Genomic DNA, 56,989 nt, shown 5'->3' with positions numbered 1-56,989 from the left:
ACGGTGGGCCAGGACCCGCTCGCCCACTTCGTCACCGACACCGTCGAGGACGAGCTGGCATACGGCATGGAGTCGCTCGGCCTGGCCCCCGACGTGATGCGGCGCAGGGTCGAGGAGACGCTGGATCTGCTGGGCCTGGCGGAGCTGCGCGACCGGCCGATCGCGACGCTCTCGGGCGGGCAGCGCCAGCGGGTCGCGATCGGTTCGGTCCTGACCCCACACCCCAAGGTGCTCGTCCTCGACGAGCCGACCTCGGCGCTGGACCCGGCGGCGGCCGAGGAGGTGCTGGCGGTGCTGCAACGGCTGGTGCACGACCTCGGGACGACCGTACTGCTGGCCGAGCACCGGCTGGAGCGGGTGGTCCAGTACGCCGACCAGGTCATCCTCCTTCCCGGCCCCGGACGACCTCCGGTCGTCGGCGGTCCCGAGGAGGTCATGGCGGTGTCGCCGGTGTATCCGCCGGTGGTGGCGCTGGGCCGGCTGACCGGCTGGGAGCCGCTGCCCCTGTCCGTACGGGACGCCCGGCGCAGGGCGTCGGGGCTGCGGGAACGGCTGGCGGGGACGGAGCCCGTGGCGGTGGTTCCGGCGTTGGCCGAGGTGCCCGGACAGGCCCCGGTGAGGGCTTCTGCGACGGCGCGAACACCGGCCGCCGCCCGTCCATCCGCGCTCGCCAGGTTGCTGCGCCGCCGTCCGAAGACGGCGGCGCAGGATGAGGGCGCGGCGGACCGGACCGAACGGCAGTCCCGGCCTCTCACCCTCGCCGTCGTCACGGATCTCGACGTACGGCGCGACCGGATCGAGGCCCTGCGCCGGGTCTCGCTGACCGTCGCGCCGGGCGAGACCATCGCGCTGATGGGCCGTAACGGCGCGGGCAAGTCCACCCTGCTCGCCGCGCTGGTCGGCATGGTCGAACCGGCCTCCGGCAGCGTCCTCGTCGGTGGCCGCACCCCCCACCGCACGCGGCCGGGCGAGCTGATCCGCCAGGTCGCTCTGGTGCCGCAGGAGCCGCGCGATCTGCTGTACGCCGACACAGTCGCCGCCGAGTGCGCCGCGGCGGACGACGACGCGGGTGCCCCGCCGGGCAGATGCCGGGCGCTGGTCCGCGAGCTGCTGCCGGATGTGACGGACACGACCCACCCGCGTGACCTCTCCGAGGGGCAGCGGCTGGCGCTGGCCCTGGCCGTCGTCCTGACCGGCCGGCCTCCGCTGCTGCTCCTGGACGAACCGACACGCGGACTGGACTACGCGGCGAAGTCCCGTCTCGTCGGGATACTGCGCGCTCTGGCGGCCGACGGCCACGCGATCGTCCTGGCGACCCACGATGTCGAACTGGCCGCCGAACTGGCCCACCGCGTGGTGATCCTGGCCGACGGCGAGATCGTGGCGGACGGCCCGACACCCGAGGTGGTGGTGTCGTCCCCGGCGTTCGCGCCCCAGGTCGCGAAGGTCATGGCGCCGCGGGAGTGGCTGACGGTGACCCAGGTCCGTACGGCACTGGCGGCGACAGAGGGAGCACCGTGACACCCGCCGTGGCACCCGCGACGACGGCTGTCCCGCAGGCGCGCGCCGTACGGCTCGGGCCGCGTGCGGTCTGTGCCCTCGTCCTGATCAGCGCGGTCGGGGTGATCGCCTTCGGCTGGCCGCTGCTCGCCGACTCCGCGTCCGGACTCGCGCACTCCCGGGACGCGCCGTGGCTCTTCGCCGTGCTCCTGCCCCTCCTCGTGGCGGTCGTCGTCGCGACGATCGCCGACGCCGGTCTGGACGCCAAGGCGGTCGCGATGCTGGGGGTGCTGGCCGCCGTGGGCGCGGCGCTGCGTCCGCTGGGCGCGGGAACGGCGGGGCTGGAGCCCATGTTCTTCCTGATGGTGCTGAGCGGCCGGGTCCTCGGACCGGGCTTCGGGTTCGTCCTCGGGTCGGTCACGATGTTCGCGTCGGCGCTGCTGACGGGCGGGGTCGGGCCGTGGATGCCGTTTCAGATGCTGGCGATGGGCTGGTTCACGATGGGCGCCGGTCTGCTGCCGGGCCCGGACCGGCTGCGTGGCCGGGGTGAGCTGCTGATGCTCGCTGTGTACGGCGCCGGTGCGGCGTTCGCGTACGGCACGATCATGAACCTTCAAGGGTGGACGTACATCGGCGGGCTCTCCTCCGGCGTCTCCTTCCACCCCGGCGACCCGGTGCCGGACAACGTGGTGCGCTTCCTCGCGTACTGCGCGGCGACTTCGTTCGGCTGGGACCTGGGGCGGGCGGTACTCACCGTCGTACTGACCCTGACGATCGGTACGACGGTGCTCAAGGCGCTGCGGAGGGCGACGCGCCGGGCGGCGTTCGAGGCGGAGGGGACGTTCGAGACGGAGAGAGCCGGTCGAGGCGGAGGGGGCGGCTGAGGCGGAGGGGGCAGAAGAGGTCCGTCGCCCGGTCCCATCCCGCCCCGCGGGCCGCGACCTATCCCGGCTCGCGCGCGCCCTTCCCCGCCGGGACGGACGCACCGTCACCCGCGTCCGTCGCGGCCATACCATCACCCGCGTCCGTCGCGGCCGTACCGCCACCCGCGTCCACGGCGGCCGTACCGCCACCCGCGCCCTCCCCCGTCGGGAACGGGTCGTCCTTCGTCCCCTGCCGCGGCAGCAGCTTCCGCGGCCCCGCCAGCAGATACGTCAGCGCGAAGCCCGCCCCCACGACCGCCGCACCGCCCACCGCGTCCAGGACCCAGTGATTCGCGGTGCCGATGATCGCGCACACCGTGAACAGCGGGTGCAGCAGACCGAGCAGCTTCATCCACGGCTTGGGTGCCAGCACCACGATCACCACACCGAACCACAGCGACCAGCCGAAGTGCAGCGACGGCATCGCCGCGTACTGGTTGGTGAGCGCCGTCAGCGCCCCGTAGTCCGGGTTGGTGAGGTCCTGCGGACCGTGCACGGTGTCGATGAAGCCGAGGCCCGGCATCAGGCGCGGCGGGGCCAGCGGGTAGAACCAGAAGCCGATCAGCGCGAGGACCGTGGCGAAGGCGAGCGAGGTACGGGCCCAGCGGTAGTCGGCGGGACGGCGTGCGTACAGGACACCGAGGAGCGTCAGCGGCAGCACGAAGTGGAACGACGTGTAGTAGAAGTTGAGGAAGTCCTCGGCCCACTTCGCGTTCACGACCACGTGGTTGAACCAGTGCTCGATGTCGATCCCCAGCGCCTGTTCGACGGAGTGGATCCGGCGGGCGTTTGTCTCCGCCGCCTCACGGCCGCCCGTCGCGGCGAGGCGGATGTGGGAGTAGACCGAGTAACCGACGCGGATGGCCAGCAGTTCGAGCAGCAGGTTCGGGCGGTCGAGCAGCCGTCTCCAGAACGGTGCCAGCGGAACACGGCTCCACCGCGCGGGCGCGGCCTGCGCGTACTGGGTGGGAACGGGCTTGTCGAAGTACGGCGAGGTGCGCAGCAGGAACGGTACGCCGCAGGCCGCCGCCAGCGCCGCGATCAGCAGCACGTTCTCCCGCACGGGAGCCAGCGCCGCCATGGTCGGCAGCAGCATCTTGCCCGGCAGCGTCATCACCAGCACCACGAACGCCGGCCACACCAGCCGGTCCCTGGCCTTCGTGCCGACCCGGCCGACCACCGCCAGCAGCACCCACAGCAGTTGGTGCTGCCAGGCCGTCGGCGAGACCGCGACCGCGACGCAGCCGGTCAGCGCGACGGCGAGCAGCAGCTGACCGTCCTGGGCGTAGCGGACCGCGCGGCGCAGCCCGAGGAAGACGACGGCGGCGGCCAGGGCGGCGAAGAGCACGACTTCCAGGGGCCCTTCCAGGCCGATCCTGAGCAGCGCGCCGTGCAGGGACTGGTTGGCGAGGGAGTCCGGTCGTGCGCCCAGGCCCGCGCCCGCCACGTGGTGCACCCAGTACGCCCACGAGTCGCCGGGCAGCGCCGCCCAGGTGAGGGCCGTGCCGACGGCGAAGGTCCCGGCCGCCGTCACGGCGGCCTTCTTACGGCCCGTCAGCCACAGCAGCGGCGCGAAGAGCAGAACGGCGGGCTGAAGGGCGGCGCCGATGCCGATGAGGATTCCGGAGCCGCGTTCGCCGCGTACGACGAAGCAGCCGACCAGCACCAACAGGACGGGAATGATGCTGGTCTGGCCGAGCGAGAAGCTGTTGCGGACCGGCAGGGACAGCATGAGCAGGCTGATCGTGACCGGCGCGGCCAGCAGTCCCGTACGGCGCGAGACGCGGCCCGGCAGGGCGCGGGCCACGACCAGGCCGAGGGCGACGACCAGCAGCAGCGTCCCGAGGGTCCACGCGATCCCGAGGCTCTGCTCGGCCGAGCGGGCCAGGGGTTTGAGGACGAGTCCGGCGAACGGCGTTCCGGTGAACGTCCCCGTGTCGTACAGCGAACCGGCCACGTGCAGCACGCCGTTGTCGCCGATCCAGGTCTCCAGATCGGTCAGCCGCTCGCCGGGTGGCTGCCGGAGCACCGCCGCCGCCTGTCTTATCGCCAGCACCGCGGCGACCAGCCAGAGGAGCGCGCGGGCCGTACCGAACCCGCTTTCCGCCGTACCTGCCGCCGCACCGCCGTGCACGCTGTGCTCCGCATTCACCACGCCGCGCCGACCCTCCGTCCGAAATCGCCGTCCCTGGGGCATAGAGCCTCGCACTGTCCCGTCGGAAAGACTCAGGCAACCCCCACTTAGCCTGACTGTCATCCCGGTTTTGTCTCCATGCCCACACTCGGGTGACGGCGAACGAGGCGGGACGCACGGGGACTCGGGGAATGTCCGGTACGCGAGGGGTGCCCGGTGCGCGGGGCGCAACAGGCGTACGGAGCATAGCGGGGGCGACGACATCGCACCGAAACACGCAGGCGGCCGTGCGGGGGCCGGTGGAGCCGGTCCGCCTCCACGCATCAGCGGTGGTGTACGACGATCATCCGCTTCCGGAGCCCGCAGGAGGAGAAACTGTCCCCGGACCATTCCGGTACGAGCGAGAGGCGCCTCATGTCCCAGGAGCAGTGGAACGCGGTCGACCAGTACTTCACCGATCAGCTCGCCCCCGCCGACGAAGTGCTCTCGGCGGCCCTCGACGCGAGTACGGCGGCCGGCCTGCCCGCCATCAATGTCACCCCGAACCAGGGCAAGCTGCTGCACCTGCTCGCCCGTGTGCAGGGCGCCCGTACCGTCCTGGAGATCGGCACGCTCGGCGGCTACAGCACCATCTGGCTCGCGCGTGCGTTGCCCGAGGGCGGCCGGCTGGTCTCCCTGGAGTACAACCCCGTCCACGCCGACGTGGCCCGCGCCAATCTCGCGCACGCCGGACTCGACGCGATCGCCGAAGTCCGGACGGGGGCCGCGCTGGACTCACTCGCCGGCCTGGCGGCCGAGGACGCGGGCCCGTTCGACTTCGTCTTCATCGACGCGGACAAGCCCAACAACCCGCACTACCTGGAGTGGGCGGTGAAGCTGACCCGGCCGGGCAGTGTCATCGTCTGCGACAACGTCGTACGGGGCGGAGCGGTCATCGACGCGGAGAGCACCGACGCCACGGTACGCGGCACCCGGAACATGATCGAGCTGATGGCGGGGAATCCACGGTTGTCCGCGACCGCGGTCCAGACGGTGGGCAGCAAGGGATACGACGGCTTCGCGCTCGCCCGCGTACTGGGCTGACAGGCCCCGCACTACGCACGACACCGTCGCTCAGGGACGGACGGAGGCGGCGGGCCGTCCCTTGCCCGCCGCCTCCGGGTTCATGAGTCACACACCGGTCCCTTTGGGCCGCAGCGAAAGAGTCCCGTTCCGGCCGGCGCTCCTCCTGCCGCCCCGGGGGCGGCTCCGGCCGCTCTTCTCCGGGTGGCCCAGGACCAGTTGCTCGAAGAGTTCGCGCGCGCCGACCAGCGCCCGGCGCAGTTCCTCCGTGTCCGTGCCGCCGCTGTCCCCCGAGGCCGCGTGGTGCACCCTGCGAAAGCCGTCCACCTGATGGGCGTGGTGTACGGAGAGGGCGTCGAGCTGGTCTTCGTACCGCGCGCCGGCGGGGTAGCCGCACTCCTCCGCGAGCCGGGCCAGCAGCTGTTCCGCCTCGGCGATCGCCTCCCTCGGGGAGTCGACAAAGCGTTCCTGGAGTCCGGCCCAGTGGGCCACGTAGAGTTCGCGCTGCTCGGCGGAGAGGCGCTGCGGCCGCAGGTCGCCGTGGCGCTGGACCCGTTCGGCCAGTTCGCGCTCGGCGGCCTTGATGTCGCCGTCGTGCCGGGCGGCGACCCGGTCGTACTCCGGGCCGAACCGGCGCTTCAGTCCCATGCGCCCGCGGTCCCTGCCGGGTCCCGCGTACAGGAACACGGCCATGACGATCAGGAATGCCACGATCAGAGCGACAATGATCATAACTGGGGACATGTGGGCCTTCCTGGCTTCTCGGTTCGACTCGTCCGGTCACGTAACGCGTCGTTCTTCACAGCGGGTTGCCCCTAATCCGTTGGCCAAACAGTCCGGCGCCCGGATAGAGAGAAGCCATGAAGACCCTGAACTGGTCCGTGCGCCCGGAGCCCTTCGGCACCCCCGAAGCCACCCTCCTGCGCCGCGCGTACTACGCGGAGGTGGCCGGCCGCTATTGGGGACGGCCCGCGACCACGGTGGAGATCGACCAGGGGCTCGCGGACGATCCGCCCGACCGACTCACCCCGCCCACGGGTCAGTTCGTCGTCGGACGGTACGGCGGCGAGGCCGCGTGCTGCGGCGGGCTGCGGATGCTCGACGCGCGGACGGCGGAGCTGACGCGGGTGTACGTGAGCCCCACCGCACGCGGCACCGGAGGCGGCGGCGCACTGCTGGCAGCCCTGGAGCACGCCGCGCGCGGGCTCGGGGCGCGCGAACTCGTCCTCGACACCCGGCTGGATCTGGTCGAGGCGCGGGGGCTGTACGTGAAGCACGGCTTCCGGGAGATCCCGGCGTACAGCTCGGGACCGTACGCGGAGATCTGGTACGGCAAGGAACTCACGGCCCACGCGACGGACAAGAGCCAGGCCGTGTGGATCTTGCCGGTCTCGCGTGCCCTGCCGCCGCGCCTGAAGAGACGTGATCCCTAAGCCGCGTGGTCCCTCGGCGGCTCGGGCATGCGCGGCCGTTCGCTCTCCGAGCCGCACATCTCACCGCTCAACTCCTCCACCAGCCCCACCAGATCCGTCGGCCGGTCCGGCCCCCACCAGTCCCCCAGCAGTTCCGTCAGGGACTCCTCGCGCGCCTTCGCCAACGCCTCCGCCGCCTGCTCGCCCCGCTCCGTGAGCACCAGGTCGAGGCCCTCGCGGCGGGCCAGTCCGCGCTCCTCCACCTGCCGCGACGCGTCGGTGACGGAGGTGAGCGACACGGGCAGGGTCTCCACCAGCGCGGCCGGCCGGACCGAGCCGTGGCGCCGGATGCGCAGCAGCAGCCAACTGGCCGCCGGGAGCAGGTCGTACCCCGCCTTCGCCGTCATCGTCACGTAGATCTGGTGTCGTCCCTCGCGCGTGCCGAGGACCGACAGGGCGCGCGCGACCTCGTCGCGCGAGGAGCGCTCGACCGGGTTGGACGCGAGGGTCTCGGTGGCCTCCGGGGCGGTCACCGAGCCGCGCAGCGTGTCCTCCTTGAGGAACCAGGCGAAGAGGAAGGCGAGGCACACGACCGGTACGGCGTACAGGAAGACGTCGGTGATGGACGTCGCGTACGCGTGCAGTACGCCGGACCGCAGCGCGGGCGGCAGCTTGCCGACGGCCCGGGGGTCGGCGGACAGCGTGCTCGGTGCCATGCCGGGCGGCAGCGGTTTTCCGGCGAGGGCGTGGGTCAGTCTGCCGTTGAGCAGGTTGGTGAAGATCGTGCCGAAGATGGCGACGCCGAACGACGCGCCGATGGAGCGGAAGAAGGTGGCGCCCGAGGTGGCGACGCCGAGATCCTGGTAGCCGACGGAGTTCTGGACGACCAGCACCAGGACCTGCATGACCAGCCCCAGGCCCGCTCCGAAGACGAAGAAGTACGCGCTCATGACCCAGGTGCCGCTGAATTCCGTGAGCTGGTGGAGCAGCAGCAGGCCGACGGCGGTGATGCCGGTGCCGAGGATGGGGAAGACCTTCCAGCGGCCGGTACGGCTGACGATCTGCCCGGACAGGGTGGAGGTGATCAGCAGGCCGAGCACCATGGGCAGCAGATGCACGCCGGACAGGGTGGGCGTCACGCCCTGCACCACCTGGAGGAATGTCGGCAGGTAGGTCATCGCGCCGAACATCGCGAAGCCGACGATGAAGCTGATGACCGCGACCAGCGTGAAGGTCCGGAGCCGGAAGAGCCGTAGCGGCAGGACGGGTTCGGCCGCGCGCCGTTCGACCCGGATGAAGACGGCGAGCAGGATCACGGCGAGGACGGCGAGGCCGATGATCTCGCCCGAGCCCCAGGCCCAGGTGGTGCCGCCGAGGGAGGCGACCAGCACCAGGCAGGTGGCGACGGACGCGATCAGGAAGGTTCCGAGGTAGTCGATGGTGTGCTTGGTCGCGCGTACGGGGATGTGCAGGACGGCGGCGATGACGAGCAGCGCGACGATGCCGATGGGCAGGTTGATGTAGAAGACCCAGCGCCAGCTGAGGTGCTGGGTGAAGAAGCCGCCGAGCAGCGGGCCCAGGACGCTGGTCGCGCCGAAGACGGCGCCGAACAGCCCCTGGTACTTGCCGCGTTCGCGTGGCGAGACGATATCGCCGACGATCGCCATGGACAGCACGATCAGCCCGCCGCCGCCCAGTCCCTGGAGCGCGCGGAAGCCGATGAGCTGGGGCATGTTCCGCGCGATTCCGCAGAGGACGGAACCGATGAGGAAGATGACGATGGCCGTCTGGAAGAGCTTCTTGCGGCCGTACTGGTCACCGAGCTTGCCCCACAGCGGCGTGGCGGCGGTCGAGGCCAGCAGATAGGCGGTGACGACCCAGGACAGGTGCTCCAGTCCGCCGAGGTCGCTGACGATGGTCGGCAGGGCGGTGGAGACGATGGTCTGGTCGAGCGAGGCGAGCAGCAGGCCCATGAGCAGGGCGCCGATGGCGACCAGGACGGTACGCGGATTTCGGCCCTCGCCGGGAGTTGGACTGACCGTGGGGGTGCTCACTTCCTGGGTCATGGGGACATCTCCTCGGGATACGGGCCGCTTCTCTGGATACGGTCCGCCAAGACTCCATCCTGTCTGTTCTATTCCGTTCTGTCCCGTTGTGGCCTGCCGGGCGGTTACCGGGTGGGGGCCGGAGTCCCCGGGTGTCACCCGCCGTTCGAAAAGGGCCTGCATAATCGGCGGCAGTTCAGGGGGAGGCAGTTCAAGGGGAGGGAACCCACGTTGACCGGACAGCTCTGCCCCGCGTGCGGTGCGCCGCGAACCGCGACGGGCGAACCGGGCCGCGACGGCGGTGACAGTCGCGACGGCGGTGGCGGCTGCGATTGCGCCGCGCGGGCCGCGCGCGCCGTACAGGCCGGACGCTCCGAGGAGATCGCGGCGGAGGTCGCGGCGACGGAGGACTTCCATACGCTGCGCATGCGCCCGTACGTGACGCTCGACGCGCGGGGCGACACCCGGGGGACCTTCCGCACGGCGGGCCCGCTGCCACCCCTGGCCGTACCGAAGAACTCCGCCGGACCCCCACCCGTCGCGGACGTCACCCCGGAGCCGCGGCCGGCTCGCCGTAAGCCGCTCCGGGCGGTGGCGATCGGCGCGGCGGTGGTGGCGGTGATCGGTACGGCGGCGTTCGTCGGGGGCCTGTTCGAAGGGGACGACGGGGCGGCTCGCGCACTGCCGAAGGAGACGTATACGGGAGCGCCGGCACCGGACGCCGTGACACGGGAAGCGTCCGCGTCACCCACGCCGCCGGAGAAGCCGTCCGCGTCGCCGACACCGTCGGCCACGAGATCCGCCTCCCCGCCCCCTTCCACGTCGAGCCCGGCCACGCCACAGGCGCCTCCCCCGGCCCGTACGACGCCCAGGCCCTCGCCGAGGCCCACGACGCAGGCCCCGGAGCGGCCCGACCAGCCCCCGGCGGGCGCTTCACTGCGCCCCGGGGACTCGGGCCCGGAGGTCTTCGCGCTCCAGCGGCGCCTGGCCGAGATCCGGCTCTTCCGGGGACAGCCGGACGGAAAGTACGACCAACGTGTCGAGGGCGGGGTGCGCGTCTACCAGTCGTACCGGCAGATCGAGGGCGATCCGGCGGGCGTCTACGGACCGAACACCCGGAAGGCCCTGGAGGCGGAAACCCAGGGCAGGGGTGGCCATCGCTGATCTCGTTTGTATAATGCGGAAACAAAGTGGTTCCGCCCGTGCACCCTGACCGACGGGCGGAGCCACTCTGTATCGGGGCGAGTCACCTGCCTCGGCACGGGATCACCAGTCTTCGTACGGGCTCATCTGTCCCGCTCGTTCCGCTCCCGCCCTCTGGAGAGTCCGCCGATGCCGGCCACCGCGTCCACCCCGACGTCCGCACTGACCGCACGAGCCCTCCTCCTCGACATGGACGGCACCCTCGTGAACTCCGACGCCTCCGTGGAGCGCTGCTGGCGCCGGTGGGCGGGCGAGCACGGTCTGGACCCTGAGGAGATCCTGACCGTCGTCCATGGCCGCCAGGGGTACGCCACGATGGCCGTACTGCTTCCGGACCGCCCCATGGAGCTGAATTACGCCGACAACCGCAGGATGCTGGCCGAGGAGACCGCCGACACGGACGGCGTCGTCCCCATCCCCGGCGCCCCGGCCTTCCTGTCGGCCGTCGCCACCCTCCCGCACGCCCTGGTCACGTCGGCGAACGTGGCCCTGGCAGACGCCCGGATGACCGCGGCGGCCCTCCCGATGCCCAAGATCCGCGTCACGGCCGAGAACGTCACGGCCAGCAAGCCCGACCCCGAGGGCTTCCTGCTGGGGGCGGCCGAACTGGGCTTCGCCCCGGAGGACTGCGTGGTCTTCGAGGACTCGGAGGCGGGCATCACGGCGGCCCGGTCGGCGGGCATGCGGGTCGTGGGCGTGGGCCCGCGGGCGAAGGCGATGGCACCGGACGCGCACGTCGTGGACCTCACCCAACTGCGGGTGGAGGCGCTGCCGGCGGGCGAGATCGCGCTGCGCTTCGGCGCGTAGGAGCGCACGCCCGGCGCCTTCACGCTCCCTGCGCCCCGACGCGCCCGCCCGCGAACCTCAGCCGTCCCGGTCGATGCGGCCCCGCGCCACCAGTTCCAGCACCACGCTCACCGCCACCGCCTGCACCGCCATCAGCGCCACCAGCACGAACAGTTGCACCGCCCCCGCCAGCACCGGTGACGCGCCTCCCAGCAGCATCCCCACGAACGCGCCCGGCAACGTCACCAGCCCCACCGTCCTGGTCTGATCGAGCCCCGGCAGCAGCGCGTCGGCCGCCGCCGGCCTCGCCACCTCCATCCGGGCGTCCCGGTCCGGCAGACCGAGCGCGAGCCCCGCCTCGACCTCGCCCCGGCGCGCGTGCAGTTCGTCGAGCGCGCGCCGGCCGCCGAGCACCGTCGCGGTGAGCGCGCCCCCGATGAGGATGCCGGTGACGGGGATCAGCGCGATGCCCTTGGCCGGTACGACTCCGGTGAGCAACAGCAGGGCCATCACCGGGCCCACCGCCACCGCGATCGGCACGGCGGTCCACCACCACGTCCCGTTCGCGGTGACCCGGCGCCCGGCGGTCCGTACGGCGACCGCGAACATCAGCGCGACAAAACCGAGCAGCGGCGGTACGGAACCGATCACCCACCCGATGACGAAGGAGACCGCGCCGAGTTGCAGCGCGGCCCGCACCCCCGCGACGGCGATCTCGCGGGCCCGCCCGAGATGCGCGAGAGCCGCCACGGCCACGGCGACGATCAGCAGCAGGCCGAGGACGACCCCGAACGTGATATCGACCCGAAGCAGCACGCGGCCACCCTATGCCGCACCCCGGCGACGGCCCGCGCCGCGGCCACCGACCCGCGCCTGTCCGGCATCCCGGCGACCGGGCCCACGCACGTCCGGCACGCGCCACCGGCCCACGCCCATCCGGCATCCCGGCCACCGGCCCGCGCCCCGCGCCACGCGCCACGTCTGTCCCGCATCCCGGCGACCGGCCCACGCCCATCCGGCATCCCGGCCACCACCCGAGCGACGCACCGCCCCGCGCATGCACCGCCGCACGCAAGCACCCCCCGCACGCACGCATCACCTCGCGCACGCATCACCTCGCGCACGCACCGCCCCGGCACCTCGCCCACCGCCCCGCGCACACCTCACCCCGGCCCCCTCGCCCACCGCCCCACCCCGCGCCCCACGCACGCCCCGCCCCCGCGCCCCCGCGCATCAAGACCGCGCCAGGCCTCGCCGATACCGGCCGCCACCCGCTCCCACCTCGCCAACCTTGCCCCGATAGACCCCAATTGCCGCTCCATCAGAACAACCTCGGCGCCTCAGCCCCCTTGATGTGACGTGCCCATGTCGCCACCCTGTTACCTGGCGCCCACCCCACGGAAACCCGGCGCCGCCACGATGGCGGCCGGGCCCACCGCGCCGCACGGCCCGAGCCAAAGCCCCGCCACGCACGGACAGGTCAGGTTCGTCCCCCACCCCCCAAGGGAGTTCGCATGTCAGCCATCTACGCGCGTCGCATGCCTCGTATCGCCGTCCTCGCCGCATCGGCGGCCCTCGCCACCGCCACCACCCTGCTCACCGCCCCCACGGCGCAGGCCGCCATGCCCACCCCGATCAGCGCCTCCACGGCCCGTACCTACCTGGGCCAGCTGACCGTGCAGGCGGAAGGTTCCTCCAGCGGTTACAGCCGCGAGATGTTCCCGCACTGGATCACCCAGTCCGGCGCCTGCAACACCCGCGAGGTCGTGCTCAAGCGCGACGGTTCGAACGTCCAGCAGGACTCCGCCTGCGCCGCCACCAGCGGCAGCTGGTACTCGGAGTACGACGGCGACACCTGGACCGCCGCGTCCGACGTGGACATCGACCACATGGTGCCGCTCTCCGAGGCCTGGAAGTCGGGCGCCAGCAGCTGGAGCACCTCGCAGCGGCAGGCGTTCGCCAACGACCTGACCCGCCCGCAGCTCATCGCCGTCACGGACAACGTGAACCAGTCGAAGGGCGACCAGGACCCGGCGGAGTGGATGCCGCCGCGCACCGCCTACAAGTGCACCTACGTCCGCGCGTGGGTGCAGGTCAAGCAGTACTACGGCATGACGGTCGACTCCGCCGAGAAGACCGCGCTCAGCAGCGCCCTGAGCGGCTGCTGAGCGTCCGCGCACGGGCTCCGGCCAGGCGCTGAGCGGTTTCTGAACGACTCCTGAGCGCCGACGGCCGCCCCCCTGCCCGCCCTCCTCCGTCGTTCCGTACCGTACGGAACGACGGAGGAGGCACATATGACCGGACTGCGCCTGGGACCACTACTGCGCTACGTCGACTGGGACGGCGACGGTACGGCGACCATCTGGGTCGAGGCGGACCGGCCGTCCACGGCGGAGGTCCGCTGCGAGGACGGCGCGTACGGCACATCCCGTACGTTCCACATCGCCGGCCACCACTACGCGCTGATCCCGGTGACCGGCCTGACCCCCGGCACCGCGACCCCGTACGACGTGCTCCTCGACGGCCGCCGCGTCTGGCCGCCCGAGGACTCCCCGTATCCGCCGAGCACGATCCACACCCCCGCCGCCCTCCCGTCCCCAGGCCCCGGACCGGACACCGCCCCGGATTCCGGGACGGTCCCCGGCGAGCTGCGCGTCTCCTTCGGCTCCTGCCGCTGGGCCTCCCCGCCCCACGGCGAACCGGACCCCGTCGGCCCCGACGCGCTGGACACCCTCGCGACCCACCTCGCGGCCCACCCCGACGCGACACGCCCCGATGTCCTGCTGCTCCTCGGCGACCAGGTGTACGCGGACGAGACGTCGAAGACGACCCAGCGCCGGATGGCCGGGCGCCGGGACCTGAGCGAGCCGCCGGGCGCGGAGGTCGCGGACTACGAGGAGTACACCCACCTCTACGACGAGTCCTGGAGCGACCCCGACGTACGCTGGCTGCTCTCCACCGTCCCCAGCTGCATGATCTTCGACGACCACGATCTGGTCGACGACTGGAACACCAGCGCCGCCTGGCTGGCGGACATGCGCGCCGAGCCCTGGTGGCAGGAGCGGGTTCTCAGCGGGCTGATGTCGTACTGGGTCTACCAGCACCTCGGCAATCTCACCCCCGCCGAACTGGCGGGGGACGAGCTGTACGCGGCCGTACGCGCGGAGCCCGACGGCACCGACCTGCTGCGGCGGTTCGCCTCCGAGGCCGACCGCGACCCGGCGTACACGCGGTGGAGTTACCGGCGCGACTTCGGGCGCACCCGGCTGCTGATGGTCGACTCCCGCGCCGCCCGCGTACTGGACGAGCAGCACCGCGCGATGCTCAACGAGGGCGAGGCGCGGTGGGTTCGGGACCAGGTGCTGGACGGCCGGGACCGGGTGCTGGACGGCCGGGGCCCGGCGGCGGACGGGCGAGCCCCGGCGGAGGGGCCGTACGATCATCTCCTCATCGGCACCTCACTGCCCTGGCTGCTCCCGCCCTTCATCCATGACGTGGAGTCCTGGAACTCCGCGCTCTGCCACGGCGAACGCGGCCCGCGCTGGGCGCGCTTCGGCGAACGGCTGCGCCGAGCGGCCGATCTGGAGCACTGGGCCGCCTTCCCCGACTCCTTCCAGGAGCTGGCGGCTCTCATCGCGGAGGCGGGCAGCGGCCCCAGGGCCCCGGCGACCGTGTGCGTCCTGTCCGGCGATGTGCACCACGCGTATATCGCCGAACCGTCGTGGCCGGCCGGCGATCCGGACGCGCGGGTCCTCCAGTTGACCTGCTCCCCGGTGCACAACTCCGTCCCCGCCTATATGAAACTCGGTTTCCGCTTCGGCTGGAGCCGGCTGGGCAGACGCCTGGGACATGCCCTGATCCGGCACGGACGGGTCGGGCCGTCCTCGGTCAACTGGGGCAGAACGGGCGGGCCATGGTTCGGGAATCAGCTGATGACACTGACGATGCGGGGCCGTTCGGCCGGCCTCCGGCTGGACCACGCCCGCACCGGGGACGGCGGTGCGGAGCTGGTGACCGTACAGGAGCGGCCCCTGACATCCGCCTGACGAACTGACGGCACAGCACCCCCCGAGGCCGCCCATATCACCTGATTCCGAACGCCCTTACCCGGAGTCGTGACGCTTCCCACACGGGGTCATCCTTCACCCAAGGGTTCGAACTCATGGCACACCAACGGCATGATGATCGGACCATCCGCTTCCAGCACCCCAGATGCCCCGGGAGTCACTGCTTTGTCCGCTGTACGGCAGCCCCTGCCCCGCTCTCTCGCCGTCGTCGGCGCCGGTCCTCGCGGCACCTCGGTCCTGGAAAGACTCTGCGCGTCCGTGCCCGAACTGGCCCCGGACACCCCGTTGACCGTGCATGTCATCGACCCCGAGCCGCCGGGCGCGGGCCGTGTCTGGCGTACCGACCAGTCGGCCGAGCTGCTGATGAACACGGTGGCCTCGCAGGTGACCGTCTTCACCGACGACAGTGTCGAGTGCGAGGGGCCGATATGTCCGGGGCCGAGCCTGTACGAGTGGGCCGCGAACCGCCCCGGCGAACGGCTCGGCCCCGACGACTATCCGAGCCGAGCCGCGTACGGCCGCTATCTGGAGTGGGCCTTCCGCATGACCGTGGAGGGCGCCCCGGCGAATGTGACGGTCGAGGTCCACCGGGCCCGCGCGGTCCGTCTGGATGACGACATCAACACCCCCACCCCCTCCCGCCCCTTCACCCCGTCCGGCGCCTCCGCCTCACCGCGCACCCACACCCCGTCTCCCGCTTCGGCCGATATGTGCGGCATGTCCGCACCGTACCGCCCCACCCAGACGCTCACCCTGGACAACGGCACGACGCTTTCCGGCCTCTGTGCCGTGGTCCTCGCGCAGGGCCATCTGCCGGTGGTTTCCGGCCAGACCCAGGTGACCCTCGCGGAGTACGCGGCCCGGCACCGGCTTCGCTATCTGCCACCTGCCAACCCCGCCGATGTCGATCTCTCCTCGGTGGCCCCCGGCGAACCGGTGCTGCTGCGCGGACTCGGGCTGAATTTCTTCGACCACATGGCGCTGCTGACGGCCGGTCGCGGCGGTATTTTCAGCCGCGACGCCGACGGCGTACTCGTATACCACCCGTCCGGCCGGGAGCCGCAGTTGTACGCGGGGTCGCGGCGCGGGGTCCCGTACCAGGCGCGCGGGGACAACGCGAAGGGCCCGTCCGGCCGGCATCTGCCGCTCCTGCTGACCCCGGGCGTGATCGCGGTGTTCCGCAAGCGCGCGGACGAGGGCGACCCGCCGGACTTCCTCGCGGAGATATGGCCGCTCATCGCCAAGGAGGTGGAGGCGGTCTTCTACCGGACGACATGGACGGCGGAAGGCCGCCCTCCGGCCGACTGGGCGCGCGTGCTCGACCGCTTCCTCGCGGCGCCCCACGGCAGCCCGCAGGAGGCCGCCGTTCTCGACGACGCGGGGATCGCACCGGCGGACCGCTGGTCCTGGGACGGGATCGCGCGGCCGTACGACGGGGCGGACTTCCGCGATCCGGCGGATCATCGTGCCTGGTTGCTGGCCCATCTGCGCAGGGACGCGGCGCAGGCCGAACTCGGCAATGTCGCGGGTCCGGTCAAGGCCGCGCTGGACGTACTGCGCGATCTGCGCAACGAGGTGCGGCTGATCGTGGACCACGCGGGCATCTCCGGCACCTCTCGTCGCGACCACCTCGACCGCTGGTACACCCCCCTCAACGCCTTCCTCTCCATCGGTCCGCCGCGCCGCCGCATCGAGGAGATGGCGGCCCTGGTCGAGGCGGGCGTGCTGGATGTGATCGGCCCGCGGACGTCGGTACAGGCGCGGGACGGCGCCTTTGTCGCCGAGTCGCTCGACGTGCCGGGTTCGGTGATCCGCGCGACCACTCTCGTGGAGGCACGACTGCCCGAACCGGACCTTCGGCGCAGTAGCGATCCTTTGCTGTCGCGACTGCTGAAGACCGGCCAGTGCCGACCGCACCATATCGGTGGTTACGAGACCGGTGGACTGGATGTAACACGGCGGCCATATCTGCTGATTGACCGTCAAGGGGAGCCCCACTCAAGGAGGTTCGTCCTCGGAGTGCCCACGGAAGGGGTGCACTGGGTAACCGCGGCGGGAGCCCGGCCGGGGGTCGGCTCCGTGATGCTCTCGGACTCCGACGCGGTGGCACGTGCCATCTTGCGAAGGCCGGTCGCCGACGAAGTGGAATATCCGGCGAAAATTGGCCCTCGACAGAATGTTGAACTTGCAAGCATAGATTAGGCCTGCCTAACGTATGGGGGGAGCTTCCTCGTCGGTCCAGACCAATGATCGAAGGAGTACAACCCCCCATGTACACACGTCTCAATCACGCCCAGCCCTACGCGCTCGGACTCTTCCGCATCGTCGTCGGGCTGCTCTTCGCCTGCCATGGAGCGGCTTCACTCTTCGGCGTCTTCGAGAAGGAGACCGTGCCGACCGGCACGTGGCCCGGCTGGTTCGCCGCCGTCATCCAACTCGTCGGCGGCGTCCTGGTGATGCTGGGCCTCGGCACACGCATAGCGGCCCTGGTGGCCTCCGGTTCCATGGCGTACGCGTATTTCAAGGTCCATCAGCCGGACGGCCTCTTCCCCATGGAGAACAACGGCGAGCCCGCCGCCATGTTCTGCTGGGCCTTCCTGCTGATCGTCTTCACCGGCCCAGGGGCGATGGCCCTGGACCAGCTGTTCGCCTCCCGCTCCGGCGGCTCCGAGGCGAAGCGGGAGGAACAGCGCACAGCGGTGGCGGCCTGACGCCCGAGCAGAAGTAGCACCCGAGCAGAAGTAGCAGTGGAAACAGACGGCGCCCGGACCCGAGTCGAGGGTCCGGGCGCCGTTTTCGACCGCCCCGGACGATCTCCGCGCACCGCACAGGCGTACGCTGTACGGCGACACCCGCCCCTGCCGCTCCCGCGACGCCGCGGCTGTCACAGGACCGGGCCGGGGGAGTCGCAGAAGTGCTGGAGAGTGTGGGGCTGCTGACCGGCAGCCCATGGATCTACGCCGTCGTGGCCGTCTCCGTACTGCTCGATGTGTTTCTCCCCGTACTGCCCAGCGGGGTCCTGGTGATCACGACCGCCACGGCGGCCGCCGCCGGATCGACCAGCGTCGCGGGCGCGGCGGCCGGAGCCGCGGGCAAGGTCGCACAGGTACCGCAGGAGGTGCCGTCCCTGCTGATCCTGATGGTGTGCGCGGCGGTCGCCTCCGTACTCGGCGACCTGGTCGCCTTCCGGCTCGCCCGGCGCGACGGCGGCCGGCTCACCCGCGCCATCGCCCGCTCACGCCGGCTGACCACCGCGCAGGAACGCCTCGGCGGCGCGCTCAGCCGTGGCGGCGGCATCCTGGTCGTCATCGCCCGTTTCGCACCGGCCGGCCGCTCGGTGGTCTCACTGAGCGCGGGCGCGGCCCACCGCAAGGTGAAGGACTTCCTGCCCTGGTCGGTGCTGGCGGGTGTGGCATGGACGGGCTACAGCGCGGGTCTCGGCTACTTCGGCGGCCAGTGGCTCGGCGCGAGCTGGGTCGGCGCGGCCGTCTCCGTACTGGCCCTGTTCGCGGCGGGCGCGCTGGCGGCGTACGTCATACGCCGTCCGTCGGCGGCGACCGCACAGCCGACGACGGTGACGGCGGCTCCCGCCGCGTAGGCGCTTACGCCCGCTCATACGCTCAGGTGCCCTGGCTCACCGGAGAGTCGGACTTCACCGAGCGGACCGATCCCCGGACCTCGATGTCCTGGAGAAGCTTCGCGGTCGACGCCGCGATCTCGTCGACGGCCCGCTGGAAGACCTCGCGATTGTGCGCGGCCGGCTCACGGAAGCCGGAGACCTTGCGTACGTACTGGAGAGCGGCGGCCCGGATGTCCTCCTCGGTGGCCTCTTCGGGGAGGACGGGCGGACGGAGGGTCTTGATGCTGCGGCACATGTTTCCAGTGTGGCCCATGACTCGTACGCGCGGCCCGGCCCGGAACACCTCCCCCATCCGCTCTGCCGTACGGCCGGGCTCCCTCCGTACGAAATGATCAACGTCGAGTTTCGTGACGGACAGCGCTTCGCCCCCGGATTCCAGGCGATCGCTCAGGTGCCGGAGAGCGCCAACAGCGCGGGCACCAGCACGCTTATCCCGTTGTTGGCCACGTGGACGCACACGCCGGGCCACACCGATCCGGTCTTGCGCAGCAGAAGCGCGGCGGCGACACCGACCACAAAGGCGATGGGCAGGATGACGTTCACGCCGTGCACGAGGGCGAAGACCGCGGAACTGGCGAGGACGCCGGCCCAGGGGCCGTAGCGCCCGAGCGCGTTGGCCAGTACGCCGCGGAAGGCGAGTTCTTCCCCGATCGGGGTGGCGATCGCGCCGAAGAGGAACGTGAGGACGAGCGAGAGCCCTCCCCCGCTCGCGGCGGCACGGTAATCGCCCTGGGGGTTGCTGGTGTCGCCGGAGATCTGGGCGTAGGCGATCGCCACCACGATGTTCAGCAGGAAGGCGCCGGCCCCGAGCGCGGCCCCGAGCACGAGCCACTTCCCGGCCACTCGTCGCAGGCCGAACGCCTTCAGGTCCCGGACGCGGAGGACGACGGCGATCCCGAACGCGCCGAGTCCGGCCAGCGCGGACACCGCGTAGCTCACGATCCCGCGGGCGACGGCCTGCTCGTCGGACATCGAGACGATCACGGCGATACCCGCGCCGACGAGGGCGGCGTACGTCACCGTCGCTCCGGCGATCTCGGGCCATCCGGGCCGCTTCGTGGTGCGCTCCGGCAGTGCGTCAGCAGACGCCGCCGCGGGGGCAGGGCTCAGGTAGTCGTTCGACATGGTGCTTCCCGTTCCGTGGTCCGGCTGTGATGAGTGAGAGGTGCCGGTGCGGGGGTCAGTGCGCGGGCACCACCCCTGGCACGCTGTGCCAGCACACCGTACCAGTACAGCGTACCGGTACGGTGTGCTGGCACGACGTACTAGGATGCGCACATGTCTAGACGGGACGAGATCATCGAAGCGGCCCTACGGCTGACGCAGGCCGGGGGCATCGGCGCCCTGAGCGTGCGGGCGGTCGCGAACGCGGCAGGTATCGGGCCGACGACGTTGCGCCACTACTTCCCCTCGCAGGCCGACCTGCACCAGGCCGTCGCGGTCGCGCTCGTCAGCGGGTCACTCGACGACCTGGACATCGCGGACGACACACGCGATCCGGTCCAACGGCTGTACGAGTGCCTTGTGCAGTTCCTTCCTCCGGCCGAGCATCAGGAGGCGGTGCTGGGCGGCTGGTTCGAGTTGTACCGGCTCGCCCTGGGCCCGGAGCCCCTGCCTGCGGTACGGGGGCTGCTGGAGAGCGGGCACCACTCGTCCGCGCAGGTGCTCCAGCGGTGGCTCGGAACGCTCGCCGACCAGGGACACGTGGTGCCAGGCGAGGTCGACGCGCACATCACCCGCGTTCTGGCGCTGATCGACGGGCTCCATCTGAACCTCCTGACCGGCCCGGAGCGCTTCGACCTCGATGTGGCGAGAGAAGCCCTCCGATGGTTCGCCGAACGTGTGATCAGGCAAGAGACCCTGCTGGATGCTGAGTGATCGCAGTCGGTCAGTAATATGCCCGGCCATGGCGATGTTCGTGCACTTGACGTCGGCGGCGAACGCGCAGCGCATCCGACGGTCCGGTATCCGGGCAGCGAGCCGGGGACAAGGCGGTGCGCGCGGGGTGTACTGCTTTCCGGTGCTGCCGTCGTACACCCTCACCCACCAATGGCTGCGCGAACTGGCCCGTTTCGGTAGCCGGGGCGGGCTTGTGGCCGTCCACGTACGGCTGGACGACGATCAGCCCGTGCTGGCCGGGCGCTATACGGACCGGACCCGGGACGCCCGGTCCACCGTTCCCGCGGCCGAGGCGGTGCGGCGGATCGCCTCACTGGGCGACCCGCGAGGGTGGGAGGTGTTCGTACCTCGGGCGATCCGGCCGCGCGAAGTGCACCGGATCCGCACCGCGCCCCAGGTCGTGGGCTGGCGGTACCGGCCGGACGCGCACGGCGTCCGCCCCTGCACCTGCTACGGATGCCGGGTGAGGGGAGGGTACGGGGCGCGGCGCCTGCGCGAGCGGCTGCCGCATCCGCTTGACGGGCCGCCGCCACCGGCCGAAGTACTGCTCGCCAGGGTCGCGGCAGCCGGCGACCCCGGAGACCCGGCCGAGCCGCGTGAGGCACTGCATTGGCTCGGCATGCGTCGACGGGGCCCGCTTGTCCAACTGACCCGCCTTGCCGCCCACCCGGACCCCGGCGTGCGCGAGGACCTGGTGTGGGCGGTCGCCGGCTGGTCCACTCCCGGGATCGCCGAACTGCTGGACGGTCTCGCCGGCGACTCGCACCCCGACGTCCGGGAGGCGGTGGAGGCCGTCCGTGAGTCGCGGTGATCACTGAACCCTTGGAATTGATCATCCAAGGGCTGTCCCGTGATCCCTGGCGCCCTCCGGGGATCACGGGAGAGCCTCAGGCCGTGTCCACCGGCTCCAGCCGCGCCGTACTGTCCCGTACGACCAGCCGCGTACCGAACTCGATACGCGCGTCGGCCTGGTCGGAGCGCCGCAGGCGCAGCAGCATCCGTGCCGCCTCCTCCGCCATCTCCACGAGCGGCTGGTGCACGGTGGTCAGGGCGGGGCTGGACCACTGGGCGAACGGGATGTCGTCGTACCCCACGACCGACAGGTCCTCCGGGATACGGAGCCCCAGCACCCGGGCCGCCTCCAGCACGCCCAGTGCCTGAAGGTCGCTGCCCGCGAAGACGGCGGTCGGCCGGTCGGGGCCCTGGAGCAGTTCCATGGCGTGCGCGTTCCCCGACCGGACGTGGAAGTCGCCGAACCGTACGAGCGCCGGGTCCACTTCAAGACCGGCCATACCCATGGCCGAGCGGAAGCCGTCGAGGCGCGCCAGTGAGCACAGCATGTCCTGGGGGCCGGTGATGACGGCGATCCTGCGGTGGCCGAGTTCGGTGAGGTGCCGGGTGGCGGCGAGTCCGCCGGCCCAGTTGGCGGACCCGACAGAGGGCACATCGGGTTCCGGATCGCCGGCCGGGTCGATGATGACGAAGGGGATCGCCCGGGACCACAGCTTCTTCTTGAGGTCGTCCGGGAGCGTCGAGAAGACCAGGACGACACCGAGCGGGCGCCGTCGCAGCACGCCCTCCACCCAGTCGGCGCCCGGTGAGTGACGGGTGCCGGTCTCGGTGAGCACCACGCTCACGCCGGTCTCCTTGGCGACGTTCTGGACCCCTCTGATCAGCTCCATCGCCCAGGTGCTGTCCAGCTCGTGGAAGACGATCTCGATGAGCGGCGCCTCGGGAGCGCTGGGGGTGGAGCGCCGGTAGCCGTGTTCCTCCAGCAGCTCCTCCACCTTGACCCGGGTGGGGGCAGAGACATCGGGGCGCCCGTTGAGGACCTTCGAAACTGTCGAAAGAGATACCCCGGCTTGCGAGGCCACCTGGGCCAGAGTGACCCGGCCCGCACTCCTGTCATCACGCATGGGCTGAAGGATAGGCCACCTGCCCTCGGTAACGGTTTGGTCGCGCGACGACCGCACTGTTGACCGCTCCGGGGCGGAGTCCTACGGTCACTCGCCATAATACTTTCGGCGAAGTCGCCGATACTTTCGATACGTCGAGAGGTCGAACGATGACAACACGCGCACGGTTTTCCCGGACCGTCGCCGGTGGCGTGGCGCTCGTCCTGGGACTGAGTCTGGCGGCCTGCGGCGGTGGCGGCAGCGCCTCCGGTGGCTCCGAGGAGTTCCATGTGCTCGTCTACGGCGACGCCGCGAACAAGGTGGAGAAGCGGATCGTCGCGACGTTCAACAAGGCCTCGAAGGTCAAAGCGGTGCTGGACACCGTCCCCGGCGCGGACTACCAGCAGAAGCTCCAGACCATCATCAACACCCCGCAGGCTCCGGACGTCTTCTTCAACTGGGGCGGCGGCAGCATCCAGCCGTTCGTGAAGGCGGATCTGCTGCTGCCGCTCGACGAACTGGGCCCGGACGGCCAGGGGCTCAAGCCGAGATTCCTGCCGTCGGTCTTCGACACGGCGGTGGTCGACGGCAAGGCGTACGGCGTCCCCATGCGCGGCACCCAGCCGGTCCTGCTCTTCAACAACAGCGAGGTGCTCGCGGACGCGGGCGTCCGGCCGCCGAAGACCTGGGACGAACTGCTCGACGCCGTAAGGAAGTTGAAGGACAAGGACATCACGCCGATCGCCCTCGGCGGCGGCGACCGGTGGCCCACCCTGATGTGGTTCGAGTATCTCTACGACCGTATCGCCGGTCCCGGGCTGATCGAGAAGGCCCTGGCGGGCGACACCGGCGTGTGGGAGAGCGCCGACAGCAAGAAGGCGCTGAGCATGCTCAAGGAACTGGTGGACGCGGGCGCGTTCGGCACCAACTACGACTCCGTGAAGTTCACCGACGGCGGCTCCCCCGCGCTGCTGGCCGGCGGAAAGGCGGGCTTCGAGCTGATGGGCTCGTGGGAGTACTCCACCGTCCAGGACGCGAATCCCGACTTCGCCGAGAACGGCCTGGGCTACAGCGCCTTCCCCAGCGTCGAGGGCGGCAAGGGCGACCCGGCCGCCGTCGTCGGCAACACCAACAACTTCTACTCGGTGCTGAAGAAGACCGAGCACGCCGAAGACATCGCGAAATTCCTCACGTTGATGTATTCGGACGAATTCGTGAAGGAGCAGCTGGCCATCGGCAATCTGCCCACCACCACGAACACCTCGAAGTTCTTGGACTCCGCCGAGAACCCGGGCTATCTGAAGTACCAGTTCGACCTGGTCGACAAGGCGTCCTCGTTCCAGCTGTCGTGGGACCAGGCCTACCTCCAGACGAACGCCACGCCACTGCACCAGGCCGTCCAGCAGTTCTTCAACGGGCAGACCGACGCCGACGGATTCATCAAGGCCATGCAGGCCCTGACCACCGGCTGAGGGCGATGTCCGACATGGTGACGTCCGACATGGCTCCCCTCGCACCACCGGCGAAGGAAAAGGAGGGGCGGCAGCGGTCGCCCGGCGCGCGCCCGGCAACGGCCCACCAGGGCGTCGCCCGCCCCGGCATCGGCTGGGCGCTGCCCGCCACCCTGTTCTTCGCCCTGTTCGCGATCGTGCCGCTGGTGCTGGTCGCCGTCCTGTCCTTCACCAGCTGGAGCGGGCTCGGATCGCCTCAGTTCGCGGGCCTCGACAACTGGGCCGCGCTGGCCCACGACCCGGTGATGATCAAGAGCCTCTGGCTGAGTGTGCTGCTCACGGCGTTGGGCGTGGCGACCCAGACACCGCTGTCCCTCCTGCTGGGCGTCTGGGCAGCGGGCCCGCAGCGCAACCGGGCCGTGCTCTCGGCGGTCTTCTTCGTACCGCTGCTGCTGTCCGCCACGGCGGTGTCCGTGCTCTGGCGGGCGCTGCTCGACCCCAACTTCGGCGTACCGGCGCAGGCACGCTGGCTGTTCGGGGACGGCAACCTCCTGGGCTCGCGCACGGGGGCGATCGGCGTACTCGTGCTGGTGAGCACCTGGCAGTTCACCCCGCTGCACGCGCTGATCTACCAGGGCGCGACGCGCGCGATCCCCGCCGTGCTCTACCAGGCGGCGGCGATCGACGGCGCCGGGACCGTACGGCAGTTCTTCCACATCACCCTGCCGCAGCTGCGCAACTCCATCATCACGTCGGTGATCCTCATGGTGGTCGGCGGGCTCACGACCTTCGACACCGTACTGATCATGACCCAGGGCGGCCCCGGCACGGACACCACCATCAGCGCCTTCTACATGTACCAAAAGGCCTTCAAGGGCTTCGAGTTCGGCGCGGGGGCCGCGATCGCGCTGATGCTGGTGCTCGTCGCGACGGCCATCTCGCTGATCGTGGTGCGGGTTTCGGGCTACGACAAGATGGCCGGCACGAGGGAAGGCCTGTGATGGGGCGCGGAGGGCCTGTGATGAGGCGCGGAGGGCCTGTGATGAGGCGCGGTCCGATGGCGGGACACCACCCGGGGACGAGGCAGCAATCGGGGCCGCGCCCCAACTACCTCGCGGGCGTTGGTGTGTTGCTGTGGCTGTGCCTCGTCGCACTGCCGCTGTACGTGATGCTCGGCGCGACCGTCCGGACCCGGCCGGACTACAGCGCGGGCGGCCCGCTCTCGTTCCCCGAGAACGTCACCTTGTCCAACTACACACAGGACTTCTCCAACGGCTTCGGCCGCTACTTCCTCAACACCATGGTCGTCACGACGAGCGTCGTGGTGATCGTGCTGCTGCTCGTACCGCCGCTGGCCTTCTCGATCGTACGGAACCGGGGCCGCGCCACCGGCCGTGTCTTCCGCCTCTTCCTGCTGGGGCTGGCGATCCCCGCCCAGGCGGTGATCGTCCCGATGTTCTACGTGATCAGCACGGCGGGTCTGTACGACAACCTCATCGGCGTCATCCTGCCCACCGCCGCCTTCTGTCTGCCCGTCTGCGCGCTCATCCTCACCGGCACCATGCGTGACATCACCGACGAACTCTTCGAGGCGATGGCCATCGACGGGGCGACCACCCGGCGGGTCTTCTTCCAGCTCGTCGTACCGCTGTCCAGGAGCGGGCTCGCGACGATCGTGGTGTTCTCGGCGCTCCAGGCGTGGAACGGCTTCCTCTTCCCGCTCGTCCTGACACAGTCCGAGGAGACCAAGGTGCTCACCCTGGGGCTGTACAACTTCCAGACCCAGTACGGCATCAACATCCCCGGCCTGCTGGCGGCCGTGGTCCTGTCCACCCTGCCCGTCCTGCTCGTCTACCTGTTCGCCCGCCGCGCCCTGGTCCAGGGGCTGATGGGCGTCGGAGGAAAGTGATCGACAACGTGACGACCGCTGATACCCACTCCGGCTCCAGAAGCAGTGCCGGAAACAGCACCGGCACCGACCCCGGCGCGTCCACTCCGGAGGACCGCGCGAAACGGATCGAGTACCTGATCACCACCATGACGCTGGAGGAGAAACTCGCCCAGCTGTACGGCCTGTGGGCCGGAGCCTCCGAAGACGGAGCCGAAGTCGCCCCGCACCAGCACGACATGGACTGCCCGCCGTCGCTGGACGAGCTACTGCCTTCTGGTCTGGGCCAGTTGACCAGGCCGTTCGGCACGGTCCCGGTGGACCCCGCGCTCGGCGCCCTGTCGCTGATGCGCACCCAGGAACGTATCGTCGTGGCCAACCGGTTCGGCATCCCCGCCATGGCCCACGACGAGTGCCTCGCGGGCTTCGCCGCGTGGGGAGCCACCACCTACCCCGTCCCGCTGTCCTGGGGCGCGGCCTTCGACCCGGATCTCGTACGGGAGATGGCGGCCGCGATCGGCCGCGACATGCGGTCGGTGGGCCTGCACCAGGGGCTCGCCCCCGTACTCGACGTGGTGCGCGACGCCCGCTGGGGCCGGGTCGAGGAGACCATCGGCGAGGACCCCTACCTGGTCGGCACGGTCGGCACGGCCTACGTCCAGGGCCTGGAGTCCGCCGGAATCGTGGCCACCCTCAAACACTTCGCGGGCTACTCCGCCTCGCGCGGCGGCCGCAATCTCGCACCGGTGGGCATGGGCGCGAGGGAGCGGGCCGATGTCATCCTCCCGCCGTTCGAGATGGCGGTACGGGAGAGCGGCGTACGGTCCGTGATGCACGCGTACACCGACACCGACGGGGTGCCCTCCGCCGCCGACGAGGACCTGCTGACCGGTCTGCTCCGGGACACCTGGGGCTTCGACGGCACGGTGGTGGCCGACTACTTCGGCATCGCCTTCCTCAAGACACTGCACCGGGTCGCCCCCGACTGGGGCGCGGCCGCCTCGGCGGCCCTCATCGCGGGCGTCGACATCGAACTGCCCACGGTGAAGACCTTCGGAGCGCCGTTGCGGGACGCGGTCGCCGCCGGGAAGCTGCCCGAGTCCATGATCGACCGCGCGCTGCGCCGCGTACTGACGCAGAAGGCGGAGCTGGGGCTGCTGGACCCGGGCTGGACGCCGGTACCGACGGCGCTGGCGGGGGTGTCCACGCGGGTCGGCGGGCCGGCCGACGGTCAGGGACTGCGCGGCACCGTGGACCTCAACTCCCCCGCACACCGGGACATCTCACGCCGTCTGGCGGAACGCTCGGTGATCCTCCTGCACAACGACGGAACTCTCCCACTCGACCGCCCGGCCCGTATCGCGCTCATCGGCCCACAGGCCGACACGCCCACGGCGGTCCTGGGGTGCTACTCCTTCCCCGTACACGTGGGAACGCAGCACCCCGACACCCCGGCGGGCATCGAACTGCCCACTCTGCGGGAGGCGTTGACGGCGGAGTTCCCCGAGGCCGAGATCGTCACCGTGCCGGGCGCGGGCATCGACTCGCCCGACACGGCCGGTTTCGCCCAGGCGGTACGGGCGGCCCGCGACGCGGACGTGGTGGTCGCCGCGCTGGGCGACCGGGCGGGACTGTTCGGTCGCGGTACGAGCGGCGAGGGCTGCGACGCGGAGGACCTGGCCCTGCCCGGTGTACAGGGACAGCTGCTCGACGCGCTGCTCGACACCGGTACGCCGGTGGTGGTGACACTGCTGGCGGGGCGCCCGTACGCACTGGGCCGCGCGGCGGGGGCAGCGGGGACAACGGCGTTGTCGGGAGCTGCCGGAGCGATTGTGCAGTCCTTCTTCCCCGGCCAGGAGGGCGCACCGGCCGTGGCGGGCGTACTCAGCGGCCGGATCAACCCCTCGGGCCGGCTGCCCGTGAGCGTCCCCCGGCTGCCCGGGGCCCAGCCGTCCACGTACCTCGCGGCCCCGTTGGCGCAGGTCAGCGAGGTCTCCAGCATCGACCCCAGCCCGGCCTTCGCCTTCGGGCACGGTCTGACGTACACCTCGTTCGCCTGGTCGGGCCTGTCAGGCCCATCAGGCCTGGAGCCGGGCGAGCCGCTGGAGATCGGTACGGACGGTTCCGTACGGCTGTCCTTCACGGTCCACAACACGGGCGACCGGGCGGGCACCGAGGTGGTGCAGCTGTATCTGCACGATCCGGTCGCCTCGGTCGTCCAGCCGGTCCAGCGGCTGATCGGCTATCTGCGGGTCCCCCTGGGGCCGGACGAACGGGCCGAGATCGGCGTACGCGTGCCCGCCGACCTGGCCTCCTTCACCGGCCGCGACGGACACCGCAGGGTCGAGCCGGGCGACCTGGAGCTGCGTCTGGGCGCCTCCAGCGCCGATGTCCGGCTGACGGCCCGGGTACGGCTGACGGGTCCGGTACGGCGGGTCGACCACACCCGCGCGCTGCACGCCGCGTTCACTCTCACGCCGGGATGCGAAAACCCGGGGGCGGCCTAGGGTGGCGCTCAGGGCGCCCAGCACCACCGGTCGCCCCGCCCGGCGAAAGACCGGTCGCCCGGTCCGGCGAAGGGAGCACCGTGCGGGACATCGCCGAATCCCTCGCGGCCTGGCACACGGCCGGGGTGCGGTTCGCGGTGGCCACGGTCGTACGGACCTGGAGGTCGGCGCCCCGCCGGCCCGGGGCCGCGATGGCCGTCGCGGAGAGCGGCGAGGTGTGCGGCAGTGTGTCCGGAGGATGCGTCGAGGGCGCGGTGTACGAGCTGGCCCGCGAGGTGCTCACCTCGGGCGAACCGGCGCTGGCGACCTACGGGGTGAGTGATGACGACGCGCTGGAGGCGGGGCTGACCTGCGGCGGAACGATCGAGATCCTGGTACGCCCGGCCGACGACGAGCACTTCCCCGAACTGCCGGCCGTCCTGGACCGCATCGCGTCGGGCCGCCCGGTGGCGGTGGCATCCGTACTCCCCGAAAACACACCCCCGGCCACACCTCCGGCCCCGGCCCCGCCGCCACCTCCGCCCCCGGCCGGAAACCTCGTCATCACCCCGGACGCGGCCGGGCCGTCGGGCACCCTGGGCGGCGAACGTCTGGACGCGGCGATCACCGACCAGGCCCGGGGCATGCTCGCGCAGGGCCGTACCGGAGTCGTACGCGTCGGCTACGACGGTGAGCGGCGCATGGACCAACTCGCCGTATTCGTCCAGTCCTTCGCCCCGCCGCCGAGGATGCTGGTGTTCGGCGCGATCGACTTCGCGAGCGCGGTAGCGCGGATGGGGAAGTTCCTCGGCTACCACGTCACGGTCTGCGACGCCCGCCCCACCTTCGCGACGCGCAAGCGGTTCCCCGACGCGGACGAGCTGGTGGTCCAGTGGCCGCACCGTTTCCTGGAGGACCACCCGGTGGACGAGAACACGGTCATCTGCGTCCTCACGCACGACCCGAAGTTCGACGTCCCCCTCCTCGAACGCGCCCTGCTCACCCCGGCCCGCTACATCGGCGCGATGGGCAGCCGCCGCACCCACGACACCCGCCTGACCCGACTCCGCGAGGCGGGCCTCCCGGAATCCGCCCTCGCCCGCCTCTCCTCCCCCATCGGCCTCGATCTGGGCGCCCGTACTCCGGAGGAAACGGCGGTGGCGATCATGGCGGAGATCATCGCGCTGCGCTGGGGCGGCACGGGCGACCGCCTCACGCACACGCACCGCCCGATCCACCACTGACCGCGTGCCCACCAGGGCAGCCGCTCACGGTAGCCAGGGCCGACCTCAGGCCCGCCGCGCGGCCCCCTCCGGCCACACCACATCCAACGGTCAGCGCCAGGCACGGGCGGACGCCGGTCAACCTGAGCACTTCGATGAGACCGACCTGTACCGCGATGTCCGGCCGGCCCTCGCCCAACTGCGCGCCGATGGGCTGTGGCTCGGCATCGCGGGCAACCAGACCGTCCGTGCCGGCGGGATCTTGCGCGAACTGTTCGCCAACGACGTCGACCTCATCGGCACCTCGGACGACTGGGGTGCGTCGAAGCCGGACCCTGAGTTCTTCGTCCGGGTCGCCGAGGCCGTGCCCTTCGCTCCGAGTGAGATCCTCTACGTCGGCGACCGAATCGACAACGACATCCGCCCCGCCCTCACGGCGGGCATGGCCACCGCGCTGATCCGCCGTGGCCCGTGGGCCACCATCCAATGGGGCACCGACGATGCGCAGCGGCTGCCGACCATGCGGGTCGACAGCCTCACCGAACTCTCCGAGAAGACCGTCAAGTTCAACGCGCAAGGGAACTGAGCGTCGTGCCCCACCGGTACAGACGGTCTTCGAGGTTCCGCACGCACTGCTCGTGCTGCTATACCCCCCAGCGCCTTCCGCACCTCCTGCACTCATTCCCTGGCCTGAGACTAAACGGCCCGGCATGAGAAACGCCTCGTCCCCCGGGTGATCGGGGGACGAGGCGATGCCGCTCGGAGTCGTCCGGGCGTACCGTTCTGATTGTCTACGTCAGAACGGAGTTCAGTATGCACGCTCTGCCCCATGACCACACCGGCAGTCGCATCAAACGGCTGCGTCTGGAGCGCCACCTCACTCAGCGGGCACTGTCCGACCTGTCCCAGGTTTCGTACAGCGCGCTCACCAAGACCGAGCAGGGCGTTCTGCCTGCCACTCCGCACGTCATCGCCAGCATCGCCCGCGCCCTGCGCGTCGATGTCGCCAGCATCACCGGCCAGCCTTACGCCACCGAGCTGCGAGCTGATGAGCTGGACGTGCTGATCAGGCCCATCCGCGAAGCTCTCGACGTGTACGACCTCGGCGTCGACCCTGAGATCCGGCCAAGGCCCCACCAGCTCCTCACCGATGACGCCGAGGAACTTCTCGTCATCGTCCGCGCGGGTGAGATCAAGCGGGCGGCCGGCCAGGTGGCCGGCCTGATTCAGGAAGCGACGACAGCCGCGCATACGGCCGACTCCAGGGAGGGCTGGCTGCTGCTGGCCAGCACCTACCGCACGGCGTACGACGTCGCCTCGAAACTCGGATACGCAGACCTCGCGGGGACGGCGCTCTCGCGAATGGACTGGGCCGCGCAGCGCGGCTCGGACGCGGTGGTCGGCGGCATGTACCGGTACATGCGGGCGTTGATCTATCTCCGTGAGGGCCAGTACCGCACCGGTGAGCGCCTGGTGGCCCTCGGATTGTCGACGCTGGAGCAGGCCGATGCCGGCCGTGAACGCGACGTTGTGACCGGGCAGCTTCACCTGGGCGCGGCGGTCATGGCGGGCCGCGCGCAGGACAAGGCCCGCGCTGACGGCCATCTCGACCGGGCGGAGGAGATCGCCCGGGGCACCGGCGAGGCGGCCGATGTCCACTGGCTGTCGTTCGGACCGACCAATGTGTCCGTACACAGGGTCTCGGTGGCCGCCGAGCTGGACCAATACGAGGATGCCGCACGAACCGGGCAAGGGATCTCCCTGCCGAAGGACTGGCCGGCCTCACGCCGCAGCCACCATCATGCCGAGCTGGCGCGCGCGCAGATGTGGACCGGCGATATCGACGGCGCCTTCAAGAATCTGCTGTCGGCGCGTAAGGCAGCGCCACAGCAAGCGCGTTACCACCAGACCGTACGCGAGACGTACTCGGGCCTCGAAGCAGCCAAGCGTCAACTCCCTGATTCTTTCCTCTCATTCGGCTCCTGGCTCGGAGCCTGACGCACCGCAAAGCCTTGGCCCCGGCTATCACCATGTCGTGATAACCGGGGCCTTTCCGTGCGCTCACCATGGCACTCACTTGCCCCGAATGCATGGAGCCGACCATGACGTACACCGCCCCCGATACCGATACGGCCATCTCCCGCTGGCTGACGTCCACCACCCGCCATCCCGAAATCGCCGAACAGGACTGGCGCGACGGACGCCCGGCGATCCTCCGGACCGGCATCATCTACGACGCCGTCCGCATGCCCATGGAACTGGTGCACGCCGCCGTCCAGAGCACCGTCCCGGACGAGGTGGCCACAGCCCTGGCCGAGGCCCTCGACGGTCCTGTGGTGTGCCACCCGGGTCAGTGGCACTACGCCCTCGTGTCACCCGGGACCTGCGAAATCTGGATGTCCCCGTGCGCCGCCGTCCGTGGCCGGGGCGGATGGCTCGGCATCCCCAGAGTGGACCGTACGAAACCCACCCCCGTGGCCCCCTACTGGGCCGTCCCCATCGAGCGGATCAACCGGCTCTGCCCGCTGGCGGCGGTTGCCGAACTGCTGCACACCGGCCGCGAACGGTGCGAAGGACGGGAGCACTCGGCGGCGTACATCGCGGTCCTGGAGCACGCCGAGGAATGCACCGCGTGCGCCACGGCCACCACCGCCGCACCCTCCACCTGCACCGTCGGCACCCGGCTGCGCGAAGCGGAACGTACGGCCCGGCCGTGAACAGCATCCGGCCCACCGCCCCGGCCGGCCACCGTCCCCCGCCCGCGCCGGCCGGGGCGTCCCGCAGCAACCGACCTCGCGAATGGTCCCGTCACGTCAGGACCCGGAGCGCGTGATCATCAGTTGTCGGTGTCGAGTCGGATGTGCTCGATGTCCGCGTCCAGGAAGGCCGCCAGATCCTGGGCTTCGGTGTGGACAGCTTCCTGTTCCGGGGCGGTGAGGGGGCGCAGGGAGTTGATGTGGAGTTGGCGGTCGCGCACGGTCCAGGTGGCGGTGACGCGCCCGTCGACGAGGACGGTGCGGTGGCCCGCGACGGAGAGACCGAGGTGAGGTGCGTCGATGATGCGGCTGCGGTCGTGGTAGCCGAGGATGACGTTGTCGAAGGCCGGGAGGAACCGGACGGGGGCCGGGGTGTCCGGGTGGGGGCGGGGTGCGTCGGGCAGGTCGAGCAGTTCACGGCCGCGTTCGTCGCGGAAGACGACGAATTCCTCTCGGGCTCGGGCGGTTTTGACGGCGTCGGGAAGTCCGGCGAGGCCGCACCAGGCGCGTAGGTCCGCGCCTGCGGCGGGTCCGTAGGCGGCGAGGTAGCGGCGCAGCAGCTGCTCCCCGACGGGATCGCTGTCATCGGTGGGCAGGGGGTCGATGTCCCGTTCCAGCCAGGTGGCCATCGGCAGGTTGCGTACGCCGGCACTCCGGTGCCACAGGCCACGGGGCGGGAGTTGGGCCATGGGGATGAGGGCCGCGACGAGCAATTCACCCAGGGCACGGCGCGGTGGGCCGGGCCAGCGGTCTTCGAGGGCTTGTACGAGTTCGCTCATGGTGCGGGGCCGCTGGTCGGCCATGACCGCGCGGCCGGCGGCGGCGACCTCGTCCAGGTCGATGCCTGCCAGTTCGCGCCGGTAGGTTCCCAGCACTCGCCGGCGCAGCATGGTGTCGTGGCGGGCTCGCCAGGCGAGCGCGTCGTCGGCGGTGACGAGGTGGACGGTGCGGCGCATCAGGTGGGTGCGCACCACCGTACGGCCGGTCAGCGCGTCGTCCAGCTGCGCGGGCCGGAAGCCGGACAGGCGGGACCACAGCCCGGTGAAGGGTTCCTGAGGCTCCTGCGCCTGTAGGCCGCACAGGTGGGCCACTGCCTCGGGCGCGGATGTGTCGCTGCGCGCGAGCAGGTGCTGGCGGGCGAGGGTGGCGCGGTTGAGGGCGCGGGCATCAAGGACAGTCATGGCGTTCTCAGGCCGCCGCTCGCCCGTGCGGCGGGCGGCTGCGCAGGCCGACGGGCTGGTAGAAGTCCAGCGCCTCATGTGCGGTGCCCCGGAGGTTCAGGTGAGTGGTGGTCGTGACGGACAAGACCCGCTCCTTGCCTCGATGTGACGAATGCGCTGCCGGCCGTCCAACCCCGGCGGCTGCCGTGACCAGGAGCCATCCCTGCCGAACGACTCGTACGCCACCTTGGCGCAGGTAGCGGACAGCTTGTGTCCTGTACCGCGGGAGAAAGAAGGAAACGACTGTCCGAAGTGTGAAGCCCCGGGCGGGAGTTCCTCGTACAGGGACAGCAAGGGCAGCAGCGACAGCAGGGACAGGCTTTCGGAGCTGCGCACCGGCTCCCGAGCGGGAGTACCCGCAGAATCACGACAGGCGCGTCTCGGCCACATCTGGGCAGCCGCGCCCACCTCGCCCATGGACAGCGGTCCACGGCGTCACGCGACCGCCCAGCCTCCTCGAACGGTGAGCCGAACACTGCCCGGTGGTGACGTGAATTCCATCCGGCCCTGCTCACAAAACGGCCGTGCAGCGGGTGCCGATCGGGGCCGAATACGGCCTTTCGCCTGCTGGTTGTCCTTGACAGGGGGGCGGTTTCACACCGTCGGCATCCGCTGCGCGAGCGCGCCCGGACCTTACCCGTACACGGCCCACCGAGGCCGGCGTGACCGCGCCAAGCCGCCCAAGGCCGCCGTGGCACCCCGTCGGCGCCGGGGTACCCGCGGTGGACACAGACTTGAACAGACCTGTATCCAGGGCTGGTTTGATCCCGGCTTCGCCGATCCGCACCGTACGCGCGCATTCACGTAACGCGGACGCCACTCCCTTCGGCCACCGTGTGTCGCACCCGGCCAGACGGCTGAACAGGCCCCTGATCAGCGGTCAAACGTTGTTCCAGGCCCGGTGACACCACATCCGCCAAGTCGTCAGCTCCTCCTGGATGGCAGGGGGAAGCCATGCCGAAACGCCAGGCCGTTGACCTCACAACGGGGCCTGCAAAAAAGGCAACGATGTGCTCTTTTCATGTACATGATTCTTATTGTTCAGAGAATCGACCCTCAACACCTGGCATGGTCTCGTTCTGTTCGCAGTGCCCCGACACTCACTTGATGAGAGGGAACGCCCATGTCTGGACGCACTACCTCCTCGCCCCACTCTGGCAGACGACGCTTCCTTGCCACCGGAGCCGGCGCTCTCGGCGCCGCCGCCGTCAGCCAGTTCGTCGTGACCGGTACCGCCCGCGCCGCCGCCGATCCACTGCCCGACGGCGTGTTCGCCCTCGGCGTCGCCTCGGGTGATCCGCTGCCCGACGGCGTGGTGCTGTGGACCCGGCTCGCACCGGATCCGCTGAACGGCGGCGGCATGCCGGACCGTACGGTCGACGTCGAGTGGCAGGTGGCCAAGGACAAGGGCTTCCGGAGCATCGTGAGGCGGGGTACCGCCCAGGCAACGCCCGCGCTCGGACACAGCGTTCACGTGGACGTACGAGGACTGCACGCGCACCGCGACTACTGGTACCGCTTCCGCGTCGAGGGCCAGATCTCCCCGCTCGGCCGCACCCGCACCGCTCCCTCGCCGAGCTCGACGGGGCGACTGCGGCTGGCACTGGCCTCCTGCCAGAACTGGCAGCACGGGTACTTCACCCCCTACGCCGACATGGCCGAACAGGACCCGGACGCCGTGCTGTTCGTCGGGGACTACATCTACGAGAGCGTTCCGGCGTCCACGGGCGTACGGCGTCACGAGGGCAAGGGTGAGCCGGTCTCGCTCGTCCAGTACCGCAACCGCTACGCCCAGTACCACACCGACCCCGACCTGATGCGGATGCGCGCCTCAGCGCCCTGGATCGTCACCTTCGACGACCACGAAGTGGACAACGACTGGGCGGGCGAGATCCCGCAGGACCCGGACAAGCAGCCGCACGACGCATTCGTGGCCCGACTGACCGCCGCGTACCAGGCGTTCTACGAGAACATGCCGGTACGGGCCACCGCCGTACCGAACGGGCCGCACATCAGGATGTACCGCCGTCTCGACTTCGGCCGTCTGGCCCGGCTCCAGATCCTGGACACCCGGCAGTTCCGCAGCGACCAGGCGACCACTCAACAGGGCGCGCAGGACCCGGCGTTGACGATGCTGGGCGCCGACCAGAAGGCGTGGCTGCTGGACGGCCTGCGCCGTTCGCCCGCCCGGTGGAACCTGATCGGCTCCCAGATCATGATGGCCGAGACCGACATGCTCGCGGGCCCCGGGAAGTTGTGGTTCTACGACGCCTGGGACGGCTACCAGGTGGAACGCAACGCGCTGCTCAAGGAACTGGCCGCCGTCCGTAACCCCGTAATCCTGTCCGGCGACCGCCACCTGACGATGATCAGCGACCTGAAGCGCGACTTCGCGAACCCCTCGTCACAGGTGATCGGGGCGGAGTTCGTCGGCACGTCGATCAGCTCCAACGGCGACCAGGACCAGGCCGCCTTCCACGCCCAGTTCGACCCGCTCGTCCCGGACAACCCGCACTGGAAGATCATCGACGCCCACCGCGGCTACCACCTCTTCGACATCGATCGCGGAGGCATCGACGCCCAGGTACGGATCGTGGACACCGTGACCAGCCCCACGTCGGCGGCCCGGACACTGGCACGACTGCGGGTGGAGAACGGCCGGCCGGGCGTCGACCTGGTCTGACCGGAAGGGTGTGATCCGGGGCCGGTCCGACTGCCGGGGCCGGGTCCACGCCTCGTCGGTTCGACGGGGAACAGCAGCCCGTGATAAATGGGCGCGTCGGCCAGGTTCTCCTGGCCGACGCTCTCGCGGACCGACCTTCGCATCTGGCATCTGGCCCGCGACGATCCAAGAACGGGGCAGCCCGTGACACTTGCAGAGCGGGCGACATGCGTGAAGTCGTCAGTCTTCGTACGGAGTCTCCAGCTCCTGAAGCCGCTCCCCGATGTCGTCGGCCCATGTCTGTGCCCACTGCCGTAGCTCGGTGATTGCATGCTCGTCGAGTCCATATGCGGCGAATTCCGTGTCGTCGATCCAGTCGGCTCCGCCCAGCCGCGCCTGAGGCTCGCTGAGGTCGAAGGAGTCGCGGGCATGGCGCCGACCGAGTTCTTCGAGTTCGACGGGGCTCCAGCGGGCCGAAGCGGCCTGTACGTCGATCAGGTCCCTGGCGAGGCCGCGGTCGGCCAGCGCGCGAACCTTGGTGCCGACGACATCTTCGAGGGACAGCGCCAAGCCGTGCTCGGTGTGTACGGGTGGTCGCCAGAGTGCTTCTTTGAGGATATCGACCTCGCACTCCATACGGCTGACCGGATCGGTGACGATCAGACGCGCGGACAGCGGGTCTGTCTCCAGAGCTCTTACGCGCCAACCGCGTTGCTCCAGGCCGCTACGCACGGCAGTAGCGATGTCTCCATCCGTTCTGGGTTTTCGGTCGCGACATCAAGGTCCTGGCTGAGCCGGTCGACCAGTCCGTGTGCCTGGACCGCGTAGCCACCGGTGAGCGCCAGAGGGTAAGCACCGCCCACAGCAAGTACGTCGGCGAGCAGGCGGCGGTGCAGGTCGGTGAGGTTCACGCAGCGGCCTGGACGCTGTGAGCGAGCTCGCCGAAGGCACTCTCCCAGACCTCACGGACATCGCGGCTGACCAGTGTGCGCAGCGTAGGCCACAGGCCAAGGAGCAGGTCGTGATCGAGGTACTGGACCAGGTCATCGTGCTGGCCCTCGGCCAGCACGATGCGGTAATAGCTCATCCGCAGGCGGGGCCGGTCAAGGTCGAACGTGGTCAGCCCCGACCACGCAAGGTGGAGCGGCAGACTCACCGTGCCGTGCTCGGGGCCGACAAGCTCGGAGAGCGCTGCGGGCAGGCGCCGAGCGAACTTGGCACGGCGGAGATCGGTAAGTCCGGGCTGTGATGCCATACGTCGACTATCCAGGAAGAAGCCGCGGCAAGTTCGCCAAGGCCGCCACCCGTGTGGCTCGTGATGGCGAGGAGATGATCGCCCTACCGCCCGACGAGGAACTGGCCTACCGCTCCAACCCGTCCACCGGCCGGCTGATCATCGTCGGCTGCCGGGCCGAACCGGTGGCACTCGCTGCCGCCCGGCTCGCGCGCGAAAGCATCCGTGGGCAACATATAGGTGCGGGTCTTCCCCGACCAGTTCCCGGGCTGGTTCGGCGTGCGGCTGGCGACCGGTGGCGAGGCCGCCAACCTGTTGTTCCCAGAGATCACGCCCAGCGCAGTATCAGGCGTCATCGACGGAGGCCGCACGCTCAGTGAACGTGACTCCATGGGCGGAAAGACCGAGGACCGCTACCCCGACATCTTCGGCCTGGCCCACAGCATCGACGGCGGCGGACGAACCGATGTCCGTGCCACCGTCGCCGACCGGCTCGCCGCCCTTCCGCGCCATTCCGTGATCCTCAACCACGACGTCGAGGCCGGCGCCGAGTTCCTGCACACGCTCACCGCCGGCTGACACGGTAAGGGCATCCGCTCCCCGCCCAGCACGGCCCCAGCGGCATCATGGCGGCCGAGGACAGTCCGGAGGTTGGACCTTGGGTGGGCACTCCGGGACAGCGGAGTTCATGGGCACCGCGGGCTTCCGGCGATGTCGAAGTTGCGGGGGAGCAGAACGCTGCGCAAGGTGGACAAGACGGGGATTCGACTCACAATCCACGTTCGTCCGACGGTTTACCGGGTCAGCCCAGCTGGGCCAGCGACCGCGCTGTCGAGCGGAGGGCCACCATCATGTCAACGACGGAAACCTCCCGGGCCGGGGCGGCGTGGCCGCGGTTGCGCGTCGACGATTGGACCGAGACCCGCGAAACGCTGCATATGTGGGTCCAGATCGTGGGCAAGGTCCGGCTGGCACACGCCCCCTTGCTCAACCACTGGTGGCAGGTGACCTTTTACGTCAGTCCCCGGGGGCTGACCACCTCCGCCGTTCCCAACGGTGCCGGAGTCTTCGACATCGAGTTCGACTTCGTCGACCACCTGCTGCGTCTGCGCACCAGTGACGGCGGTGCCGGCAGCATCGCCCTGGAGTCCATGCCGGTGGCCGACTTCCACGGCCGTGTCGGCCAAACGCTGGAGGAGCTGGGCGTACCCACAACCATCCAGGACCATCCGAACGAGGTCGAGCCGGCGGTCCCGTTCTCGTTGGACTACCAGCACCACACCTACGACCCGCGTGCGGCGCACCTGTTCTGGCGCCAACTCCTCCAGGCAGAGCGTGTGCTGGGGGAATTTCGCGCACAATTCGTCGGCAAGGTAAGCCCGGTGCACTTCTTCTGGGGGGCCATGGACCTGGCGTGCACCCGGTTCTCCGGGCGCCGTGCCCCCAGACATCCCGGGGGTGCGCCGAACTGCGGTGACTGGGTCATGGTGGAGGGCTACTCGCACGAGTTGAGCAGTTGCGGGTTCTGGCCGGGCGGCGGGGACGAAGGGGCCTTCTACTCGTACGCCTACCCCGAGCCGGCCGGGTTCGCCGACAGCCCGGTCAGCCCGTCGGATGCCTTCTACAGCCGGCAGAACGGACAGTTCCTGCTGCCGTACGAGGCGGTACGCACCGCCGAGGATCCGGACCGCACAGTCGCCGGCTTCCTGCACAGCACCTACGTGGCAGCCGCGAACGCGGCCGGATGGGACCGGGCGGCACTGGAGACCGATCCGGACCGCTGGGCCGACCGGTAGGCAGGCTCATCCTTATCACCACTGGGTCGGTGCGACTCCCCTCCACAGGCCATCAGGCACACGATCGCTGTCCTCGAATTCTCGGCCAGGCCGGTACGTTCGCTGTGATTGACTGCCGAGATGTTGCACGAGTCGGTATTCCGCACCATGGATCTGCCTACGGAGGACCGCTTCGAGGCGTGGACACAGCGCGTGGGCCGGACACACGCTCCCCTGGATCTGTCCAGTGACCGTGCGGCGGACTACCACGCTCACCAGCGCCTGATCGAGCTCGGCGATGTGGTGGTGTGGCCGGCGACCTTCGATTCCCTGGTCTTCCGCCGGACACCGAAGCTCGTTCGCCAGTCCGATCCCGAGATGTACCACCTCTCCCTGCTCCTGCAAGGTGAAGCCGGCGCGACCTGGGACAAGCAGGAGGCCACCTACCGGAACAGCGACATCCACATCAACAGCTCGTCACGGTCGTACGAGATATTCACCGGATCCAACCCGGTCACCATTGTCGGAGTCGAGATCCCCCGGGCGTTGGTGGCTCTGCCCGACCGCCGGGCCGACCAGGCGGTCGGGCGGCCTGTGTCGGGCCGAGGGGGAGTCGGCGCGCTGTTGTCGCAGTTCCTCGCCCAGTTCGTCTCGGACACCGGCACGTATCAGCCACAGGAAGCGTCACTGCTGGGAACCGTCGTCGCCGATCTGGTGACCGCGGTCTTCGCGCATGTTCTGGACGCCGATCTCCTGATGCCTCCGGAGACCCACAGCCGGACCCTGGTCCTGCGTATCAAGGCATTCATCCGCCGGCATCTGGGAGACCCGGAGCTGACACCCGACCAGATCGCCGCAGCACACCACATCTCGCGCAGCCATCTGTACCGCCTCTTCCAAGCCGATGGCCTCAGTGTGGGCGCGTACATCCGGGAGCAACGGCTCAAGAACGCCCGGCGCGACCTGGCCGACCCCGCTCTGCGCACCATGCCGATCCATGCCGTCGCCGCTCGCTGGGGTTTCCCCCGCCCGGCCGACTTCACGCGCGCGTTCCGCACCCTCTACGGCATTCCGCCGAGCGAGCTCCGCCGGACAGGAGCCGTCGGCGACGCGGTCAGGGCTGGGACGCTGCGCTAAGGAGGCGTGGACTGTCCGCCAACGACAGGCCGAGGAGCGCCCGGCACTCTTGTGAGCGCCGCAGCGATAGCGATGTAAGGGATCCACCACGGGGGTGGGATCCAGACATCGGGACAGACATGCGGCTGGCTCAGCCAATCGATTCGACCTAGCCGGGGGTATCACTCGATGGGAAGCACTCTGCGCGACCGCGGGAACAGCGGCTTGATGAGAAACACGCCTGTACGAGTCGCCCTTACGGGGTCCGCGATACTCGGCCTCATGTTCACTGCGTCCGCCACGGCGTCGGCGGCCGCTACGGGACGGCCGACGGGATGTACCTACCAGGTCGCCGACACCAAGATGACCGTGGCGAAGTGCAGCAGCGCGAACGGTGGCCACTACCGCGCCGTCGCGAACTGCACGGACCCGGACACCGGAGACATCGTGACCTTCGTCGGCGACTGGCGGAACAACGGATCGTGGTCCAAGTCCTACTGCCAGGGCGCGAGCAGGACCATGTCCGCCGGAATCGAAACCAAGGTGACCTGACCCGCGAAGCCCCCGCTTCCGCACACGGCATTCCGCTCGACGACCGCACAGCGAAAGGATCCACTCCAGTGAAGAAATGGCCGGTTCTCGTCATGGGCGGCGCGCTCGCCGCCTTCTCCCTCGGCTTCGGGGGCACCGCCTCCGCGGCACCCGCCGGGGCGACCGCCTGGCCGACGGGCTGCACCTACCAGAGCAACTTCAACAACGGTGCAATGGCCCGCTGCGACCACAGCAACGGCGGCCACTACAAGGCCGGCGTCAACTGCCTGCGCCAGGACGGGGGCGGCATGGTCGTCCTCGACGCCGTCGCCTGGCGCACCAGCGGCTGGTCGAACGTGTACTGTCCGGCGCTGACCGTGTTCCACTCGGCGAGCATCATCACCAAGTCCACGTGACAACCGCTCTTTAGGGAACGTGGGTCGCGCCTTCCCAGAACCGCCTCCGCATCAGCGGAGGCGGTTCTTCGGCGTACGTGTCAGACGCAGTCATGGACGTCATCATGCCAGCACCCACAGCCACAGCCACAGCAATGGGGCAGCAATGGGGCAGCCCTTGAGGCTTGCGGAAATCAACCTGCGGTCGAACAAACCTTCCGACCAACGTGTCAAGAAGGAAAGCGCGCACCTTATTGTGCGGCCAAGCCCCGACTCCGACGTCTTCGCACTCTGCCGGCTGTCAGCCGCCCCGATAGATCGTCCCGCAGAGCAGTGTCTTGCCGTCGTTCACCAACCAGGTCAGGTATTGCGTCTGGTCGTACGCCCCCTGAACACAGTTGCGGGGACCGGCATTCGACGGGGCCTGATAGACGCCGATGATGTGGATGATCCGGTTGTACGCGGCGGGAATCTGCTGCGCCTTGCAGTCCACGGCCGTCATCGATCCCAGCTGGGTCTTGTCGCCAACCTGCTTCCCGAGTATGCAGTAGTACGCGAAGTAGATGCGGGTGACACAGAGTGTCGCGGTCTCGCCCGAAACGGCAGACCTGTAGATCCAGGACGCCTTCCCCGCATCGTTGGGACAGGTGGCGTCCGTGGTGCTTGTGACTTGGACGAGGCCCGATCCCTGCCTGTCGCAGGGCACGGCGGCCGGCGGAACGGCGGCGCTCCAGTCGAGGCTGTCGACACTGCGGCCGGTGTCGTAGATCTCCAGGCAGTCACCGACCGAGACAGTCTTGAACGACTCTTCCGTGGGATCCGGAGTGGGCGACGGTGTCTCGGATTCGGGCTCGTCCGATCCGCCGCTGAAATCGTCGTCCGGATCCGGATCGGCGGTGCCCACATCGCTGGTCTCAGTGCCGTCGGGGATGTCGACGGTCTCCGAAGGCTTATACGGCGTTGAGCTGGAACCAGACGAGGACGGGTCGGCTATCAGCTCTCTGAGCTCCTGGGCGTTGCTCACACCCAACCAGGCCAGAATCGCCAGCGCGGATGCGATTCCTCCGAGTAATGCCCAGACCTTGCTGGTGGAATCGTCCTCGGATGCACCTGGCATGAACCCCTCCCCCGTCAATTCCCCCGTCAATGTCCAGACGATATCGGCTTCCACAGATCAGCCCAAGAGCCTTCGCAATTGCCTCCTGGGCCAGGACAGGAGGCAGGGGCCGACTTGGTATTCGGCCGCACCTCGCGGCCGGAGAGGATCACGCGCTCATTCGTGTCCCGCCGGGAGGCGCCAGATGTCCGCACGAGGGCGTCCCGCCGGCGGGCACGGCGCCACCTTTGACGAGCACGGCGACGGGGCGAACCTTGCCGGGACAGCCCTTAGGTACTACCGGTGGGCACGGAGGCTTTCGAACCGCCGACATCTGCTTCGTAGGAGCAACGGCCCCCGTCGTTCCCCCCTTTCGGGGGCCGTCGCGCTCGTCAGGTCAGTGCCGTCATTCTTCGCTGCGGCATGCGGCTTCACCTCGCCGCGGTTTGAGCCTTATTCACAGGCGACACCGTCCCCGTCGCGGTCCAGGTGACTGCCGTAGCCAGGATCGCCGGTGCGGATCGGTGCCGCGCCCGCGGCGCGGACGGCCGAGCAGTTCGCGTAGTACGTCGATCCGCCACCGGACGAGCCGCCCGTCGAACTGCCGCTGTCGTCACTGCCGTCACTGTCGTCAACGGCAGGCGCGACGGTGACGCGGACGGTCTTCGTCTTGGTGACCGTGGGCGCCGGCTTCGGCTTGGCCGTGACGGTCTCGGTGGCCGCGGGTTCCGGCTCGGCGGTCTCGGTCGTCGTCGCCGTTACGGTCGCCGCGGGTGCGGCCTTCACGCTGGCGGCTTTCTCCGCCTGGGCCGGATCGTCGGAGACACCGACCATCACGCCCAGGAAGAACAGGGCACCTCCGACGGGGAGCAGGACCCTCTTCCTCATCCACTTCGGCCGGCTCTCCGGCGGTGCGGACGCTATGTACGGTGCCGGGCCGGGCCGGGGCGGCTGACCCCACGGCGGCGGCTGCGACGGCGGGTTGTGCGACATGAGTCCCCCTGAGTGGTTCGTGAGCGATGACCGTAACGAGGGGTGTAGGCATCATGTGACGAGTGCGCACAATCGGTAACCGAGTTGTGACCAATAAGTGGAGGGAGAGGCTCCCCGTGAACGCAGCCGCGCCCCGCCCTCGGTTGAGAGCGGGGCGCGGCTACCTGCGGATCAGGCGCTTCCCGGGGGTCGGCCGATGTGAATGACCGCCACCGTTGATGTCGGATCTGGACGTCGAAGGCCCCCAACCATGATCGGTTGGGGGCCTTCGTACTGGTGGGCGCGGACGGTTTCGAACCGCCGACATCTGCTTTGTAAGAGCAGCGCTCTACCCCTGAGCTACGCACCCGTGGATGAAGGAACAGCGTACATGGCCGACGGGCCCTGCCTGTAAACCGATCCCGTACCGGACCAGGCTACGGACGGGTACGGGGGCTATCCCCACCTCCGAGACGGTGGTCGGCCGGATCGGCCCCGGCGGACCGTCTCCGTACGGTGAGGGGACAGGACAGTCGAGACGTGTCGGCAGGCATCGCATCACCGCGGGGCCGCCGGACCAACTGGGGGACGATCACCGTGGCCACACGCCGTAACCGCACCCGTACGCTCCTCGCCGTGGGCGGGGCCGCGCTGCTCGTGCTCTCCGTCAGTGGGTGCGGTGGCGCGGACGCCTCGGACGCGCCCGCCGAGAAGAAGTCGTTCCCCCTCAGCGGGAAGACCCTGACGATCGACGCCGGGAATTCCGCGGTCGACCTCGTGCCCGCCGATGTGAAGGCGGTGGAGGTGACCCGCCGGGTCGACGGGTGGGTGGTCATGGGCAATGGGCCCCATCCCCGCTGGAAGATGACGGACGGCACGCTCACGCTCGACGTGAAGTGCAGTGCGGTCATGAGCGACTGTGTGGCCCAGCACGAGGTGAGAGTGCCGCGGGGGGTGGCTGTGACGGTGAACGGGGACAACGGGGGCGTGCGCGCCACCGGGTTCGACACCCCGTTGAGGCTGAAGGCCGACAACGGGGCGATGACCGTACGGGACTCCAGCGGGCCGCTCGACCTGGAGAGCGACAACGGAAAGATCACGGCGGAGGGGATCACGGCCAAGGCCCTGGCCGTGAAGTCGGGCAACGGGGCCGTACGCATCGGATTCAGCGCCGTGCCCGATTCGGTGGACGCGACCAGCGACAACGGGGGTATTGAGATCGATCTGCCCAGGTCAGACACCTCGTACGCGGTGAAGACGCGCACCGACAACGGCAAGATCGACGTGGACGTACCGACCTCCGACAGCAGCTCCCACGTGGTGAAGGCGCGCACCGACAACGGGAAGATCGCTGTCCGAACCGTGAACTAACCGGCCCGTGTGTTCGTCTTTACCTGGTGGGAGAATGGTCCAGGCAGGGCGAACTCGGCACGGGAGAGGGATGTGACGGCCACACACGCGCAGTCGCACACGCAGCCGCACGCGAGAGCGAAGCCGAGTGCCGTCCAGGCGGAGAGCGACGGAAACGCGGACGTAGCAGCGGTCCGTGCCGTGCGGGCAGTCGGTCCCGTGCCGACCGTCCGCGCCGTCAGCGTCGGCCGTGCAATCCGCGCCGTGAGCGTGGGCCGTGCGGTCCGGGACGTCCTCACCCTCATGCTGCTGCCGGTACCGCTGGTCGTCGCCGCTCTGCCGTCCTCCTTCGCCGGTGGGGGTACGAGGCGCTGGTTCGGCGGTCGCGGGGAGAGCCAGCGGGCCGATGCCCAGGCGGCGAAGGACGACGCGGCGGCCGCCTTCTACGAGCTGGACACGGCCCAGCGCGATCTGCGGATCTCGATAGAGACGATCACAGCGGTGGACAGCTCGCCGGGTGCCCGTAAGGCCGTGGCGGACTTCGCCGTCCTGGGGCAGCGCATCGACGAAGTGAGCCAGGGCTACATCAGCGCCGTGGACGCGCATGACCTGGACCGCGACGACCTGGAGCCGTCGGTCGCCGCCAGGGCCCGCGGCGAGCTGACGCGGGCCAAGGACGAGCTGAACCGGGTCAAGGGCGAGCTGGACCGGTTCGAGCAGGGGCTCGGGCCGCTGCTCGACAAGGCCGAGACGCAGCTGGCACGGCTCGCCCCGGCGGTGGAGCGCGCGCGGCAGGCGCTCCTCGGCGCGAGCAACGCCCTGGACACGGTGCGCGCCTCCGGACTGCGCGCGGACGAGCTGGCCGCCCGCCTCGCCCAGCTCGGGCCCGAGCTGACGAGGCTCAACGAGGGCGCCGGCCGGCACGGCGTTGCGGAGACCCTCCAGCGCGCCGACCGGGTGCTCCGCGACGCCGAGGCCGTCCGTACGGAGGCCGAGCGGCTGCCGGAGCGCGCCCAGGAGATAGACCGGCGCCTGGTGTCGCTGCGTACCCGCGCTCAGGCCCTGACCAACCGGGCGGGCTCCGTGGAGCCCATCCTCAGCGAGCTGCGCCGTCGCTTCACCGCCGCCTGCTGGCAGGACCTCCAGCACGTTCCCGACCACGCCGCGACCAGCGTTCACCAGGCCGAGGAGAAGCTCAAGGAAGCCGGCGAGGCACGCGCGGAGCAGCGCTGGGCGGACGCGACATCACGGCTCAGTACGGCACGGGCCCTGCTGAACAGCACCGATGAGGCCGTCTCCGCCGCCGGCGACCGGCTGCAACGGTTGAACGCCGTATCGAAGGACCCGCAGCAGGAGATCGAGCGCACCCGGTTCGCGATCCGGGACGCGCAGCGGCTGGCCATGACCGGACGGAACACGCCCGAGCCGCGCCATGCCCGCCCCCTGGACGGATCCGTGGCCAGGCTGGAGCGGGCGGTGGCCGCGCTGGAGGGCCGCCACCCGGACTACTGGCACTTTCTCAACGAGACCGAGGCGGTACGGGAGGCAGTGGCCCAGGTGGTCTCGGACATCCGTGAGGAGCGCGGAGCCGCGGCCGGACACGGCGGCTGAACCAGCCCACCACCAGCCCGCTTCACCCTGATTTGTCCCCGGGTCACGGTGGGCGGATCCTGGAGAGGTACTCCGTACCGCGACACGTACCTACCGCCAGGAGACACAAGGAGACCGCTCATGGCCACCCAAGCGCTCCGTCCCCCACCGCGGCGGCATGTCAAGCTCGACGAACATCTCCCCCTCGACCACCACCTCAACCAGGTCTACCGCATCGGGGCCGGGCTGATGGGCCTGATCCTGGTCATCTTCGGCGTCCTCGGGCTGATCGACAAGATCGGCTTCTTCGACACCGGCGGCGACAGGGTCGCGGGCCTCAACACCAATGGCGCGCTGAGCGTGCTGTCCATCTGCGTCGGGCTGATCCTCCTCGTCGGGATGGTGGTCGGCGGGAATATCGCCTCGACCCTGAACATGGTCCTCGGCGTGCTCTTCATCGCCAGCGGCTTCGTCAACCTCGCTCTGCTGGACACCAGTTACAACTTCCTCGCCTTCCATATCCAGAATGTGCTGTTCAGCTTCGTGGTCGGGGTGATGCTCATGTTCTTCGGGATGTACGGAAGAGTCAGCGGCAGCCTGCCGCACGACAATCCGTACTGGCGGGCCCGCCACCCGGAGCAGGCGGAGCGCGAGCAGCGCGAGAGGGCCAGGGGGCGCCTGGGCCGGGTGGGCGTCGGATAGGCCGAGCCGGACAGGCGTGCCGGAGGGATCAAGTCCGGCCCCGCAACGGCTGGGCGGTCGTCCGCCGGGCCGGATAGCCTGCCCCTATGCCTCGTTACGAGTACCGCTGCCGCTCCTGTGGTGACACCTTCGAACTCAGCCGCCCGATGTCGGAATCCTCGGCTCCCGCGTCGTGCCCGGCCGGGCACGACGACACCGTGAAGCTCCTCTCCACCGTGGCCGTCGGCGGAACCGCCAAGGGCGGCGCCCCCGGACCGGCGGCCGGTGGTGGCGGAGGCGGGTGCTGCGGCGGCGGCTGCTGCGGCTGATCCGCCTCAGACCGGGTCGGCCTCAAAACTGATCGGGCCCAGACCGGATCAGGCGCAAACCGGGTCCGCCTCCGACCGGATCGGGCTCAGACCGGATCGGGCCCGTCCGGGGCGGCGGCGAAGCTGAGGCGCCTCAGGATCTCCTCGCCCGCCGCGACGCCCGTCTCCGTGAGCACCTCGACGTGCGGGGCGCTCCAGCCGGAGTCGGCGAGTTCGCCGTGGCCCGGACGCCAGGCACGGTCGGCGGCCAGCAGCAGGTCGGCGTCGAGAAGCGAATCGCCCGCCGCGAGGGTGAGTTCGGCGCCGGCCCTACGGGCCACCTCGCGCATCGCGGCGCTCTTGGTGAGCGGCCGCGGTACGGCGTAGATCTTGCGGCCCTGGAGGGAAACGGTCCAGCCCCGGCCCTCCGCCCACTCGGCGAGTTCCTTCACCCAGCCGTCGGGCAGCAGGGCGCGGTCCACCACGAGATAGGCGAAGAGATCTTCCGCGATCCGCTCCTTGAGGAGCCACGCGGGATCGGCGGCGGCCAGCAGATGTGCGCGGACCTCGGCGAGGGAGGCGCACTCGGCCGCCAGCCGGCGGACCACCTGAGCCTGCCAGTCGGGGTCGGACACCCCGTCGACCAGCAGATGCCCGCCGTTGGCGCAGATCGCGAACTCCGGTGCGGGGCCCGGCAGATGGATACGGGCGTACTGCTCGCGGGTGCGCGTGGTCGTCGGTATGAAGACCGTGGCACGGGCGAGTTGGGCGAGCAGCCCGGCGGCCGTCTCGGTGAGATACGACAGTGGCTTGCTCTCGTACATCTCGACGCAGAGCAGCCGGGGAGCCTCGGCATCCGGCATCGGGAGCTGGAGTGCCGGCGCCGAGTAGATGAGGGTGCGGTCCAGATCGCTGGCGACCAGGACCCGTGACATCGCGGACGCGTTCTCGGGCGTGTTCTTGGGCGTGTTCATCGGCGTGTTCATGGGTGCGTCCTCGGGCGTGTTCACGGTGTAAGGGGTCCCGGCGCAAGAGGGGCCGTCGTACAGGGTCCCGTCGTACGGGGTCCCGTCGTAAGGGGTGTTCACGGCGCGACCACCGCTTTGCCGTCCGCTCCGGTCGCGCCACGCGTGTACTTCGGGTGGATCAGCCCGACGCAGGAGTACGGGAGTCCGTCGACCTCCTCCACGGGCACACCGCGCTGCTCGGCCAACAGCCGTACGTGGTCGAGGTCGGCGCCCGCGTCGCGCTGGGCGAGGATCTTCCAGGGAACGCGGCGCAGCAGGACGCGGGTCGTTTCCCCCACGCCGGGCTTGACGAGGTTCACGTCGTGGATGCCGTACTGCTCGCTGATCCGCTCGACCGCCGCCCAGCCCTCCCAGGTGGGCGCCCGGTCCGCCGCGAGCAGTTCCTTGACCTCGCCGTCCACGGCGGGCGCGACCTCGTCGAAGCGGGCGGCGACGGCGTCCAGGAAGTGGCCGGAGACATCGGTGCCGGCGAGCTCTCGGTAGTACTTCGCGCCGTGGAAGTCGTACGGACCGACCAGGTCGGCTCTGAGGACCGTACGGGAAATCAGCCCGGAGACGGTCGAGTTGAGGCAGGCGGAGGGTACAAGGAAGTCCTCGCGGGTGCCATAGGTCCGTACGCAGCCGCCCGGGTCGGCGAGGACCGCGATCTCGGGGTTGAAGCCGTCGAACTCGGCGAGGGCTTCGGCCAGTTCACGGGTGATCGCGCCCTTGCCGGTCCAGCCGTCGACGAAGACGACATCGGCGGGGTCGTGGTGGGCGGCGAGCCAGCGCAGGGCGTTGGCGTCGATGCCCCGGCCACGCACGATGGAGACGGCGTAGTGCGGCAGGTCCAGTCCGTGCCGCCGCTGGGCCCAGCGGCGCATCAGGACCCCGACGGGCGTACCGGCGCGGGCCAGCGAGACCAGCACCGGGCGGGGCGAACGCTCGGCGAGCACGGTCTCGGTGACGGTGCCCACGGCCCGTGCGATGCGCGCGGCCGAGGTCTCCAGCGCGGACGCGAACAGCCGCTGGTACTGGGCGCTGGGCTGGTATTCGACCGGCAGCGATTCGGCGTAGTGCGCACCGCCGTTCTGGACCGCCTCCTCGCGCTCCTCCGTCGGGGCCTCCAGTTGTACGTCGGACAGGTCCTGGAGCAGCCAGCCCACGTCGTCCGGCGCGTAGGAGGAGAAGGCGGGGCCACGGAGGGGGTCGGGCAGCATGGCGAGTTCCTGCCGTTCGGCGTCGCGCGAGGGGGTGGTGGGCAGAGAAGAGGGAGCGGCCGGGAGAGCGGAGGGGGCGGGGACATACGACGGGACGACGGTCAGGACCACGCGGGGTATGTGCGCGGCGAGCTGTGCCAACAGGCCGCCGGGCGCGTGCAGTTCGGGAGAGTCGGCCAGGGAGTCGATCACGGCGACCACGGCGTCGAAGCCACCGCCCGCGACGTTGTACGCGTACCGCTCACCCATGCCGTCGCCGTCCGGGAAGGCCTCGGTGTCGTGGGCGGGGAAGACGAGACGGCTGCGTATCGCGTATCCGGGGTCGTCCACGGCCAGCACGGGCGAGCGCGTCGTCGTGGAATACCGCACCTCGGCGTCGGAGGTCCGCTCCAGGGCCTCGGCCAGCCGCAGGGGGGCGTACATCAACTCCTCGAAGCCGAGGACCAGTATGCGCCGGGCATCGCCCAGCTCACCGTCCACGGCCGCCGCCATGGACGGCAGTACGGATTCCAGCCGGGCCCGGTGGCCGGGGGTGAAGCCATGACGGCCGCCGTCCGGGAGCCCGGCCGGCCAGTCGAGCGTTACCCGGGACACCACCCCGGCTTCCGTCCCGGTGCCCGCCCCGGCTTCCGACCCCGCTCCGGCTTCCGGCCCACTCCCGCCTCGGGCCTTCGCCTCGTACTCCGCCACCAGCGCCTGCCCCTTCTCCAGGACGCCGTCCGGCAGTTGGACCGTCCCGGTGGCCAGGGTGACCAGCTCGACGCGGGCCCCGACCTCCCGGGCGAACTCCGCGAGCCGCCCCTGGTCGGCCGCCGAGCGCATATCGACCAGGGCGACGATGACGTACCAGGCACGGGGATAACGCTCGTGGAGGGAGCGGATGGTGTTCAGGACGGTGTTGCCCGTCGAGAACTCGTCGTCGACGAGGATCAGCGGGCCGCCCGAGGCGAGCAGCCCCGTGTCCTCGGGCAACAGCAGATGCGAGGTGTGGTGCGAGTGCGACTCCTCGAAGCCGCCCGCTCTCTCGATGCCCGGGACCGGGCGGCGGGTGGAGTGCAGATACGGAGCGCTGAGCACACCGTCCGCGACCGAGTGGCCCAGGCCGGTCGCGGTCTCGGCATAGCCGAGCACCACCGCGCGATCCACGTCGGCGCCCAGCAGTTTCCGTACGCGCGCGCCCAGCTCGACGCCCGTTCCGTAGACGACGCCGGGGTGCTGCGGCACATGTTTGCCCAGCACGTTCGAGACGAGGAGGTGTGCCCGCTTCGGGTTCCGGCGCAGGGCCAGGCCGAGCAGGTCCCGCAGCCCCTCGCCACCGGCGAGCTCGACTCCCAGCCGTTCAGCGACCCATGTCCCCGACCACACCATGTTGGCGATCTCTTCCTTCGTCGTATGTCCGGTCACCGCTGACCGGACCTCGCTGCCCCACCTGTGGGCGAACCGTCACTCGGCGAACCACTCGCCGGCGAACCGCCCGTAGCCGCCCCGCCCGCCGGCGAACCGCCACTCGGCGACCCCGCCCAGCCGGACCGTACCGGCCCGGTCACTCGGCGAGGCCGGCGGTGAGCAGTTCCACGAAGCCGACCTCCGCGCGCGCGACACCGAAGACCTCGGCCCGCTGAAGAGTGCGCTCGGCCCAGGCCCGGTGGGGCTTCACCTCGTTCATCTTGTTCGTGTACGCCGAGCGCAGCACACCGCCGCCGCCCCGCTCCGGCCGCAGGATGTCCCGGGCGTCGCTGAACTCCTCGTGGCTGACGACCGACAGCGCGTGGACGGGCGGGACATGCGAGGGATGGATACAGGTCTTGCCCAGCAGCCCGTTGGCCCGGTCCAGCTCGATCTCGCGCAGCAGTCCGTCGATGTCGTGCTCGATCAGGGCCGTACGCAGTTCCTCGGCGCGGCCTTCGAGGAAGGGACTGCGGCGCAGCTGCGGCTTGAACATGCGCTCCTGAAGCCGGAAGTACTCCCAGACGGGACCCGTGATCGTGAAGCCCGAGCCGTCGGCGCGGCCCAGCACATTGACCACGTCCGCGATGACCGCGGCCACGATGCGTACGTCGTACGCCGTCATGTCCGGCGACCGGCGCAGGCCGTACGCCGAGCAGAAGTCGGTGACGCCCAGGCGCAGCGCGAGCACCCGGTCGCGGTACTTGTCCACGGCGTTGGCGATCCCGGTGAGTGTCGAGGTCCTGCTCTCCAGGTGCAGCAGCTCGGGCGATTCGAGCACCGGCATCGCGTAGAGCCTGCGGCCGCTCACGCTCTCCGCGTCGACGAGCGCTTCCAGGAAGGGTGTCCCGCGCTCTTCGGTGAATTTGGGAAGTACAAATCCGGACAGCAGTCGGACCGCGGTTCCCAGCCGCCGTACAAGGTCGGAAATCTGCTCCGGTTCGCGGACCCGGATGAAGAGCAGCGGGGTCTCGACGCCCCGCTCCTCAAGATCCTTGAACTGCCGGACGAGGTTCGCCTCGGCCCCCTCGACCTCGGAGTCATGGATGGAATCCTCCAGGCAGAGCACCATGGAGACGACTCCGCGCCCGGTCTGCTTCACCACATCGTCGGCCAGCCGAGGCCGGGTGGCCGGGCTGTAGAGCGTGGCTCCCAGAGCGGCCGACAGCAGCCAGCCCGGGGAGTCCGAGCTGAACTCGCACGGCTCCTGGTGGAACAGGCCCTCCCTGACAGCAGGCGAGACATGCCCGAAATGACGCATTTAAATCCCCCATGCTGCCTCAATGACCCGTTGGTCATGTGGCCGGTAATAGTACGTATGGGCGGGTGTCAAGAGTTCCCCAGGTAGATGAAATCCCGGTAACCCCATCCGCTTCACGCCATCGCTCTGCGCACACCGCCGGGCGTGCTGAACCTATGCGGAGCAGGCCCACGTTGTCCGGGCGGGTGCCGGGAGGGCAGGATGACCGGCATGACGCACGCGATGCTGAAGGGCTCGAACGTCCCTCTCGATGCCATGGCCGTACGAGCCGTGCTGCACTGGTCCCCCGGCCCCGGGATCCCTGATGTGGATGTCTCCGCCCTGCTGCTCGGCGCGGAGGGCCGGGTGCGTTCCGACGAGGACTTCATTTTCTACAACCAGCCGCGGCATCCGTCGGGTCTGGTGCGGCGGCTGCCCAAGAAGCAGGCCGGTGAGGCGCTGACCGATGCGGTCGAGGCGGACCTCGCCGCGCTCGACGCCTCGGTCGAACAGGTGGTGCTGGCGGCCTCCTCCGACGGCGCGACCTTCCAGCATGTGAACGATCTGCGGATCCTGCTGTACGACGCGGCCGCGGCCGACGGCGAACCGCTGGCCGTCTTCGATGTCCGTCCCGAGACCGGTGAGGAGACCGCCATCATCTGTGGCGAGCTCTACCGGCGCGGGGACAGCTGGAAGTTCCGTGCCGTGGGGCAGGGGTATCCGACCGGTCTGGTCGGCCTGGCCACGGCCTTCGGCATCTCGGTGGACGACACCGAGGCGGCGGACGAGTCCGGCACCGACCCGTCGGCCGATCTGACGGCCGACCCTTCGGCCGTCACCTCGGCGCTCCCCGGGCCGTCCGCCCAGCTGCCGCCGCCACCGGCCCAGCCGCCCGCTCAGCCGGCGTACGGATACCCGCAGCCGCCCCTGCCCGCGGTCCAGCCCACCTACGGCTACCCGCAGCCGGTGTCCTCGCCGCAGCCCGCCTACGGCTACCCGCAGCCGGCCGCGGCGGCTGCGCCCGCGCCCGATCCCAACTTCCGGCTGCCTCCGATGGGGCCGCAGTTCGCCCGCTGACCGCCCGGGGCGCCCGAACCTCCACGGGCGCCCGAGCCGTCGCCGACACCTGAGCCTTCCTTGACACCCGGGCCTTCGCCGACGCCCGAGCCTTCCCTGATGCCCGGCTCCCGCCGGGCGCCAGGGCCCCCGTAAGCCATGGCCGCTCCGGTCACCGGGGGCACCCCGGCGACCCCCGCTCACGGCCACCCCTCAGGTCTTCGTCTTGTAGCCACGCCCCCACTGGAGGCCCCAGCCGTACAGCCGGTCCAGCTCCGCCTGGAAGCCGTAGACGAACTTCACCTCGCGCCGTACGACCAGCTCGCCCTTGACGCTCTCCAGCGAGAACACCGCACAGGACCGGGCCTCGGGAGCGTGCTCGTCCAGTTCGATCTCGACGCGCGGGCCGTTGCTCGGATACAGCGTCACCGTGGCGTGCGTGCGGTCGAAGGCGGGCGTCTGGTCATAGATGTAGACGAAGAACAGCAGCCGCTTGAACTCCTCGCGGTGGTCGAGATTGACGTAGACCGTCTCGCCCGAGGCCGCCCCGAAACGGTCGTCACCGCTGAGCTTGATGTACGGCGCTTCGTTGAGGTCCCCCAGGAAATTGCCCAGCGGCTGCACCACGCCCTTGCTGCCGTCGGCCAGTTCGTACATGCAGCCGAGGTCCAGGTCCACATTGACCACGCCCTGCGTATGGGCCTGCACCACTTCGGGCTTGAAGAGTTTGAGGGGGTTGCCCAGCAGCCGGCCGCTCTGCTTGGACCGTCCCTCGATGTCGGACGTACGCATCTGCCAGGAGAGGTTCACCCGCAGATTGCCGGTGGCCGCCCCCTGCTTGGAGAGCGAGACCGTGGGATGCCGCTTGGTCAGCCCGATGGAGTTGGATGCGGCACTGCCCGAATCGAATTGCGATGCCCTTTGTCCCTGCCACAGATTGTCCCAGAAGGCCATGCCCACCCCACCTCAGTCGTCAACTCGCCACCACCACACGGAACAACGGGGCGGCCGGGAGGCTTCCGCCTCCCGGCCGCCCCGTTGAGAGCGTTCCCGAAAACTCCTCCGGATCACACCCCGGAGGACCGGCTCACCAGAGGGCTCACCGGAGCACGGCGTCAGACGGGCAGCGCCGTCTTGTCCTCGTCGGGATCCTTACCGGCCTGCGCCTCGATCGCCTTGTTACGGCGGACCGAGGACCAGAACGAGGCCGCGATCAGGACAATGCCCACCAGACCTGTGATGACTTCGTGGATCGAGTACTGAATGGTGATCAGCAGGATCACGGACAGCGCACCGATCGCGTAGTGCGCGCCGTGCTCCAGGTAGACGTAGTCGTCCAGGGTGCCCTCGCGGACCAGGTAGACCGTGAGCGAACGGACGTACATGGCACCGATACCGAGACCCAGCGCCATCCAGAAGATGTGGTTCGTGATCGCGAAGGCGCCGATCACCCCGTCGAAGGAGAAGGACGCGTCCAGGACCTCCAGGTAGAGGAAGAGGAAGAACGCGGCCTTGCCGGCCAGGCCGACCGCGGACACTTCCTTGCCCTCGGCCCGTGCCTTCTCCTCTTCTTCCTGCTCGTGTTCCTCCTGCTCCTCCAGCCGGTTCTCGAAGTAGCCCGAGAGTCCGCCCACGACGAGGTAGGTGATCAGACCGGCGACGCCGGCGAGCAGCACGGTGGCCGACTTGTCCTGGGTACCGGTGCTGGTGTGGGCGTGGGTGGCGAAGGTCAGTGCCGTGCCGAGGAGAACGATCAGCGCGATGCAGACCGACAGCATGTCGACCTTGCCGAGCTTGGCCAGCGGACGCTCCAGCCAGCTCAGCCACTTGATGTCCCGCTCCTCGAAGATGAAGTCGAGGAAGATCATCAACAGGAACATGCCACCGAAGGCGGCGATCGCCGGGTGGGCGTCGGTGACCAGCGCTTCGTACCGCTCGGGATTGGCCATCGCGAGTTCGACGGCCTCGATGGGGCCGACTTTGGCACTGATGGCGACGATGACGACGGGGAAGACCAGTCGCATACCGAACACCGCGATGAGGATGCCGATGGTGAGGAAGATCTTCTGCCAGAAGGCGTTCATCTTCTTCAGAATCCCGGCATTGACGACCGCGTTGTCGAACGACAGCGAGATCTCAAGGATCGACAGGATCAGTACGATCCCGAACGCCTCCCACCCCCACTGCCAGGCCGCGAAGGCGAGGCCGATCGCCGTGATGGCGAACGACCAGCCGAAGGTTTTCAGGATCACTGGCTACCCCATCTGGTGATTAACGGGTATTCCCCCGCGCAGAGCACTGCTTTACGAAACGTTGACCCCGAAGTCTAGAGCGATGCCCCTCAGGCCCGACGCGTACCCCTGCCCCACGGCCCGGAACTTCCACTCACCGCCATAGCGGTAGAGCTCGCCGAAGATCATCGCGGTCTCCGTCGAGGCGTCCTCACTGAGGTCGTAACGCGCCAGCTCCTGGCCGTCGGCCTGGTTGGCCACCCGGATGAAGGCGTTGCTGACTTGGCCGAAGGTCTGGCCGCGGTTGTCGGCGTCATGGATCGAGACCGGAAAGACGATCTTGTCGCAGCCCTCCGGCACCTTGGAGAGGTCGACCAGCAGGGACTCGTCGTCCCCCTCGCCCTCACCCGTCAGATTGTCACCGGTGTGCTCGACAGATCCGTCCGGGCTGGTCAGATTGTTGTAAAAAATGAACCACTCGTCGCCGAGGACCCGGCCCGCCTGGCACAGGAGTGCGCTGGCGTCGAGGTCGAAGTCGGCTCCGGTGGTGGAACGCGCGTCCCAGCCGAGCCCGACCAACACCTGGGTGAGATTGGGTGCGGCCTTGGAGAGGGAGACATTGCCTCCCTTTGCGAGTGTGACGCCCATGATGGTGAGTCCTCCCCGAGATGATGTGCTGCGAGCCGGCCGAACAGGACCTGTGCGCGCCTGACGTCATGCCCGTTCACGCCCTGTTCATGCCGCTCGTACCCGTATCGATGCATGTACGGGAACGTCCCGCGCGGATGCGCCTACGCGGGACGCGAGGCGCCTACGGGGCGCGTGGCGCGGCCGGAGCACCACAACCCCCTACGGGCGCGTCCGGCGCCGCACAACAGGAGCTGTGCGGCGCCGGACGCGGAGGAACCGAGCCCGGTCGGCTCAGACGTTGACGCCGAAGTCCTGCGCGATACCGCGCAGACCCGAGGCGTACCCCTGGCCGATGGCGCGGAACTTCCACTCCGCGCCGTTGCGGTACAGCTCGCCGAAGACCATCGCGGTCTCCGTCGAGGCGTCCTCGCTCAGGTCGTACCGCGCCAGCTCATTGTTGTCGGCCTGGTTGACGACGCGGATGAACGCGTTGCGCACCTGCCCGAAGGACTGCTGGCGGCTCTCCGCCTCGTAGATCGAGACAGGGAAAACGATCTTGTCGACGTCGGCGGGGACCGTGGCCAGATTGACCTTGATCGCCTCGTCGTCGCCCTCGCCCTCACCGGTGAGGTTGTCACCGGTGTGCTCGACGGATCCGTCGGGGCTCTTGAGGTTGTTGAAGAAGATGAAGTTGCCGTCGATGGCGACCTTGCCCTCGGCGTTCGTCAGCAGGGCGCTGGCGTCGAGGTCGAAGTCGCTGCCGGTGGTCGTACGGACGTCCCAGCCCAGACCCACGGTGACCGCGGTCAGGTTGGGCGCGGCCTTGGTCAGCGAGACGTTTCCGCCCTTGCTGAGGCTG

At 69.9% G+C, this 56,989-nt stretch carries 49 protein-coding genes, 1 tRNA gene and 2 pseudogenes (2 of these 52 running past the window's edge); 32 read left to right on the top strand and 20 right to left on the bottom strand.

The window, feature by feature from the left end:
* On the top strand, positions 1–1,521 hold the 3' portion of the coding sequence (locus tag ACIOJD_RS09660) for an ABC transporter ATP-binding protein (RefSeq protein ID WP_401910339.1). 255 nt of this gene lie to the left of the window's left edge; the window shows 1,521 of its 1,776 coding nt (coding positions 256–1,776); its start codon lies beyond the left edge, outside the window; the stop codon is at positions 1,519–1,521.
* Entirely contained in the window at positions 1,518–2,384 is an 867-nt protein-coding gene (locus ACIOJD_RS09655) for an ECF transporter S component (protein ID WP_401910337.1), read from the top strand. The genes ACIOJD_RS09660 and ACIOJD_RS09655 overlap by 4 nt, the downstream gene beginning before the upstream one ends.
* Before the next feature lie 58 nt (positions 2,385–2,442).
* Here ACIOJD_RS09655 and ACIOJD_RS09650 read toward each other — a convergent pair whose 3' ends face one another.
* On the bottom strand, positions 2,443–4,578 hold the full coding sequence (locus ACIOJD_RS09650; RefSeq protein ID WP_401910334.1) for a bifunctional glycosyltransferase 87/phosphatase PAP2 family protein: 2,136 nt from the start codon (positions 4,576–4,578) through the stop codon (positions 2,443–2,445).
* A 393-nt stretch (positions 4,579–4,971) separates the two neighbouring features.
* Here ACIOJD_RS09650 and ACIOJD_RS09645 point away from each other — a divergent pair, with 393 nt between their 5' ends.
* Positions 4,972–5,640 carry an O-methyltransferase gene (locus ACIOJD_RS09645; RefSeq protein WP_401910331.1) on the top strand — a complete coding sequence of 223 codons (669 nt, stop codon included), beginning with the start codon at positions 4,972–4,974 and terminating at the stop codon, positions 5,638–5,640.
* 87 nt (positions 5,641–5,727) lie between these two features.
* On the opposite strand, the gene ACIOJD_RS09640 is transcribed toward ACIOJD_RS09645, so the two are convergent.
* Positions 5,728–6,363: a hypothetical protein gene (locus tag ACIOJD_RS09640; RefSeq protein WP_401910328.1), complete on the bottom strand. Its 636-nt coding sequence runs from the start codon at positions 6,361–6,363 to the stop codon at positions 5,728–5,730.
* Positions 6,364–6,479: 116 nt separating this feature from the next.
* On the opposite strand from ACIOJD_RS09640, the pseudogene ACIOJD_RS09635 reads away from it, so the two are divergent.
* Positions 6,480–6,962: pseudogene (locus ACIOJD_RS09635) on the top strand (GNAT family N-acetyltransferase); the annotation flags it as partial.
* An 86-nt stretch (positions 6,963–7,048) separates the two neighbouring features.
* Here ACIOJD_RS09635 and ACIOJD_RS09630 read toward each other — a convergent pair.
* Positions 7,049–9,097 carry a DHA2 family efflux MFS transporter permease subunit gene (locus tag ACIOJD_RS09630; RefSeq protein ID WP_401910325.1) on the bottom strand — a complete coding sequence of 683 codons (2,049 nt, stop codon included), beginning with the start codon at positions 9,095–9,097 and terminating at the stop codon, positions 7,049–7,051.
* Between the two features lie 210 nt (positions 9,098–9,307).
* Between ACIOJD_RS09630 and ACIOJD_RS09625 the strand changes: the two genes are divergently transcribed.
* Together ACIOJD_RS09625 and ACIOJD_RS09620 are read left to right on the top strand one after the other, a co-directional pair.
* Positions 9,308–10,240 carry a peptidoglycan-binding protein gene (locus ACIOJD_RS09625; RefSeq protein WP_401910324.1) on the top strand — a complete coding sequence of 311 codons (933 nt, stop codon included), beginning with the start codon at positions 9,308–9,310 and terminating at the stop codon, positions 10,238–10,240.
* 168 nt (positions 10,241–10,408) lie between these two features.
* Positions 10,409–11,086 carry an HAD-IA family hydrolase gene (locus ACIOJD_RS09620; RefSeq protein ID WP_401910321.1) on the top strand — a complete coding sequence of 226 codons (678 nt, stop codon included), beginning with the start codon at positions 10,409–10,411 and terminating at the stop codon, positions 11,084–11,086.
* 57 nt (positions 11,087–11,143) lie between these two features.
* Here the strand turns inward: ACIOJD_RS09620 and ACIOJD_RS09615 are convergent, their stop codons facing one another.
* The gene (locus ACIOJD_RS09615; RefSeq protein WP_401910318.1) at positions 11,144–11,881 is read right to left on the bottom strand and encodes an ABC transporter permease; all 738 of its coding nucleotides are present in this window, start codon (positions 11,879–11,881) and stop codon (positions 11,144–11,146) included.
* A 698-nt stretch (positions 11,882–12,579) separates the two neighbouring features.
* Here ACIOJD_RS09615 and ACIOJD_RS09610 point away from each other — a divergent pair.
* The 5 genes from ACIOJD_RS09610 to ACIOJD_RS09590 all read left to right on the top strand — a co-directional run bounded on the left by ACIOJD_RS09610 (position 12,580) and on the right by ACIOJD_RS09590 (position 18,730).
* Positions 12,580–13,233, top strand: coding sequence for an HNH endonuclease family protein (locus tag ACIOJD_RS09610; RefSeq protein WP_401910315.1), 654 nt, complete (start codon positions 12,580–12,582; stop codon positions 13,231–13,233).
* Between the two features lie 126 nt (positions 13,234–13,359).
* Entirely contained in the window at positions 13,360–15,111 is a 1,752-nt protein-coding gene (locus ACIOJD_RS09605) for an alkaline phosphatase D family protein (protein ID WP_401910312.1), read from the top strand.
* 135 nt (positions 15,112–15,246) lie between these two features.
* Positions 15,247–17,334, top strand: a complete 2,088-nt coding sequence (locus ACIOJD_RS09600; RefSeq protein ID WP_401911680.1) for an FAD/NAD(P)-binding protein — start codon at positions 15,247–15,249, stop codon at positions 17,332–17,334.
* Between the two features lie 68 nt (positions 17,335–17,402).
* Positions 17,403–17,843 carry a DoxX family protein gene (locus ACIOJD_RS09595; RefSeq protein ID WP_401910310.1) on the top strand — a complete coding sequence of 147 codons (441 nt, stop codon included), beginning with the start codon at positions 17,403–17,405 and terminating at the stop codon, positions 17,841–17,843.
* Positions 17,844–18,046: 203 nt separating this feature from the next.
* The gene (locus ACIOJD_RS09590) at positions 18,047–18,730 is read left to right on the top strand and encodes a DedA family protein (protein ID WP_401910307.1); all 684 of its coding nucleotides are present in this window, start codon (positions 18,047–18,049) and stop codon (positions 18,728–18,730) included.
* Positions 18,731–18,752: 22 nt separating this feature from the next.
* Here the strand turns inward: ACIOJD_RS09590 and ACIOJD_RS09585 are convergent, their stop codons facing one another.
* Both ACIOJD_RS09585 and ACIOJD_RS09580 read right to left on the bottom strand, forming a co-directional pair.
* Complete coding sequence (locus tag ACIOJD_RS09585; RefSeq protein ID WP_401910305.1) at positions 18,753–19,007, bottom strand: DUF2277 domain-containing protein; 255 nt, start codon at positions 19,005–19,007, stop codon at positions 18,753–18,755.
* 152 nt (positions 19,008–19,159) lie between these two features.
* Positions 19,160–19,897, bottom strand: coding sequence for a lysostaphin resistance A-like protein (locus ACIOJD_RS09580; protein WP_401910303.1), 738 nt, complete (start codon positions 19,895–19,897; stop codon positions 19,160–19,162).
* 153 nt (positions 19,898–20,050) lie between these two features.
* Between ACIOJD_RS09580 and ACIOJD_RS09575 the strand changes: the two genes are divergently transcribed.
* Together ACIOJD_RS09575 and ACIOJD_RS09570 are read left to right on the top strand one after the other, a co-directional pair.
* Entirely contained in the window at positions 20,051–20,650 is a 600-nt protein-coding gene (locus ACIOJD_RS09575; protein ID WP_401910301.1) for a TetR/AcrR family transcriptional regulator, read from the top strand.
* Positions 20,651–20,678: 28 nt separating this feature from the next.
* A complete protein-coding gene (locus ACIOJD_RS09570; protein ID WP_401910298.1) occupies positions 20,679–21,482 on the top strand; it encodes a HEAT repeat domain-containing protein in 804 nt (267 codons plus the stop codon).
* A 76-nt stretch (positions 21,483–21,558) separates the two neighbouring features.
* Here the strand turns inward: ACIOJD_RS09570 and ACIOJD_RS09565 are convergent, their stop codons facing one another.
* On the bottom strand, positions 21,559–22,587 hold the full coding sequence (locus ACIOJD_RS09565; protein ID WP_401910296.1) for a LacI family DNA-binding transcriptional regulator: 1,029 nt from the start codon (positions 22,585–22,587) through the stop codon (positions 21,559–21,561).
* 149 nt (positions 22,588–22,736) lie between these two features.
* On the opposite strand from ACIOJD_RS09565, the gene ACIOJD_RS09560 reads away from it, so the two are divergent.
* The 8 genes from ACIOJD_RS09560 (at position 22,737) to ACIOJD_RS09525 (ending at position 32,331) form a co-directional block, all read left to right on the top strand.
* Positions 22,737–24,038, top strand: coding sequence for an ABC transporter substrate-binding protein (locus ACIOJD_RS09560; protein WP_401910294.1), 1,302 nt, complete (start codon positions 22,737–22,739; stop codon positions 24,036–24,038).
* Between the two features lie 29 nt (positions 24,039–24,067).
* Positions 24,068–25,018, top strand: coding sequence for a carbohydrate ABC transporter permease (locus tag ACIOJD_RS09555; protein WP_401910292.1), 951 nt, complete (start codon positions 24,068–24,070; stop codon positions 25,016–25,018).
* A 41-nt stretch (positions 25,019–25,059) separates the two neighbouring features.
* A complete protein-coding gene (locus tag ACIOJD_RS09550) occupies positions 25,060–25,926 on the top strand; it encodes a carbohydrate ABC transporter permease (protein ID WP_401910290.1) in 867 nt (288 codons plus the stop codon).
* A 128-nt stretch (positions 25,927–26,054) separates the two neighbouring features.
* On the top strand, positions 26,055–28,412 hold the full coding sequence (locus tag ACIOJD_RS09545) for a beta-glucosidase (protein ID WP_401911678.1): 2,358 nt from the start codon (positions 26,055–26,057) through the stop codon (positions 28,410–28,412).
* A gap of 80 nt (positions 28,413–28,492) precedes the next feature.
* Positions 28,493–29,635 (top strand): XdhC family protein, encoded by a 1,143-nt coding sequence (locus ACIOJD_RS09540; protein ID WP_401910287.1) that lies wholly within the window; start codon positions 28,493–28,495, stop codon positions 29,633–29,635.
* A 4-nt stretch (positions 29,636–29,639) separates the two neighbouring features.
* Positions 29,640–30,200: an HAD family hydrolase gene (locus ACIOJD_RS09535; protein WP_401910285.1), complete on the top strand. Its 561-nt coding sequence runs from the start codon at positions 29,640–29,642 to the stop codon at positions 30,198–30,200.
* A gap of 227 nt (positions 30,201–30,427) precedes the next feature.
* Positions 30,428–31,612 carry a helix-turn-helix domain-containing protein gene (locus ACIOJD_RS09530; RefSeq protein ID WP_401910283.1) on the top strand — a complete coding sequence of 395 codons (1,185 nt, stop codon included), beginning with the start codon at positions 30,428–30,430 and terminating at the stop codon, positions 31,610–31,612.
* A gap of 104 nt (positions 31,613–31,716) precedes the next feature.
* Positions 31,717–32,331 (top strand): hypothetical protein, encoded by a 615-nt coding sequence (locus ACIOJD_RS09525; protein WP_401910281.1) that lies wholly within the window; start codon positions 31,717–31,719, stop codon positions 32,329–32,331.
* Between the two features lie 119 nt (positions 32,332–32,450).
* On the opposite strand, the gene ACIOJD_RS09520 is transcribed toward ACIOJD_RS09525, so the two are convergent.
* Positions 32,451–33,551 (bottom strand): winged helix DNA-binding domain-containing protein, encoded by a 1,101-nt coding sequence (locus tag ACIOJD_RS09520; protein ID WP_401910278.1) that lies wholly within the window; start codon positions 33,549–33,551, stop codon positions 32,451–32,453.
* Between the two features lie 1,162 nt (positions 33,552–34,713).
* Between ACIOJD_RS09520 and ACIOJD_RS09515 the strand changes: the two genes are divergently transcribed.
* Positions 34,714–36,273 (top strand): alkaline phosphatase D family protein, encoded by a 1,560-nt coding sequence (locus tag ACIOJD_RS09515; RefSeq protein WP_401910275.1) that lies wholly within the window; start codon positions 34,714–34,716, stop codon positions 36,271–36,273.
* A gap of 219 nt (positions 36,274–36,492) precedes the next feature.
* Here ACIOJD_RS09515 and ACIOJD_RS09510 read toward each other — a convergent pair.
* Positions 36,493–37,163, bottom strand: a pseudogene (locus ACIOJD_RS09510) (nucleotidyl transferase AbiEii/AbiGii toxin family protein).
* Positions 37,160–37,507 carry a transcriptional regulator gene (locus ACIOJD_RS09505; RefSeq protein WP_401910272.1) on the bottom strand — a complete coding sequence of 116 codons (348 nt, stop codon included), beginning with the start codon at positions 37,505–37,507 and terminating at the stop codon, positions 37,160–37,162. The pseudogene ACIOJD_RS09510 and the gene ACIOJD_RS09505 overlap by 4 nt, the downstream one beginning before the upstream one ends.
* Before the next feature lie 219 nt (positions 37,508–37,726).
* On the opposite strand from ACIOJD_RS09505, the gene ACIOJD_RS09500 reads away from it, so the two are divergent.
* The 5 genes from ACIOJD_RS09500 (at position 37,727) to ACIOJD_RS09480 (ending at position 41,324) form a co-directional block, all read left to right on the top strand.
* Positions 37,727–38,065, top strand: a complete 339-nt coding sequence (locus tag ACIOJD_RS09500) for a hypothetical protein (protein WP_401910270.1) — start codon at positions 37,727–37,729, stop codon at positions 38,063–38,065.
* 272 nt (positions 38,066–38,337) lie between these two features.
* The gene (locus ACIOJD_RS09495) at positions 38,338–39,282 is read left to right on the top strand and encodes a DUF5996 family protein (protein ID WP_401910267.1); all 945 of its coding nucleotides are present in this window, start codon (positions 38,338–38,340) and stop codon (positions 39,280–39,282) included.
* Between the two features lie 120 nt (positions 39,283–39,402).
* A complete protein-coding gene (locus ACIOJD_RS09490; RefSeq protein ID WP_401911676.1) occupies positions 39,403–40,398 on the top strand; it encodes a helix-turn-helix domain-containing protein in 996 nt (331 codons plus the stop codon).
* 261 nt (positions 40,399–40,659) lie between these two features.
* A complete protein-coding gene (locus ACIOJD_RS09485; protein WP_401880364.1) occupies positions 40,660–40,929 on the top strand; it encodes a hypothetical protein in 270 nt (89 codons plus the stop codon).
* A 68-nt stretch (positions 40,930–40,997) separates the two neighbouring features.
* Positions 40,998–41,324: a hypothetical protein gene (locus ACIOJD_RS09480; protein ID WP_401880362.1), complete on the top strand. Its 327-nt coding sequence runs from the start codon at positions 40,998–41,000 to the stop codon at positions 41,322–41,324.
* A 280-nt stretch (positions 41,325–41,604) separates the two neighbouring features.
* On the opposite strand, the gene ACIOJD_RS09475 is transcribed toward ACIOJD_RS09480, so the two are convergent.
* From ACIOJD_RS09475 to ACIOJD_RS09465, 3 genes are all read right to left on the bottom strand, one after another.
* Positions 41,605–42,474, bottom strand: coding sequence for a hypothetical protein (locus ACIOJD_RS09475; RefSeq protein ID WP_401910264.1), 870 nt, complete (start codon positions 42,472–42,474; stop codon positions 41,605–41,607).
* Between the two features lie 378 nt (positions 42,475–42,852).
* Entirely contained in the window at positions 42,853–43,287 is a 435-nt protein-coding gene (locus tag ACIOJD_RS09470) for an excalibur calcium-binding domain-containing protein (RefSeq protein WP_401910261.1), read from the bottom strand.
* Between the two features lie 379 nt (positions 43,288–43,666).
* Positions 43,667–43,741, bottom strand: a tRNA-Val gene (locus tag ACIOJD_RS09465).
* Positions 43,742–43,968: 227 nt separating this feature from the next.
* Here ACIOJD_RS09465 and ACIOJD_RS09460 point away from each other — a divergent pair.
* The 4 genes from ACIOJD_RS09460 (at position 43,969) to ACIOJD_RS09445 (ending at position 47,321) form a co-directional block, all read left to right on the top strand.
* Positions 43,969–44,742, top strand: a complete 774-nt coding sequence (locus ACIOJD_RS09460; protein WP_401910258.1) for a DUF4097 family beta strand repeat-containing protein — start codon at positions 43,969–43,971, stop codon at positions 44,740–44,742.
* 282 nt (positions 44,743–45,024) lie between these two features.
* Positions 45,025–46,332, top strand: a complete 1,308-nt coding sequence (locus ACIOJD_RS09455; protein WP_401911673.1) for a hypothetical protein — start codon at positions 45,025–45,027, stop codon at positions 46,330–46,332.
* Between the two features lie 120 nt (positions 46,333–46,452).
* Complete coding sequence (locus ACIOJD_RS09450) at positions 46,453–47,013, top strand: DUF4383 domain-containing protein (protein ID WP_401910255.1); 561 nt, start codon at positions 46,453–46,455, stop codon at positions 47,011–47,013.
* Between the two features lie 86 nt (positions 47,014–47,099).
* Positions 47,100–47,321: a zinc ribbon domain-containing protein gene (locus ACIOJD_RS09445; RefSeq protein ID WP_401910253.1), complete on the top strand. Its 222-nt coding sequence runs from the start codon at positions 47,100–47,102 to the stop codon at positions 47,319–47,321.
* An 86-nt stretch (positions 47,322–47,407) separates the two neighbouring features.
* Here the strand turns inward: ACIOJD_RS09445 and ACIOJD_RS09440 are convergent, their stop codons facing one another.
* From ACIOJD_RS09440 to ACIOJD_RS09430, 3 genes are all read right to left on the bottom strand, one after another.
* The gene (locus ACIOJD_RS09440) at positions 47,408–48,235 is read right to left on the bottom strand and encodes an HAD family hydrolase (protein WP_401911671.1); all 828 of its coding nucleotides are present in this window, start codon (positions 48,233–48,235) and stop codon (positions 47,408–47,410) included.
* A 149-nt stretch (positions 48,236–48,384) separates the two neighbouring features.
* Complete coding sequence (locus ACIOJD_RS09435) at positions 48,385–50,895, bottom strand: phosphoribosyltransferase (RefSeq protein WP_401911669.1); 2,511 nt, start codon at positions 50,893–50,895, stop codon at positions 48,385–48,387.
* Between the two features lie 175 nt (positions 50,896–51,070).
* Entirely contained in the window at positions 51,071–52,234 is a 1,164-nt protein-coding gene (locus ACIOJD_RS09430) for an HpcH/HpaI aldolase/citrate lyase family protein (RefSeq protein ID WP_401910250.1), read from the bottom strand.
* Between the two features lie 210 nt (positions 52,235–52,444).
* On the opposite strand from ACIOJD_RS09430, the gene ACIOJD_RS09425 reads away from it, so the two are divergent.
* The gene (locus tag ACIOJD_RS09425) at positions 52,445–53,290 is read left to right on the top strand and encodes a TerD family protein (protein WP_401910247.1); all 846 of its coding nucleotides are present in this window, start codon (positions 52,445–52,447) and stop codon (positions 53,288–53,290) included.
* Between the two features lie 192 nt (positions 53,291–53,482).
* Here ACIOJD_RS09425 and ACIOJD_RS09420 read toward each other — a convergent pair whose 3' ends face one another.
* The 4 genes from ACIOJD_RS09420 to ACIOJD_RS09405 form a co-directional block, all read right to left on the bottom strand.
* Entirely contained in the window at positions 53,483–54,223 is a 741-nt protein-coding gene (locus ACIOJD_RS09420) for a Tellurium resistance (protein WP_401910244.1), read from the bottom strand.
* Between the two features lie 161 nt (positions 54,224–54,384).
* Positions 54,385–55,521, bottom strand: coding sequence for a DUF475 domain-containing protein (locus ACIOJD_RS09415; protein ID WP_401910241.1), 1,137 nt, complete (start codon positions 55,519–55,521; stop codon positions 54,385–54,387).
* A 51-nt stretch (positions 55,522–55,572) separates the two neighbouring features.
* Positions 55,573–56,148, bottom strand: a complete 576-nt coding sequence (locus ACIOJD_RS09410) for a TerD family protein (protein ID WP_401910238.1) — start codon at positions 56,146–56,148, stop codon at positions 55,573–55,575.
* 273 nt (positions 56,149–56,421) lie between these two features.
* On the bottom strand, positions 56,422–56,989 hold the 3' portion of the coding sequence (locus ACIOJD_RS09405) for a TerD family protein (RefSeq protein ID WP_401881099.1). 8 nt of this gene lie beyond the right edge of the window; only the last 568 of its 576 coding nucleotides appear in the window; its start codon lies off the right edge, out of view; the stop codon is at positions 56,422–56,424.

This window comes from Streptomyces sp. NPDC088116, assembly GCF_044741745.1.
Taxonomy (GTDB): Bacteria; Actinomycetota; Actinomycetes; order Streptomycetales; family Streptomycetaceae; genus Streptomyces.
Note: the sequence above shows the minus strand (reverse complement) of the source record. Positions and strands in the feature narration are given on the sequence as shown.

What these genes read in the sequence shown, in the direction of transcription:
- ACIOJD_RS09645 (WP_401910331.1), top strand. Translation starts at nt 4,972, where the DNA reads ATGTCCCAGGAGCAGTGGAACGCGGTCGACCAGTACTTCACCGATCAG.
- ACIOJD_RS09640 (WP_401910328.1), bottom strand. Translation starts at nt 6,363, where the DNA reads ATGTCCCCAGTTATGATCATTGTCGCTCTGATCGTGGCATTCCTGATC.
- ACIOJD_RS09630 (WP_401910325.1), bottom strand. Translation starts at nt 9,097, where the DNA reads ATGACCCAGGAAGTGAGCACCCCCACGGTCAGTCCAACTCCCGGCGAG.
- ACIOJD_RS09620 (WP_401910321.1), top strand. Translation starts at nt 10,409, where the DNA reads ATGCCGGCCACCGCGTCCACCCCGACGTCCGCACTGACCGCACGAGCC.
- ACIOJD_RS09610 (WP_401910315.1), top strand. Translation starts at nt 12,580, where the DNA reads ATGTCAGCCATCTACGCGCGTCGCATGCCTCGTATCGCCGTCCTCGCC.
- ACIOJD_RS09605 (WP_401910312.1), top strand. Translation starts at nt 13,360, where the DNA reads ATGACCGGACTGCGCCTGGGACCACTACTGCGCTACGTCGACTGGGAC.
- ACIOJD_RS09600 (WP_401911680.1), top strand. Translation starts at nt 15,247, where the DNA reads ATGATCGGACCATCCGCTTCCAGCACCCCAGATGCCCCGGGAGTCACT.
- ACIOJD_RS09595 (WP_401910310.1), top strand. Translation starts at nt 17,403, where the DNA reads ATGTACACACGTCTCAATCACGCCCAGCCCTACGCGCTCGGACTCTTC.
- ACIOJD_RS09585 (WP_401910305.1), bottom strand. Translation starts at nt 19,007, where the DNA reads ATGTGCCGCAGCATCAAGACCCTCCGTCCGCCCGTCCTCCCCGAAGAG.
- ACIOJD_RS09580 (WP_401910303.1), bottom strand. Translation starts at nt 19,897, where the DNA reads ATGTCGAACGACTACCTGAGCCCTGCCCCCGCGGCGGCGTCTGCTGAC.
- ACIOJD_RS09575 (WP_401910301.1), top strand. Translation starts at nt 20,051, where the DNA reads ATGTCTAGACGGGACGAGATCATCGAAGCGGCCCTACGGCTGACGCAG.
- ACIOJD_RS09570 (WP_401910298.1), top strand. Translation starts at nt 20,679, where the DNA reads ATGGCGATGTTCGTGCACTTGACGTCGGCGGCGAACGCGCAGCGCATC.
- ACIOJD_RS09565 (WP_401910296.1), bottom strand. Translation starts at nt 22,587, where the DNA reads ATGCGTGATGACAGGAGTGCGGGCCGGGTCACTCTGGCCCAGGTGGCC.
- ACIOJD_RS09560 (WP_401910294.1), top strand. Translation starts at nt 22,737, where the DNA reads ATGACAACACGCGCACGGTTTTCCCGGACCGTCGCCGGTGGCGTGGCG.
- ACIOJD_RS09555 (WP_401910292.1), top strand. Translation starts at nt 24,068, where the DNA reads ATGGCTCCCCTCGCACCACCGGCGAAGGAAAAGGAGGGGCGGCAGCGG.
- ACIOJD_RS09550 (WP_401910290.1), top strand. Translation starts at nt 25,060, where the DNA reads ATGAGGCGCGGTCCGATGGCGGGACACCACCCGGGGACGAGGCAGCAA.
- ACIOJD_RS09545 (WP_401911678.1), top strand. Translation starts at nt 26,055, where the DNA reads ATGACGCTGGAGGAGAAACTCGCCCAGCTGTACGGCCTGTGGGCCGGA.
- ACIOJD_RS09530 (WP_401910283.1), top strand. Translation starts at nt 30,428, where the DNA reads ATGCACGCTCTGCCCCATGACCACACCGGCAGTCGCATCAAACGGCTG.
- ACIOJD_RS09525 (WP_401910281.1), top strand. Translation starts at nt 31,717, where the DNA reads ATGACGTACACCGCCCCCGATACCGATACGGCCATCTCCCGCTGGCTG.
- ACIOJD_RS09520 (WP_401910278.1), bottom strand. Translation starts at nt 33,551, where the DNA reads ATGACTGTCCTTGATGCCCGCGCCCTCAACCGCGCCACCCTCGCCCGC.
- ACIOJD_RS09515 (WP_401910275.1), top strand. Translation starts at nt 34,714, where the DNA reads ATGTCTGGACGCACTACCTCCTCGCCCCACTCTGGCAGACGACGCTTC.
- ACIOJD_RS09505 (WP_401910272.1), bottom strand. Translation starts at nt 37,507, where the DNA reads ATGGCATCACAGCCCGGACTTACCGATCTCCGCCGTGCCAAGTTCGCT.
- ACIOJD_RS09495 (WP_401910267.1), top strand. Translation starts at nt 38,338, where the DNA reads ATGTCAACGACGGAAACCTCCCGGGCCGGGGCGGCGTGGCCGCGGTTG.
- ACIOJD_RS09490 (WP_401911676.1), top strand. Translation starts at nt 39,403, where the DNA reads ATGTTGCACGAGTCGGTATTCCGCACCATGGATCTGCCTACGGAGGAC.
- ACIOJD_RS09485 (WP_401880364.1), top strand. Translation starts at nt 40,660, where the DNA reads ATGTTCACTGCGTCCGCCACGGCGTCGGCGGCCGCTACGGGACGGCCG.
- ACIOJD_RS09470 (WP_401910261.1), bottom strand. Translation starts at nt 43,287, where the DNA reads ATGAGGAAGAGGGTCCTGCTCCCCGTCGGAGGTGCCCTGTTCTTCCTG.
- ACIOJD_RS09455 (WP_401911673.1), top strand. Translation starts at nt 45,025, where the DNA reads ATGCTGCTGCCGGTACCGCTGGTCGTCGCCGCTCTGCCGTCCTCCTTC.
- ACIOJD_RS09450 (WP_401910255.1), top strand. Translation starts at nt 46,453, where the DNA reads ATGGCCACCCAAGCGCTCCGTCCCCCACCGCGGCGGCATGTCAAGCTC.
- ACIOJD_RS09445 (WP_401910253.1), top strand. Translation starts at nt 47,100, where the DNA reads ATGCCTCGTTACGAGTACCGCTGCCGCTCCTGTGGTGACACCTTCGAA.
- ACIOJD_RS09440 (WP_401911671.1), bottom strand. Translation starts at nt 48,235, where the DNA reads ATGTCACGGGTCCTGGTCGCCAGCGATCTGGACCGCACCCTCATCTAC.
- ACIOJD_RS09435 (WP_401911669.1), bottom strand. Translation starts at nt 50,895, where the DNA reads ATGGTGTGGTCGGGGACATGGGTCGCTGAACGGCTGGGAGTCGAGCTC.
- ACIOJD_RS09430 (WP_401910250.1), bottom strand. Translation starts at nt 52,234, where the DNA reads ATGCGTCATTTCGGGCATGTCTCGCCTGCTGTCAGGGAGGGCCTGTTC.
- ACIOJD_RS09425 (WP_401910247.1), top strand. Translation starts at nt 52,445, where the DNA reads ATGACGCACGCGATGCTGAAGGGCTCGAACGTCCCTCTCGATGCCATG.
- ACIOJD_RS09420 (WP_401910244.1), bottom strand. Translation starts at nt 54,223, where the DNA reads ATGGCCTTCTGGGACAATCTGTGGCAGGGACAAAGGGCATCGCAATTC.
- ACIOJD_RS09410 (WP_401910238.1), bottom strand. Translation starts at nt 56,148, where the DNA reads ATGGGCGTCACACTCGCAAAGGGAGGCAATGTCTCCCTCTCCAAGGCC.